Raw genomic sequence first — 57671 nt, 5'->3', positions numbered from 1 at the left:
ACTCAGAATAAAAAGATCGTGGTTGTAAAACCATATACACGAAGTGATGGTGTAAAAGTCAGAGAACATAGACGATCAACACCAAATTAGATATTATGTGATAGGAGATAGGTTTATGAATTTAAAAGAACAGATTTTAAAGGATTTAAATGAGATGGACGGAAGCGCAGTTGATAACAAATATAATAATATATATGGGAAATACAAAATTGCAGTAGCCGAATTGCAAAAAGATGGACTCATTGTTGGCGCAACGGTTTTTTATTACAAAAATACACAAGAACCGGAAGTTGTTTCTTTAAAAACAGCTGAATTGACGCAAAAAGGAAAAGCGTTGTTAAGTGTGTAAAGACGATGCATACAAAAAGGCACCCTACGGGGTGCTTTTCTAATGCAATTTTTCCTACAGCGTGCACGGCACCAGCACATACATACCTTACGCATGGATTCACTGTATGTAAGTGTTTGCGCACCTCCTTTCGGCGTGGCAGCAATCGGCTGTCACTATGGTGCCGGCAGGACTGTAATTTACAAATATAAAAAACGAAACGAATGAGAGGTGGTGAGGCTTGCCAAGAGCACCAGATCAGAGAATTGAAGAGGCCAGAAAGATATATGCTTCTGGAGCGAAATTAATTGAAGTTTCTCAGAAGCTCGGAATCCCGGAGGGGACAATCCGAAGCTGGAAAAATAGATATAAATGGGATGATGCAACGTTGCAAAAGAATAAACGCAACGTTGCGAAAAAGAAGGGCGGACAGCCCGGAAATAAAAATGCGGAGGGGCATGGAGGAACCGGTCCGCCGGGAAATAAGAATGCAGTCAGGACAGGAGAGTTTGAAACTCTCTTTTTTGATACCCTGGAACCGGAAGAAAGAACATTGGCAGAGATGATCCAGCCGAACAAAGAGCAGCTGCTTCTCAGAGAAATCCAGCTTCTTGCAGTCAGAGAACGCCGGATGCTGAAAAGAATCCAGTCTCTCCGTGAACTGGAGGTTCAGACCGGATCTGAAGAAGATTCGGTACCATGCGGAATGTCTGTAACGGAATATGCTTCCGGTATTGAAAAAGGAAAACAAACAGAACTTCGAAAGTACGAAGGCATTCTTGGCCAGATCCAGGCTATAGAGGATGCTCTGACTAGAGTGCAGGCCCGGCAGCAGAAAGCAATCGAGATGCTGCATAAGTTTGGTTATGACGATGCAAAACTGGAACTTGCAACCATGCAGCTTGAATTTGAGATGCTGAAGCAGGATAACCAGGCAGAAGAGACTACCGATGATGGTTTCCTGGAGGCAATGAATGCAACAGCGCAGGATGTCTGGGGTGACGAGAATGTATGAAAAACTCAAAACTCTGAAAGATAAGCTGCAGAAGATGAAAACCAACAGAGCCAACAGGCAGATAGGCCAGACGTTTCATTTTTCTCCGTTCTCAAGAAAACAGAAACAGGTCCTGACCTGGTGGTGCAAAGAATCCCCGGTTCACGATATGGATGGAGTTATTGCCGATGGAGCAATCCGATCAGGAAAAACAATCAGCATGTCTTTATCATTCGTTATGTGGGCCATGAGTACATTCACTGGCCAGAACTTTGCCATGTGCGGAAAGACCATAGGATCCTTCCGGAGAAATGTTCTGTTCTGGTTGAAACTGATGCTTCGATCAAGAGGATATTCCATCACGGATCACAGGGCAGACAACCTTCTAACCATCCGAAAAGACGGAAAAGAAAACTACTTCTACATATTCGGCGGCAAGGATGAAAGATCTCAGGATCTGATCCAGGGAATCACGCTGGCAGGAGTGTTCTTTGACGAAGTTGCCCTGATGCCGGAATCTTTTGTGAACCAGGCAACAGGCCGATGCTCTGTAAAAGGTTCAAAGTTCTGGTTTAACTGCAACCCGGATGGCCCGTATCACTGGTTTAAACAGAACTGGATAGATAAATCTACCGGATATCTGGGAAAAGAAGAAACTGCCCGGAGGATGCAGCAGGCGGCCGCGGAGGGGAAAGATCCCGGTCTGAAAGATATTCTGTATCTCCATTTCACTATGGATGATAACCTGTCCCTGGATGAAGAGATCAAAGCCAGATACAGGAGCATGTACGTTGGAGTATTCTTTAAACGTTATATCATGGGGCTTTGGGCGGCAGCAGAGGGAATCATCTACGACATGTTCGATGAGAACAAACATGTCCAGGATATCAAAGATTTCTATCAGCTGTTGATTAACGGGAATCGGTATGTTTCCTGTGATTATGGCACACAAAACGCCACAGTATTCCTGCTGTGGAACAAAGGAACCAACGGAAAATGGTACTGCATCCGGGAGTATTACTATTCCGGAAGAGACAAAGGTAAACAGAAAACAGATTCAGAATATGCAGACGACCTGAAAGAGTGGCTGGATGGAACTAAGATCAAAGCGATCATCGTAGATCCATCGGCCGCTTCTTTTATTGCAGAACTCCGGAAACGGGGATATAAGGTCCTGAAAGCCAACAATGATGTTCTGGATGGAATCCGGCTGGTTGGAATGCTTCTGAACCTGGAGAAGATTGTCTTTGCTTCTTCCTGTAAAGAAACCATAAAAGAGTTTGCTTCTTACATCTGGGATGAGAAAGCCCTGGAGAGAGGAGAAGACAAACCGGTAAAACAGTGGGACCATTGTCTCACCGGAGATACATTGATAGATACGGTAAAAGGAAAGATTCCAATAGAAAAACTAATTGGAAAGAAGGGAAAGGTGTACTGCTATGATGTAAAACGAAGAAAGAAGGCAATATCTACATTTTACAATGTACGAAAGACAAGAAAAAATGCAGATATTTATAAACTTACGTTGGAAGATGGGAACAGTATAAAAATGACAGCAGATCATCTTGTGTATACGCAAAGAGGTTGGGTTGCGTTAAAGCACCTTAAAGCAACAGATAAGATTTTGAAAGTTACTACTTGACTTGTTGCATGTAACATGCTAATATTGTTACATGCAACAAGGAGGTGAGATAAGTAGAAGCGAAAAGCAGAGCTGAGTATTTCAAAGAGCGCAGAGAAAAATTTAAAGCGTTTCATGTTGAGGTAGAAAAAGAGAAAATGATGCGTTTTGAAGAAAAACTTAAAGAAAAGAACACTACAAAAAAAGAATGGCTTGATGAAAAAATCAGCGAAGAATTAAAAAAATAAGGAATTCCGCCCCGACCAAAGATTGGAATTCCTTATAGCATGTAGAAGTTTCCTTCTGTAAATATTATAATGCAGATGGAAACTTCTTTCAAGAACCAAAATTTGAAAGGAGTTTTTATTATGCCTGTAAAAAATGTAATTAAAAAAACGAAAGATATGATAGGAAAAATTGATCCGCATTATGATATGACAAATTCGAATATGACAGAATTGTATAGTGCCTATTCAAAGTATCCGTATGAATTAATGTGTTATAGTTTTAAATTTGGTTACCTTCAGGGAATGAAAGCTGCAAAAGCTGAAATGAAACGGAGGGAAAAAGCAAATGCCTGAAAAATTTCAATTTTTTGATGGAAAAAGATTTACACGTGATGATAAAACTGGATACTATTTATGTGCCACAGCGGACGATGGAAAGAGAAAACGGATGCATGTGTATGTTTGGGAATATTTCAATGGTCCAGTCCCTAAAGGATACCATATTCATCACATTGACGGAGATAAAAGTAATAATAATATCAAAAACCTTCAGCTGTTGTTGGCTATGGAACATGAGAAACTACATGGCTCAATGTGGACAGATGAGCAGAGAAATCGGGCACGAAAAAATATAGAAAAGGCATCTATCAAAGCGAAGGAGTGGCATGGTAGTAAAGCTGGCCATGAATGGCATAAAATGCATTATGAAAAAATGAAAGAGAAATTACATCAAGTACATAAATTCAACTGCCTTATGTGTGGAAAAGAATTTCAATCACCACAGATTAAATCAAAATTTTGCTGTAATAATTGCAAGAGCGCATACAGAAGAAAAAAAGGCGTTGATAATATTACGAAAATTTGTAGTCTTTGCGGAGGTGAATATACTGCAAATAGATACAACAAAACAAAATTCTGTCCAATTTGTAGGAATAAAAAGCATAAAAAAAATAGGCAAAGCTAACGTTTACAATATGGAAGTTAAGAACCACCACAACTTTAGTGTTTGTGGTGGTTTTATTGTGCATAATTGTCTTGACGCTACACGCTATCTATGCAGCACCATAATCGGCAGAAAAGCAGCACGTTTCCGAGAGATAAGGAGGTGAGAAAAATATACACATTTACAATACCGAGAGAAAGTTTCGATGAGTTAAATCCGGATAAGCAGGTGATCCGCCAGCTGATCAGCAAACACATCAGTAAGGTGGACCGGCTGAAGAAGAATATGTCCTACTACGAAGGAAAGCACAAGATCCTGGATGAGACCAAACGGGAAAACCGCCTGGTGTGCAATCATGCAAAAGACATCTCTGATACAGCCAGCAGCTATTTCATCGGCAATCCGGTGACGTACAAATCAGAGGGAGACATCAAGGCCCTCACAGACGCACTGGAGGTGGCCGGAGCGGACGAGACAGATGGAGACAACGGCCTGGAGGCATCTATCTACGGCCTGGCCTATGAATATGTCTATGTGAAGGAAAACGAGAACAACCTGCAGACCAAGAACTTGTCCGCAGAGAATACCTTCATGGTAAAAGACGACAGCATAGAGGAAAACGAACTCTTTGCTGTCTATTATTATATCCGGAAAGATGATTCCGGGAAGCTTCCGGACCACTATATGGCCACAGTAGTGACCACAAACTATAAGTACGAGCTGGACATTGAGAACAGCAATACGATCCAGGCAACCACAGAGCCGGCGGTGCCCCATTATCTTGGTGAGATCCCGATCATTGAATACCTGAACAATAAACTGGCCATCGGAGATTTTGAACTGCAGATCCCACTGATCGATGCATACAATGCGCTGATGAGCGATCGTGTGACCGATAAGGAGCAGTTTATTGATGCGATCCTGGCCATCTATGGAACATTGCTGACCGATGAGGACGAACCGAACACTGAGGATGGAGACGAGAGCATCCGAAAGGCCAAAGCCCGTCTTAAAAAGTACAAGGTTCTTGAGATGCCGGATACAGCCAAAGCAGAGTATCTGACCAGGACTTTTGATGAAAACGGTGTGGAGATCCTTAAGAAAGCCATTGAGCAGGATATCCATAAGTTTTCCCACATTCCCTGTATGTCAGATGAAAGCTTCGGGGGGAACGTCAGTGGTGTGGCTATGGAATTTAAGCTCCTGGGTATGGAAAATATCACAAAAATCAAGACCAGATATTATAAAAAAGGTCTGAGAAAAAGAGTTCGGATATTCTGTAACTATCTGGCTTTGCATGGAACCAGCATCGATCCATCCGGGATCACGATGACATTCACCAGAGCATTGCCGAAAAATCTCCTGGAGATATCCCAGATCGTGGCAAATCTGTGGGGAAAGGTAAGCCGTAAGACCTTGCTTTCTCAGGTCCCGTTTGTGGATGATGTGGATGAGGAACTGAAAGCCCTGGAAGCAGAGGAAGAAGAGAATCTGAAGCGGCAGCAGGAAGTCTTTGGACTGCAGGACAATACGCCACCGGAGCAGGATCCCGATGATAAGGAAAAAGTAGATGCGTAGAAAATACTGGGAACAGAGGTCTGCCTGGGATATGTATCAGTTTATGGAGGATGCAGAAGAGACAGCAGATCTCATTTCCAGAGTATACCGGAAAGCCTCTCTCCAGCTGGAATATGCCGCAAGAGATATCTTTGAGAAGTTCATGACAAAATATGGTCTGTCAGAAACAGAAGCCTGGCAGATCATAAATTCCATACAGGATAAAAACTCCATTGATCAGCTGAAACAGGAACTCCAGAACCGGAAAAAGGACAGTGAGATTCTGAAACAGCTGGAAGCTCCGGCGTACCGTGCAAGAATGGAACGCTTGCAGAATCTCATGTCGCAGGTAGATACGGTGATGCAGCAGGTATACCAGCAGGAGAAGCAGTTCGATACCAAACTTCTGGAACAGCTTGGAGAAAAAGCCTATTATCATTCCATTTACAACATGCAGAAAGAAACCGGTCTGGCATTCAGCTTCTCTCATGTGAGCAGGAAACAGATCGACCAGGCTCTGCAGATGAAATGGTCCGGAAAACATTTTTCAGACCGTATCTGGCAGAACACACAGCAGCTTGCAGATTCCTTGAAGGATGAATTGCTGATCAGTCTCCTTACCGGCCGGACAGACCGGGAAACAGAGGAATCCATCCAGGCCCAGTGCGGAGGGGGAGCAAAGCAGGCCAGGCGATTGGTAAGAACAGAATCCTGTTACATGGCAGGAGAATTGACTGCACAGAGTTATATTGACTGCGGGATCAAGAATTATCGCTATGTGGCAGTGCTGGATCTTCGTACCAGTGAGATCTGTCGGGAACTGGATGGAAAGGTTTTTTCGGTGAAAGACCGGAAAGCCGGAGTGAACTATCCTCCCATGCATCCATATTGCCGCTCTACAACGATTTCTGTCATAGATGATAAAATCCTCAGGAACATGAAAAGAAGTGCTTACAACCCGGAAACAGGGCGTACAGAGATGGTTCCTGCGGATATGACCTATGAACAGTGGTATGAGAAATACGTCAAAGGAAATCTAAAAGCAGAAGCCCAGGAGAAAGCAGTCAAGAACGCTTCGTCAGACCGGAAGCAGTATGAGCGGTATCGGGAACTTCTTGGAAAAGACATGCCGAAACATTTTGCAGACTTCCAGGAAATGAAGTATAATGAACCTGAGAAGTGGGAACTGCTCAGGACTTATGCACGTTCTGTAGATAAAGGCACGATATCTCCGTTATCTGGATTCGAGAATTATCAGAAGATTTATGATGAAATCAATGAAAAAGTTGTTGGTATAAAGACTTCTGAGGGAACAGCAGTAACCAGACAGAGTAAACATTTCATGGACAGAGTAATCGGAACCATGAAAGATCCAAAAACGGGAAGATCACGATCAGGAGTTACCGTGGAAGGAATACGGGATGCGCTGGAGAATCCGGCGAAAGTATTTCCTACGAGAACGGATCCTGATTCAAGAAAAAGCCAGAAATATATTGGCAGACATGGAACAGTCTCATTAGATCCTGAGACGGGGATTCTGATTCAATGCAATCCAACAGATGCAGACTATGTAAGGAGAATAGCAAATGGAAATGCGAAGATTTGAACTAAAAAAAGAGCAGATCGAATTTCTTAAAGAAATGTATCCTGACAATGAGCTGGTTCAGAGAGTACTGAATTGTGAAAATAATGGAGTATTTGAAGTAGATGTGGATACCAAAATTGATTTTATGCTTTTTGTGGAAGATGAGTCGGTATATTGGATGGACGCAAATTATGAGCCATCAGCGAAAACATATATGCTTGAATCAATAAGGGATGATATTTATTATCAGACCAACTGATACCACCAGTCAGAAATGGCCGGTGGTCTTTTTATACCCATTTTTAAGAAAGAGAGGATCAGAAATGAAGTTTGAAGAAGCATTAAAGGCAATGAAAGCAGGAAGTAAAGCAAAATTACCGTCCTGGGGAGGATATTGGTATTGGAGTCCAGAGAAAGAAACAATCATCATGCACACAAAAGATGGACAGGAACTGGATATCCGGGAAACCCAGAGCGTTGTATATACGCTTCAGAATATTCTTTCTGATGAATGGATCATTGCAGATGAAGTAAACTGTCCGCAGTTGGGCGGAGAAGCAACATTTTCTTTCGGGGAAGCTATCAAGTACCTGAAAAGAGGGTCCAAAGTAGCTCGTAAAGGATGGAATGGTAAAAAACAGTACATTCAGCTTGCAACTGGGATTTCTTATAAGGCAGCAGATGGCGAAGTTGTAAACTGTGAGCACAATGCTATTGGCAACATGGCAGTGGCTTTTGTAGGAACATCTGGTGTGCAGATGGGATGGCTTGCATCTCAGGCAGATATGCTTGCGGAAGACTGGATTTTTGCGGAGGAGTAGAGAATGAAAAACGAAGAATTTTTAAGGCTTTGTAAGGCGAAAGTAGCTGAATATACAAACTCCCATATGGATAAGACCGATGGAAAGCAGATCACAGTACAGGATGTGTACGTGGTATGGAGTTGTAAGACATTACAGAACAGTAAAGCACTTCTGAGCACGACTGTGCCGGATGGAATGTATTATGAGCTGACATATAACGGAGATAAGCACGAGTTATACCTTGATGCTTATAAGAAGTTTCAGAACATGTGCTTTAAACTGTAATTGCGCCGGCGCAACGGAGGGGAGGTGAAGAGAATGAAAGTAAAATGCATCAAAAGATACAGCGACATCTGCTTGAAAGAAATCGTCGAGAAGGGAACTGTTCTGGAAGTAACAGAAAACAGAGGGGAACATCTGATCGGCGAGGGTGTTGCAGAGGCAGTAAGAGAAGCAAAGGCAGCAGCCAAAGGGAAGGAATAGGTAATCCAATTATCTCCCGGTGAGACGCAGGGTGAAGCGTCTTATTTTTTATGCCTTTTTCCGCTAGGCGTTAAAGAAGCAGATTCCAAAAACTGAATGGCCCGGGCGTGAGAACGAATAGGCTGGGCAGAAAGGAAAAGATATGAGAAACAGAGTATTCAAAGCAATGTGTAAAGTTCCAATGAACCTGCAGTTATTCGCAGAAGGCGGAGACGGTGCTGGGGCCGGTGAGGGCAATGGCGGCGGATCCGGAGAAGGTACGGGCGGCGAAGGAGATAATCCTCCATCTTTTGATGACTTCCTGAAAACAGGCAGTAATCAGGCAGAATTTGACAGACGTGTCCAGAAGGCAGTCAATACGGCAGTGACAAACGCACAGGAGAAGTGGCAGGCACTGACGGATGATAAGCTTTCCGAAGCTGAGAAGCTGGCCAAGATGACCAAGGAAGAAAAAGCGCAGTACATGCAGAATAAAAAAGAAAAGGAACTTTCCGACAGGGAGGCAGCAGTAACCAGAAGTGAGCTCATGGCAGAAGCAAAGAACAACCTGTCAGACGAAGGACTTCCGGTAGAGCTTGCAGAAGTACTGAATTATACAGATGCAGATGCCTGCAAGAAATCCATGGAAACCGTCAAAAAAGCGTTCCAGACTGCAGTTGAGAAAGCAGTCGATGAGAAGCTGAAAGGCGGCAAGCCTCCGAAAAAAGCACCAGAAACAAACACACAGGAAGCCCTTGAAAAGCAGGTATACAATGCGATGATGGGTATTTTTTAAAGGAGAGTGAATAAACAATGGCAATCAATACTTTAGCAACAGCAACCTTATTTATGACACAGCTTGATAAGATCGCTGTTCAGGAAGCAACCACCGGCTGGATGGATGCCAATGCCGGCCAGGTGATCTATAACGGTGGATCTGAAGTAAAGATCCCGAAAATGAGCGTTCAGGGAATGGGCGACTATGACCGTGAGGCTGGATACCAGCGCGGCTCCGTTACCCTGGAGTACGAGACCAGAAAAATGACACAGGACCGTGGCCGTCTCTTCCAGCTGGATCCGATGGATATCAACGAGGCAAACTTTATCCCGACTGCCGGTGCAGTTATGGGAGAGTTCCAGAGGACACAGGTAGTTCCGGAGATCGATGCGTACCGTATCAGCAAGCTGGCCACAGAAACACTTACTGCAGATAAAGCAGGAATGATCGGAGAATCTTATGTACCGGGAACTGCTTCTACATCTGCTCTGCGTAAGCTGAAAGAAGGGATCAAAGCGGTAAGAGAAAACTATAACGGAGCTCTTATCTGCCAGGCAACACCGGACTTTATTATGGAGCTGGAACTGGAACTTGCGGGCAAGATCACTGCAGTGACCTTCTCTAAAGGCGGAATTCAGACACAGGTTCCTTCTGTAGATGGTGTACCGCTGGTTTCCACACCTTCCAACCGTATGTACACAGCTATCAAGATCAATAACGGTAAAGATAGTGGCCAGGAAAAAGGCGGATATGAAAAAGGAACATCTGCAAAGAACCTGAACTTTTTCATCTGCCCTGTAACCACGCCAATCGCTGTCACAAAACAGGATATCATGCGTATCTTCGACCCGACAACAAACCAGAAATTGAACGCATGGCAGATGGATTACCGCCGTTTCCATGATATGTGGATTCTGGATAATAAACTGGATTCCATCTATCTGAGCATCCAGGAGGCGAAAGCATGAGGCTGATCCGTAAAAATGTAGAAAGAGAAGCGGAAGGATCTGCAGCAGAAAAGCTGATCAGTGATGGCTTCACACCGATGAAAAAAGCCACACCAGACACAGTACCGGAAGAGAAAATCGGTAAGGACATCGAGGATATGACAGTTGAAGAACTGAAAACTCTTGCAAAGGAGAAAGGACTGACCGGTGTCTCCTCCCTGGCAAAAGCGGACCTTCTGGCAATCCTGAAAGGGTGATACGATGGCATCAGCAGAAGATATCAAAAAGCTGAAGATCCTGACCGGAGAAAAGAATGAGGAACTTCTGTCTGTCCTTCTGGATGAAGCTGAAGCTTTCGTGCTGTCCTACACCAATCGCAAACAGTTAAGGACCGGGCTGGAAAAGGCAGTCCGGGATCTTGCTGTGATCGCTTTGAACCGGATGGGAACAGAGGGGGAAAAGTCCAGAAGTGAGGGTGGAGAGAGTTATACTTTTGAGGATGCGCCGAAACAGATCTACGACACGCTGAACCGGTATCGCCTGGCCAGAGTAGGAGGAAAGACTTATGAGGCTGAGAAGAAGCAGACTTGAGGAATTTTTCCATAAGAAAATGACGGTAAAGAAAGATAAAGAAGGCAGTACCAGCGAGGAATATGGTGCTGCCTCTTCTGTTACCGGAGAAAGCTGGCCGGCATCTGGAGAAGTACAGGTTGAGCAGTACGGCCAGAAACTGAATTATATCCGGAATATCCGGATACAGGGAAACTATAAGATCCAGACGGATGGAAAAAGCCGGCTGCATTATATCCTGGAAGATGGAACGGATATAGAGGAACGGGACGGGATTTGTCTATATGTGGCAGCAGATCAGCTTCCAGACTATCGGATCATATCCATCAAACCATATCGTTTCCTTACCATAGAGGTGGAAAAGATATGAGTGTAAATGGATTTGATGAAGTGGAGAAAGCTTTGCAGGAGGTGTCCGAGTTGGACACCCGGCAGGCAGTTGGAGAAGCGATCCAGTTTGTACGGTCAGCAGCAGTTGAGAATTGCCATGCAGATACCGGAGAACTCCGGCAGAGCATTTTTGCGGAAACCACAGAGGAAGAAAACTCTGTCACAGGGATCTGCTGGACAGACAAAGCTTATGCTCCGTACATAGAGTTCGGAACCGGACCGAAAGGCCAGGAGAAACATGCCGGCATCTCTCCGGAAGTAACTCCGGTCTATACTCAACAGCCATGGTGGATCCATGAAAGCCAGATAGACAGAAGAGTGGCTGAAAAGTACCGTTGGCCATATATGGACACGCCGGATGGAAGATTCTATAGATGCAGCGGAAATCCGGCCTATCCGTTCCTGTATCCGGCTATGAAGGATAACGAAGAACAGATCTTAAAGGTGCTGGGCGGAAGCCTTGCGTCAGATTTGGAGGATATATGAAGAATGTAAAAGATCAGGTGTACGCGGCACTGTGCACGGTGTCCGAAAATGTTTCAGATGCTTATCCCCGTTCCTGGGCGGAGGGCTCAACGCTCCAGTATACCGAAGAGCAGAACGATGTATACGAAGCCAGCTCCGATGCTGAAGGAATGAGAGAGGATAAAGCCCTTGTAAGATACCGGATCGATATCTGGAACAATCACAGCACTTCAGAAGCAGCTCTGCAGGTAGATGAAGCGATGAAAGTGACAGGCCTGAAACGGATCGCATGTGCAGATGTGCCGGATCCGTCAGGGATGAAGCATAAACAGATGCGCTACGAAGGGATCATTGATATGGATTCTGACAGCGTGTATTGGAGATAAGGAGGAATAGCGATGTTAGCAAATGGAGCAACATTAGGTTACAGAAAACACACAGCTGGAGAAAACTCTGCAGCTTACACAGATCTTCCAGGACTGAAAGAGATCCCGGAAGTCGGAGTGGAACTGGATAAGGAGGAAAACACCTGCCTTACAGATCCGCACAAGATGTACGAGGAAGGCATTGGAGACCTTCCGGATATGAAGTACAAATGGAAGTACGACAACAGTAAAGCCGGAAGCCCGTACAGGCTTATGAGAGATGCAGCAGACAAAAAAGAGATCTGGGATTTCCAGGAAAAAACAAAAGATGGAACAGTTACCGAGTTTACTGCACAGTTTTCCGTAAAACGTACAGGCGGTGGAGTAAATGGTGTGATCGAGTTTGAGGTGACCATGGCCGTACAGTCTGAGATCAAACAGACAGATCCGGCGTAAGGAGGAATAAAAGATGATGAATTTTGAAGGCATTCAGGATCTGGGCGGAGCTTCTGCCCAGAATGAGACACAGGCTCCAGAGGAAAAAGTAGTCAATCTGGAGGAACAGAAGAAAAAGAGACAGCCCTTTGCTTATTGGAATGTAGGCGGCAGGAGCTTCAAGATGAAACTGAAAGCTTCCGGAATCGGACGCCTGGAAAATAAGTACAGACAGAATCTCATGAATATGATCGATGATATTCCGCCGCTTTCCGTGATGCTGACGATCATCCAGGAAGCAATGTCACCGTGGGAGCATGGGATTGATTATCAGGATGTGCAGAAGCTGTATGACGCATGGATCGATGAAGGGAACAGTCAGCTGGAACTCTATCAGAAGATTTTGATCCCGCTCATGGTGGTATCGGGTTTTTTACCGGAGAAAACAGCGGTATCCCTTCTGGAGGAAATCGAGAACGCCTGATGTCAGAACAGCTCTCGGAGCTGTATCCGGTAGCTCTTGAGATGGGGATCCTGGCGGAAACATTCTGGAACCTTTCTGTAAATGAGATATTCGATACTTTGGCAAATATAAGAAGGCGGTTGCTCAGAGAAGAAAAGCAGCGGATCATGGATAATTTCATCCAGGCCCAGGCCATAGCAGTAGATATCTCAGCGTTATTTGCTAAAGATGGCAAGATAGCCCATCCCTGGGATTATTATCCGGAACTGTTTGAAAAAGAACAGAAGGCATACGAAGAAGCAGAGGAAGCCCGCCAGTGGGAAGAGTACATGGAAAAAAGAAGGGCGTACAACGCCGAATGGAACTATAGACATAATCATTGATTTGTTGAGAAAAAGAGAGGAGGTGAGCCCATGGGAGACACACTTCATAAGATGCAGGTGATAATTGAAGCTACAACAGAACCATTGAAAAAAGGAATGGAAAACAGCCGGCGGGAAGTAAAGAAAAGCGTTGAAGAAATCCAGAAGGAAACTGAGAAAGTAAAGAATCCGTTCAAGGGAATGGAAAGCAAGGCGCTGCAGCCGGTAAGGAATACTCTGAATAAGATCAGGGAAATGCTCAGCAGGAATCCTGTGAAAAATTTCCAGATCAAGGCAGGCATCAAAGTTCCAACGGAAGAGTATGCAGAATTGCAGAAAAATTTATCAAAAGCACAGCAATCATTGGAAAAACTACAAGAAAAACAGCACAAATTTGAAAACACGGGTAAATCTAAAGAGAACCAGCAATGGAAAAGCCTTGTAGTTGATATTACTCGAGCTGAAAAAAAACTCAGTGAATACAAAGATGCTGCAGCCAAAATGGAAACGTCAGGAACTGCTTTTAAACAAACCCCTACAGACGAATATCGTGAAATCAGAAATTCTGTTAAAAGTTTAAACGAAGAAATAGAAAAATATGAAAAAAAAGGTGAAAAGCTTGAGGCGATGGGCGTTAAGAAAGAAAGCAAGCAATGGAGAAGCCTTATATACGATATTGAACAAGCTCGCGGGAAGCTGTTTGAGTATGAAGAAAAAATGAAATCGTTAGAAAAATCAGGAAAATCAACTCAGCAGGTGCCAACAGAAGAATATCAAAAAATACAAAAAGACATTTTGAAAGTAAATAAAGAACTTGATGCTTATCGCGAAAAAAAGAATAAGCTCCAAGCTTTGGGCGTATCAAAAGAAAGTCAGGAATGGAAAAGCCTTACATATGACATTGATCAAGCGAAAATAGCTGTAGAGGAGTATAAAACAAAGGCCAGACAGATGGAATCCTCAAATACAGATGTAAAGCGGCCGGTATCTCTTCCGAAACAGGCATTGAACTTTGGGACAGGAATTTTCAAAGGAATAGGAGCAACTGTTTCGAAGGGGTGGGGAGGCTTTACAAAGCTTCTGGGAGGTGTTGGAAACGTTGCATCTTCCTTCACCGGTGTGATCCGGAAATGCTCCGGTGCTTATGCTGCACTGATCCAGAAGTTCACATCCGGAATCCCGTTTCTTAACAGGACAAAATCTTCGTTCAATGGTCTGGGAACATCCGGACGAGGCTTGACAGGTATACTGAAGACGATCGGAATGACTGCAAAATTTATGTTTGCAAGTTTTGTGATCCGTGGAGCTGTAGATGGCGCAAAGCAGGGATTTCAGAACCTTGCACAGTACAGTGGAGAAACAAACAGAAGTCTTTCTCTGCTGATGTCTTCTCTGACACAGCTCAAAAATTCACTGGCCACAGCCTTTGCACCAATCCTGAATGTTGTAGCACCAATTCTGAACAGTTTCATTCAGACGGTTATCAACGTGGTAAATTCCATAGGCCAGCTGATGGGAGCCCTCACAGGCAAAACCACCATGGTCACGGCCAAAAAAGTCAATCAGGATTATGCTGCAAGTCTTAACAGTACCTCAACGGGTCTGAAGAATAATGCAAAGAACGCGGATACGGCATCAAAAGCGGCAAAACAATATCAGCGCACTCTTCTGGGATTCGACCAGATCAACAAGCTGAACGATGATTCAGACAGCTCCGGATCAGGAGGAACAGGAAGTGGAACGGATACATCACCGCTTGGTGGTGTTAATGATATGTTCCAGACAACGGCCATCAAGAGCCGTTTCAAAGATCTCGCAAAACTGATTAAAGATTCTTGGAAGTCCGGCGATTTTACAGAACTTGGTGCCATGGTCGGCAATAAGCTCAACGAAGCACTGGAACGTATTCCGTGGGGTAAAATCCAGAATACCTGTAACAAGATTGCAAAAAGCATTGCCACTTTTCTGAATGGCTTTATTGAAGCTGCGGATTGGAAATTAGTTGGTAATACATTCTCTAAGGGACTGAACACAGCCTTTGGATTTGTAGATACCTTTGCAAAGAATTTCCACTGGAACAGTCTTGGGAAAGCTATCGGAGATGGGATCAATGGTGCTCTTGAAGGCCTTGACTGGAATCTGATCAAAGGAACCGTACATGATACCGTCTTTGGTCTGGTAAGCACACTGAATACAGCGATTGCGACAACCAATTGGAGTGTAGTTGGAAAAACAGTTGGAGAGTGCTTTAACACACGACTGGAAGCACTTTATACCACGGTTCATAACTTTAACTGGAGAGGCTTGGGCACTGCACTGGCTGATCTTGTAACCAACACGGTCAAAACCATTGATACAGGAAAAATAGGACAGACCTTATCCGATGGGATAAAAGGCTTTTTTGATTTTGCAATCTCAGCGATTGAACACATGGATTGGTGGTCCATGGGGGACACCATCTATAACAAAGCAAAAGATCTGATGGTAAACATTGACTGGAGCGGAATTGCTGACAGAGTTTTTGAAACGATTGGAGCTGCATTTGGAGGTTTTGCCGCATTTATTGGCGGTATCTTTAAAAATGCAGTTGCAGATGCAAGGAAGTATATTATAAAGCATTTCACAGAAGCTGGAAAATTCACCTGGGAAGGCTTTAAAAATGGTGTTGTGCAGTCATTTAAAGATATAGGAACCTGGATCAAGGCACACATTTTTAAACCATTCATAAACGGATTCAAAAAAGCTTTCGGAATCCATTCACCATCAACAGTCATGCGTACGCAGGGCGGATATGTTATATCTGGCCTGCTCAATGGTATGAAAGCAGGATTGCCAGCTGTACTGTCTTGGATTGCTAAACTCCCAGGGCAGACAAAAGAGAGACTTGGAAATGCCAAAACATGGCTACGTGGGAAAGGAAATGCTGCGATCACCGGTCTGAAAAATGGCTGGGAAGCTGTAAGGGAATCAACATTCCTGAGCAGAGTAAAGAAAATCGGTTCTCAATCTTTCAACGCTATCGGAGATATCAAAAGCAAAGTAACGCCGAAAGGCAGGGATATCATAAGCGGAATGAGAACCGGCCTGAATAATAACTGGAGCTCTCTGTCTGGAATATTAAGTAATATACCAGGCAAGGTGGCAAACGCAATTCCAAGCTTATACACAGTTGGCCAGAATGTTATTCAGACTTTTGCAAATGGATTTTCAAGCATCCATATCCCTATGCCACATATCGGCTGGGATTGGGAAGGTGGATCTATAAAAATCGGTAACTTCAAATTTTCATTGCCACGTTTCAATCTGAGCTGGTACGCAAATGGCGGATTCCCTGGTATGGGAGAAATGTTCGTGGCAAGAGAGTCCGGACCGGAGCTTGTCGGAAGAATGGGAAACCATTCTGCGGTGGCAAACAATAATCAGATCATTGCCGGAATCCGGGCAGGTGTATTTGAAGCAGTTGTGAATGCTTTTGAAAGCATGCAGGGCAGAAATGATCGTGGACGGGAACTCCACATCTATCTGGAAGGCGATGCAAAGAAATTGTTTAAGGTGATCCGCCAGGAAGGAAACAACTATCAGAAACAGACCGGAAATCCGGTATTTGGATAAGGAGGCGGTAAAGTGACAGATGATATCATTATTGACGGAGTTACGATGCCGACTCCGGCCCTTTCGGGTTTGACAATAAAAAAGGAAAAAATCTGGTCAAATAATACAGGGCGTGTAGCGAATGGTGATATGGTAGGCGATCTTATTGCTATTAAATATACGTTGGAAATTACATGGCCCATGTTAAGCAGAGCGGATACTGCCAAGATTGATGCAGCAATCAGCCCTGCTTTCTTTAATGTGACATTTACGGATCCTGGAAGCAATTCCCGGATAACAAAGAGATGCTACTCAAACACACCATCCTATCCGGTATACAGTTATGTGGACGGTGTGAAAACATACAAAGGAGTAGGGGCGACACTGATCGGAAAATAAGGAGAACAGAACAATGAAAATGCAAAACAAAGAAATTGTAGACTTTTTAAATACTTGCGTATCTATGAAAAAAAAGAGCTTGCCAGTCCGTCTGGCGTATGCGATCAAGAAGAACGTGGTAGCAGTCCAGGAGGCTGCGTCAGCTTACACTGCGGAACGGGAAGAATTGATCCGCAGATACGCCAAGAAAGATGAAAATGGTGAGATCATGACGGAAGACGACTGCTATATCATGGAAGACAAAGAAAGATTTGGGAAGGATATGAGTGAACTTCTGAATATTGAGACCGAGGTGGAGATTCATACTGTTTCCATCTCAGTAGTCGAGAAATGTGACGAAGATCCGAAATATGATTCACTGACTATGGCTGAACTGGATGTCATTGATTTCATGCTGGCAGAGTAAGGAGGCGGTCCTGTGTATCAGTCAACAACTGCATTTGGAACCTTGGTACAGCAGGATTCCAGAACATTTAAATGTTTACTCACCTATGGAGAAACATCCATCACAACCGTACGAAGTATCAAATTCACCGGAGGTTCTGAAGGAGAAGACGATTTTTCTCTGGGTTCTACCATGTCACAGTACATAGAAGTGACAATTCCTGGCAAAGGACTGGTAGTTGAAGGAACAGAAATGCTCCTTCAGATTGGTATGGACGTGAACGGAAAAACAGAATATATCCCCATGGGATATTTTACAGCAGGAAAGCCCCAAAAAGCGGATGATCAGATCACGTTCACGGCTTACGACCGTATGATGAACACAGAGCGGACATTTTCCATGGATGGCACAACCACAAATACAGTGGCAGTACTAAAGCAGATTGCGGATATCACAGGTGTTCCTGTAGTGACATCCGGATTAACTGCGATATCCATAAAAGTGCCGAAAGGATATAGCTGCAGGGAAGTCCTTTCTTATGTGGCGCAGCTTCATGGCGCGTTTGCTGTTTGTAACCGTAGAGGTCAGATCGAGCTGCATACCTATGTGGATTCAGATTATAAGGTAAAGACGAGCCGGTACTGGGGAAATTTTGAACATAATGATTATGCTTTTGATGTTTCAAAATTTGTATGTTTTACGGGACAAGATAAAAATGGAAAAAGCATATCAATCTTTTCAGGATCCGGAGCGAGGTCCGTGTCTTTTTCCAATCCGTTCATGACACAAACAGTTCTCAATAATATCCTGGCATCTTTCAAAAATTTCTCCTATATGCCAGGTACATTGAAAATGATGGGAGATCCCCGACTGGATCCTTGGGATATCCTGACCGTAGCAGATCTGTCTGGAAACACATATAAGGTTCCTATCATGAAACTGGATTGGGAATACGATGGCGGTCTTACATATTCAGTTGAAGCTGTCGGCCTGTCAGAAGAAGAAACCAATGCAGATTATAAAGGCCCACAGACAAAAGAAATGGAACGGTATTACGCACAGTTGGTAATGATTGACAGAGCGATGATTAACAAACTGGATGTGGAGACTGCAAAAATCACGTATGCATCTATTAAGGAACTGGATGTAGTTAAAGAAAATGCTGAGGAAATTAATGCTAAAAAAGCAAATATCGATCTCGCAAATGTAAATAACGCTTGGATTGAAAAAGGCGTCCTAAAGGACGGGTCCATTGGCTCAGCAGCAATCCATGAAGGCGCTGTAACGAACGCTAAGATTGCTGATGCGACGATTGAAGCAGCGAAGATCAAGTCTATCAATGCAGATTCTATTGTAGCCGGTACGATTAAGACAGAGCGCCTTATCATCACCGGTCCGGATGGTCAGGACTCTATTGTCAAAGCAATCAACATCGCAAATGGCGTATCTGAGGCAGAAGTGAATGGTCAGAAGATCCAGGCCGCTTCTATAGATGTCGTTGACCTGTCTGCATTCAGGCTAAGATTGCTCAGTTTGATATGAGTCAAAATGCCATCTATAGTGGCAAGCTGGCTATTAATGATCCAACAAGCGGTGTTTATATTTCCACCACCGGTCTTGGACTTGGCGACGGAGCTCTTACAAGTAAGAAAGAATCGCCAATTCAGATGTATGCTGATGGTGTATTTAAACTTAAAGGCAAAAATTCATCGTTGGAATTTAATCCAGTGACGGATATGTTGGACATCAATGTCAGCAATTTCCGGATTGGTTCAAAAGAAGCAGCCACAGTAGATAACACAATCAAATCAACACTCGAACAATTCTATTTATCCACATCCCCAACATCCTTAGTTGGTGGTTCATGGAGTAATAACCAGCCCGCATGGACAGAAGGCAAGTATATTTGGAGACGAAATTTCGTAACCTACGGAGATGATCGTACTGAATTCACGCCTTCTGAAAACGGAGTATGTATAACAGGTAATACCGGGGCTCAGGGTGCTCAGGGCGCTCGTGGTCCACAAGGTGCCGCCGGACCCAAAGGTGAAACTGGTGCTCAGGGACCGCAAGGTGCTACCGGACCTCAGGGACCACAGGGTATCCAGGGGGTGAAAGGCGCTGATGGTAAAACATATTATACATGGGTCAAATATGCTGATTCACCTACTTCTGGTATGTCCGATAATCCAAGCGGCAAGAAGTATATTGGTTTTGCGTATAATAAAACAACAGGAACTGAAAGCACGTCTTACTCAGACTATTCTTGGTCGCTGATCAAGGGTGAAAAAGGGGAAACCGGAAATACCGGAGCTCAGGGTGCTGCCGGTAACGGTATCAAGTCGATAACTTATTACTATGCCAGGACAACATCTCAGACAGCGCCCAGTGCAGGAAACATCACATCGGCTACGATGCCCACTCTTGACGCTACGAATAAGTACTTATGGCAGAAAGAAGTAATCAACTATACGAATAACACGAATCAGACGACAGTGTTATTACTGGCTGTATATGGAAACACAGGCGCTCAGGGGCCGAAAGGCGACAAAGGAGCTACCGGACCTCAGGGACCAACTGGACCTAAAGGAGAAACTGGTGCTCAAGGACCACAGGGAAACCCTGGATCTACTGGTCCTCAGGGTGTGAGCGTTACCGCCATTAAAGATCAGTGGTATAAATCAACATCAAATACTGCTCAGACCGGTGGTTCATGGTCCGATACTCAGCCCAACTGGGAGTCCGGAAAATATATCTGGACAAGATCACACATCACATTCAGCAATGGAAACACAACCACAACAAATCCCGTCTTGGCAAACGCAATCAATAACGCAAACGCCAACGCAAGTAATGCCGTATCTACAGCAAATACTGCAAATAGTACAGCAAACACAGCAAAATCAACCGCGTCCAATGCTGCGTCCACGGCAAATGCTGCCAAAAATACTGCTGATAGTGCGAATAATAAAATTGACAATCTGAAAGTTGGCGGAAGAAATCTTTGGAAAAAAACAAAAGAATATGATACTCTAAATGATACATTCTGGGTTGATAATAACAACGGCTACCAAGTTTATACGAATGTCCCTCATACTATAGTGAACGGATTTGGCGTTCAACGAATAGCTAATGCATGGGTCGATGCTAGCCAAAGAGTTACTATTAAACCCAACACGTATTATACGCTGTCTGCTTACATAAAATGGGAAGATTCCACGAAAACAAGCAACCTTAGATTTTATGATAATACTTCTCCACAGTCAGGTAGCATACTAAACTCTCAAGTAGGCACTACCGATTACAAAAGAGTTTCAGTAACTTTCAATAGCGGAAATGCTACGATATCCACATGTCGATTTGAATGCGATACGGATGCGGCCTTTTTAATATACGGATTGAAACTTGAAGAAGGTAACATTGCTACGGATTGGTCTCCAGCTCCAGAAGATGCTGAGAGTATGATTGGTAATATAAAAATCGGTGGAAGAAACTTAATTCCCGTAGGGATGATCAAAAACTGTAATGGATTATCAACATTTTCTTATGATAAAACATCAAACACCTGGACTTGTGTGGCTCCGATTGGTTCCAATTCATGGGGTCGAGGAATTTATTTCGATACTGGCGTGAAGAAAATCTACATTCCACGAGGATACACATATATAATCAGTCTGGAAGTAAATCCTGAAGTTGCCTGCATTTGGAACGCTGATATAAATAACGGTTTCGACGGAATGCCGAGTGGGACCGGTAATGACAATGATAGTGTGTCCTTGCGTAAATCTTCAGATCATTCGTTGGTAGCCAATAAATGGCAAAGAGTATGGTTCTCGTACACGCCCAGAACAGATGTTTCATATGATATATTTGACGCTTCATCGAACTGGGGTATCATTACTACAGACGCAAAATCTCCGATTAAATTCAAGATCCGAAATGTGAAAGGCGAGTTCGGAACCGTTCCGACAGACTGGACACCTGCGCCTGAAGACGTGGATAATAAAATCGACACGGCCCAGAAATCAGCAGATAATGCCAATTCTTCAGTAAATGCTTTAAATAAGATTGCGACAAAGAGTTATTCTTTTGGCGGGGCAAACGGCAAAGCGCAATGGGTTCGACTTGGAACACTCACATCCGCTGGCGATGCTTCAGTTGTCGTTATCACTCTTCAGACCGGAAACGGTTTCAACGGAATAGAAAGTCAAAATTCTCAAGCCGAGATCATCATAAAAGATGGGTGGCAGGACAAAGCAAGTACGACGGCGGCATTTGGAGCAAGCGTTACGCGACAGAACACTAAAGACCTTCTGGTTAGTGTACGAGCAACTGCATCGAATGTGTGTGAAGTTTGGACATATCTTCCATGGCTATACTGGAGTGGAAATTACACCATATCTGGTGTTTACAGTGGATGGAATCCAAATTTTACAAAACAAGATACAAAGCCAACGAATGGTGTTGAGCAGTCACTGGCATATCGAACTACGGCAGAAGATGCTTACACGTTAGCCTCTGATCTGAAAAAAGACGTGGATATAAGTTCTGAATTTGTGAAAACATACAACGATTGGGCGTTTAAATGGAAAACAGCCACAATGGTTGACGGTGCCGAAGTTGGAACTTATCAGAAATATATCACTCTCGAAAGCGGCAATATTTTACTTGGTCATTCCAATTCCAAAAACAAATTGAAAATCACCAACGATTCCATCCAGTTCAAAGGCACCAGCGACACCGCCATAAAACCAGATTCCGACGCAACTGCCTGGATCACAGGAAAGGTATTCCATATCAACTCCGGAGAGATTGAGAGCAGCTTGAAGTTTGGAAAAGTTTTAATGAAACCTACTAAAAATGGAATTCAAATCGGAAATAAGGCTGAATTTGGCGAACGAGTACGAATAGGATATCCATTAAGCAGTAATATGCAATATACTTATTCAGATTGCCCGCTTGTGGTTGGAAGTAATACAAATACTATTGGGGATTATCCCTGGTTCGCAGTTGATGATGGCTATGCATTTGTTAGAAACGGAATAATAACGCCAGGGGATTTTATTATTAAATTCGGCGAATATACACTGGATCGTCCCAACGGCGGTAAGTTTAGCGGTACATTAAGACCATATTACCGCGCTGACGACGTAATAAATATGGAGTTTTATGTAAATGGATATGTTACATCAAATAAACAGGAAGTCATATTTCATATTCCATTATCCCGACCAATTATGTCCACCCCAGTTTCGATATCAAGCATAAATGGGCTCACGATTCGGCAAAATGGAAAGTATATATATAACTCGACTGCTTCAAAACCTATAAAACCGGCATCGTATACAGCTGCGGTTATAGGAGGGCGTAACGGATTAAACGTTAGAGCTAAAATGGGAATTGATAGTAATGGTTTTACTGACACTGATATTAAGAACATTGTGAATAATGATACTTGCGCTATCATGGCAAGTATAAAAATCACATTTTAGCTAAAGGAGAATCAAAATGGCATTAAAAAAGAAGATAATCCAGGAGGATGGTGTGATTACTGAATACCACCGCATCCTGTATGTATCAAACACTGTAAACAGTCATTGCTCTGTTGCTGTGATTTCCTTGGCTTCCGAAGAGATCAGGAATAAACAGCTCGCGGGAGAAATTCAGCAGCCTTATCAGAAAATTGTCACCTATGAAACTGAGAAATTTAGCGATCTGAGTATCAAGGAAGCATATGAATATCTCAAAACCCTTCTGGAGTTCGAAGGAGCGGAAGATGTTTTCGAAGATAAGGATAACAGTGTTTGATTGAAAGGATAGAAAGGATTTATTTATGAAGATCAGAGCCGAGCCGTGACAGGCTCTTTTATTTTACAGAAAATTGCGCCGGCGCAATAGCCGGAGAAAGCGTGAATAATTGAAAGAAATACTCACACAAACATATCTTATCGCATTGCCGATTTTGCTTGGTTATATCGTTTGGCTTCTGAAAAATCAGAAGAAAGATCGAGACGCAAACAGTAAGGGAACTATGCTCTTGCTTCGCGTCCAGATGATTGAGTATCACTCAAAGTATACGAAGATGGGAGATATTCCGTCATACGCATATCAGAATTTCTGCGAAATGTACGAAGCTTACCACAGACTTGGCGGAAATGGCATGGTAACAAAAATGAAACAGGAAATTGAAGAACTGCATATCAAAAGAAAGGGAGAATGACTATGAATATTAACACTATCACACAGTATGTAACTTACGCCCTGGCCCTGATCGGAATCCTGGCATTTATCGTTTCAGCAATCGTGCAGGTGATCAAAGATCTTCCAGGTCTGAAGAACATTCAGACCAGTATTGTTGCCCTTGTAGCATCCCTGATTCTGTGCCCGGTAGCATTACTGATTCTGTGCACATATTATAAAGCTGCAATAACCTGGTATTACATTGTAGCATCTGTGATTGCAGCATTTATCGTGTATCTGGTTGCAACCGGAGGCTGGGAGAAAGTCAAGGAGATCTGGGAAAGAACAAAATATAAAAATTCAGAGGGTGAGTGATCACCCTCACAGGAGGAAAATATGATAAAGATCATGGGAACCCCACAGGCCAGCGTTGAACAGATGAAGGTTTACATCAAAAAAGTAAATCCACAGGTGTCCGATTCGGTCACAAAGATGATTCCTCTGTATATCACGGAAGGCACGGAAGAGGGCGTGCGTGGTGACATTGCTTTTGCCCAGTCCTGTTTGGAAACAGGAAACTTCACGTTTTCGGGATCAGCAGTAACACTTGATCAGAATAATTTCTGCGGATTAGGTGTGAACGTCACAGGAAAGAAAGGCTGCAGCTTTAAAACTGCGAAAGAAGGAATCAGGGCGCAGATCCAGCATCTGCAGGCTTACGCTTGTACAGACGGACTGAAACAGAAATGTATTGACCCGCGATATACATACGTATCAAGAGGCTGCGCTGAGTATGTTGAGCATCTCGGCATCCAGGAAAATCCCAAAGGACAGGGCTGGGCATCCGGAAAGAACTACGGACAGAAAATCATCAACATCCTGAACGGTATATTATCTATCAAGACATCAAAAACAGAAAAGGAGAGTAATACCATGAATATCAACACAAGCCTTATCAGTAACAACAATAGCTATGCAGGTCAGAAACCGGCATATATCGTAATTCACAACACGGATAACTATGCCAAGGGTGCAAATGCGAAAGCGCATGCAAAAGCACAGCATGATGGCAACTTTAAGGGATATTCTGCACATGTATATGTGGACGACACAGAAGCGTATCAGGCGCTTCCATACAACCGTGGAGCATGGCACGTGGGCGTCAACTACGGCGGTCGGCTGTTCGGTACTGTCAACAACAGAAATTCAGTAGGAATCGAGATGTGCGTTCAGGCGGGCTATAACTATGAGAAAGCTTTCCAGAATACAGTCCAGGTGTGCAAACAGCTTATGAAACAGCTGGGAATCCCGGCAGACAGAGTTGTGCAGCATTATGATGTATGTGCAAAGAACTGCCCGTCAGCAATCCGTGCAAAAGGTGACTGGAACCGGTTCAAGCAGCTGATCGGAGCTAAGACCGACACACCGACGGTAGATAAGTATTATCGCACAAGAAAGTCCTGGGCTGACAGCAAGAGCCAGATCGGAGCATACAAGAGCCTTGAGAATGCAAAGAAAGAGTGGAAACAGGGATACACCATCTATGACTGGAACGGAAAAGCAGTGTATCCGGTACAGACTTCAAAAAAGGCAGTAGTTCTGACGGGAAAGTTTGAGACCCAGCTTCCAATCATCCGGAAAGGGAATTCCGGCGTTGCAGTTTCTGTGCTGCAGTCTGTACTTGGTGTTACTGTGGATGGCCGTTTCGGAGACGATACAGAAACATCCCTGAAAGTTTTCCAGAAAAACACAGGCGTAAAGGTAAGTGGAACCTGTGGTATTGATTCCTGGAAAAAGGTGATCGAACATGTGAAGGCAAAGACAAAATAACTTCCTATTATAAAAAAGTCCGGCAGGTACCCACTGCCGGACGGATATTGTATCATCATTTATGTGCCAATGTTCTTGCGATCATGTCGTTTACTCTGAACAGAGTTTATACAGAGTGGTACCGGAATAAGGGTTATGATTTCACCATTACATCCTCCACAGCATACGACCACAAATGGATCCATGGCAGGAATATTTTTGAGAGTATAGACCGGATCGTGGATGAACTTTTTGAAAACTACCTTTCCAGACCGGATGTACGTCAGCCGATCCTGACCCAGTACTGTGACGGACACCAGGTGCAGTGCAGGAACCGGGGATGGATGACCCAGTGGGGAAGCAAAGCTCTGGGAGATCAGGGATATTCCGCAATTGAGATCCTGCGGAGCTTCTATGGAAACGATATGTATATCAATGTGGCGGAAGCAGTTTCCGGGATTCCCGCGTCCTGGCCGGGATATGACCTGACTATCGGTGTTACCGGAGAAAAGGTACAGCAGATCCAGGAACAGCTTAATGCCATAGCAAAAGCCTATCCTGCCATCCCGTCAGTGACTGTGGATGGTATTTATGGTCCGGCTACTGCTGCATCTGTAAAAAAATTCCAGAATATATTCGGACTTCCCGCATCCGGAGTGGTGGATTATCCAACCTGGTATAAGATACAGGACATTTATGTAGCAGTGACCAGGATAGCGGAGCTGCAGTAAATATAAAAATAATAAAAATGTTCCTGGCCATTTTCGGAGTGATCTGATCGGGGCTGAGGTGTAATGCGTGAACATGATTTCAGAAAAAATATTTGACGTTTTAGAATAAACCAAGTATAATGGCTGTTTGTATCTTTGAACGTAAATTGTAAAGAGATTGCGTTTATGAGCATGTGAAAAAAGCGAAATGAGAATGTCTGCTTTACAAAAGGAGTGATGAAAATGACATTTTATCAGGAACTGCAGTTAAGCTCAACCGGATCAAAACAGCTGATCAGAAATACCACAGACAAAAAGGAGAAAAGAAGGCATATTCTGATCTATAATTTTAAAGTGTATCTTGTCATGGCATTTTGTGTGGCGGTTGTGACATTGTACAGTAAGATAACCGGCAATGACAACAGTGTTGTAGGAGTAACCGTACTACTGGCAGTGCTGGTTTTAAGACAGGCGGATTTCGGAATCCGGACGTCCCACGGATTGTTGTCCATTGCCGGGATTTTCTGTATTCTGATCGCAGGACCGAGATTATCCAATATGGTTTCACCGGTACCGGCATTTTTTGTTAATGCGATAAGCATCCTGTTACTGATGATCCTGGGATGCCATAATGTAATTATGTATAACCATTCCACATTTGTTCTCGGATATCTGCTTCTGATGGGATATGACGTAACCGGAAAGGCGTATCTGCTTCGTGTAGAGGGGCTTTTGGCCGGAATGGTTCTCTGCATGGTAGTTTTTTATAAGAATCAGAAAAACCGCCCGTATCGCAGGACATTTCTGGACCTGTTCCGGGAATTTGATCTGCATTCCGCAAGAGGCAGGTGGTATTTAAGACTGACGCTGATCGTTTCCAGCGCTATGCTGATCATGTCTCTTCTGGGACTCCCAAGAGCAATGTGGGCCGGAATTGCCTGTATGTCCGTGTGTTTGCCGTTTACCGCGGATTGCAGGGGAAGAGCCGGAAAAAGAGCTATGTTCAACATCGTTGGCTGTATTCTGTTTGCAGTGCTTTATCTGATACTTCCGGAATCTATGTATCCCTATATTGGAATGATCGGAGGAATCGGTGTGGGATATTCCGCAGGTTATGCGTGGCAGACTGCATTTAATACATTTGGAGCACTGTCCATTGCATCAGGACTGTTTGGAATGCCGGCAGCAGTGCTGCTCCGTATTGGAGCCAATGTATTTAGTTCAATTTATACTATGCTCGCAAATAAGCTTGGGGATAAGCTTGTGCAGCATATGTGGGTACGAAAGAGTGCAGAAATCTGAGATATTGCCCTGAAAAAAGTTTTGCCGTATAATGGGTAATAGCATAACAGCCTTGATATTACCGGGCCGACAGAGGAGAAGATTATGTACGAAGAAACAACAGAAAAACTGCTGGAATTTATCAGTAAAAGTCCTACAGCCTTTCAGGCGGCAGAGGAAACAAGAAGACGTTTTTTGGAGGAAGGCTTTACAGAATTGAAGGAAGAGGAGCGCTGGGAGCTGGAAAAGGGCGGAAAATATTTTGTCATGAGAAATCATTCCGCGATCATCGGATTTTCCATTCCTGTCAATGACTGCAGGAGATATCATATCATTGCAAGTCACAGTGACTCCCCGTCTTTTAAAATAAAAGAAAATCCGGAGATGTCTGTAAACGGAGCTTATGTGAAGCTGAATGTGGAGCGGTACGGAGGAATGATCCTTTCTACCTGGTTTGACCGTCCCCTTTCTGTGGCAGGTCGCATGATCGTCCACAAAAACGGAAAAATTCTGGAAAAGCTTGTAGATATTGATAGAGATCTGGTCATGATCCCGAGCCTTGCGATCCATATGAACCGAGATATTAACGGAGGCTATCATTATAATGTCCAGAAGGATATGCTTCCATTGTACAGTGGCAGTGGCGAAAAAGGAAACTTCATGCGGATGCTGGCAGAAGAGGCAGAGATCCGTCCGGAGGATATCCTGGGCCATGATCTGTTTCTCTATAACCGGATGCCCGGAACGATCTGGGGATCCAGGAATGAATTTGTTTCCAGTCCAAGATTAGATGATCTGCAGTGTGCTTTCGCTTCAATGGAAGGCTTTCTTCAGGCAGATAAGAAGAAGGTCATTGCAGTCCACTGTGTACTGGATAATGAAGAAGTGGGAAGCACTACCAGGCAGGGAGCTGCATCCACATTTCTTAAAGATGTACTGTTTCGTATCAATCTGGCCCTTGGCGGAGATCAGGAAAGTTACCTGATGGCCCTTGCAGAGAGCTTTATGATCTCTGCGGACAATGCACATGCATTACATCCGAATTATACAGACAAGGCAGATCCTGTAAACCGTCCGGTGATGAATGGTGGAATTGTGATCAAATATAATGCCAATCAGAAATATTGTACCGATGGGATTTCCACAGCAATCTTTAAGGAACTCTGCAGAGAAGCAGATGTGCCATATCAGACATTTGTGAACCGTTCTGATATTGCCGGTGGTTCCACTCTGGGAAATATTTCCAATACCCAGGCAGCCATAAATACGGTCGATATCGGTTTGCCGCAGCTGGCGATGCATTCCGCTTATGAAACAGCTGGAGTGAAAGATACGGAAAGCCTGATCCGTGCGGCAAAGGTATTTTACAGGTGATATCGGAGGACAGGAAAATGAGCAGAAAAGCAGTATTTTTTGATGCGGACGGAACAGTCTGTGATATGAAAAAAGGAGTGCCGGACAGTGCCATAGAAGCCATCCGTGCGCTGGTAGATAACGGACATGAAGCGTGGCTCTGCACAGGAAGAAGTCGTGCGTTTGTATCCTGGTATCTGGAGCAGATCCCTTTTACGGGAATGATCAGTGCCTGCGGATCCACCATTGAGAAGGACGGGAAGAGACTTTTTAATAAAGAGATGACGCCGGAGGTTGCAAAGCTTTCTGTGGAGGTTCTCAGAAAATACGGACTGATCCCGGTAATGGAAGGCGCGGATTTTATGTATTATGACAAAGAGGAGTATACCGATGAAGTGAACTGGTATGCCAGTCTGATCACAGAATCCCTGGGCGATAAATGGAGGCCTATCCGTGGAAATGAGGATTGTATGCGGATCAATAAGATCAGTGCAAAAATGACGGAGGGATGTGATGCGGAGGCAGCGTTATCCATTTTATCAGAATACTATGATATCATCCGCCATGAAGGCAGCAGTTCGTTTGTGGGAAATACCATTGAACTGGTGCCAAAGGGCTTTAACAAGGCTGTTGGGATCGCAGCTGTGATCCGCCTGTTTGATATTCCGTGGGAGAATACCGTTGTTTTTGGAGACAGCAACAATGATCTTGCCATGTTTGAATACGCTGCAACAAAGGTTGCCATGGGAAATGCTTCTCCGAAGATCAAAGAATTGGCAGATTATGTTACGTCTGATATGTTCCACTACGGCATTCGGGATGGCTTGAAATATCTGAAGCTGATCTGAGAGAATGCTTCGTTTGTTTTGTAGGCTATGAGATTGTAAGAACAGAAACATCCACATCAGAAATGATAGCTTTATGTGAATATGCTTTTATAAAAAAATGCTGTAAGAACCAGAAATCATAGTTCTTACAGCATTTTATGTTACAGATTTTTTCGGGTAGATAATATGCAGAAGCTGCAATATCAGATCAGTCCCAGACCTTTGCAGATAAACAGCCAGAGTGTCAGGGTAAAGGCACTGAATAATGTGGTAAGAAGCACGACTCCCGAAGAAAAAGAGCCCTCATGTCCCATGTTTTTTGCCATGACAAAGCAGGTAACGGTGCTGGCAGACCCTAGCATGATAATGATGGAAACCAGCTTGTCCTTTGTAAAACCGCAACGGATGGCAAGAGGAAGAAAAAGTGCTTCATAACCGACAAGTTTCATAAATGTACAGGCAACAGTTGCTTTCAGCCGGGAAAAGGCTTTTCCGAAGTGCAGAGATCCGCCCATAGCCATGAGGCCAAGAGGAGTGGCGGTTTTTGCAAGATTGTCTGCCGTAGAGTCCAGAATCTTCGGAAATGGAAGACGAAGAAGGGACCAGAGTGTACCGGCTGCAATGCCGAGAATGATGGGATTGGTGACAATTCCCTTTAAAGTGCGCTTCAGAACGGTACCATCTATTTTTCCCTGACCTGGTTTAAAGACAGAGAGAACTACAACAGCCATTACATTGTAAAGAGGGACGCTGGCAATGATCATCAGTGGTGCCATACCTGCATTTCCGTAAAGGTTCTGGATAATGGCGATACCAAGGATCGCTGCGCTGCTGCGGTAGGATGCCTGGATAAACTCGCCCTGGATATCGGAAGGGTGGAGAAAACGGGACAGGAGCACGGAGATCATAATACTGAGCGATGTGATCGCAAAACAGAAAAGAACCATCTTGGGATCCCAGGCCTCATAGATATCGATTTTAGCGATGTCCTGAAACAGAAGCACAGGCAGGGGGATGACAAATACAAATTTGTTCATACGATTGACAAATGTTTCATCAAACAGTCCGATCCTCCGGAAAAAATATCCCAGGAGCAGTGTAAGAAAGATGGGCACGGTAACATTCAGACAGAAAATAAGATTGTCCATAAAAGAAAGCCTCCCTGTGGTAAAATTTCTCTGTTTATTATATCCAAACCACGAAAATTGTCAAACGAGGTATACGGGACTGGAGATTTCTGGTATGATAAAAAGTGTTGCGAAGAAAGCAGCACAGGGGTTGAGAAGGAGAAAGAAAATGAGATACGGAAAAATACGGATCGAAGATGGCTTTTTTGTGTTTACCAGACATATGATGCTCAACAGTCTTCCGTGTAAAGATATTCTCTGGGCGTACATGCGCCGTGAGGGAACCGATAAAACCGGTGAAAAGCAGCTGATCATCAATTATCTGGTGATCATAACCAGACGTCAGAAGCGTTATAAATTTGATATGACGGAGCAGGAGGTACAGGATTGCCTTCAGCTTCTTAAAGTACTGAATCCGGATCTTGCGGTTGGTTTTCCAAAAGGAAGCAGGCTTCCGCTTCAGAATCTTCCGAATACAAGAGATCTGGGTGCATTGATGACAGTAGACGGTTCGCATATTCTTCCCAGAAAGCTTTTGCGCAGCGGAGAAATCTATCATGCTTCTGCTGCAGACAACCGGATCCTTTCAGAAGAATATAATGTAAAAACAGTGATTGATTTCCGGTCAGCCGCAGAAGTAAAGAAAAAACCGGACGATATCATGGCAGGAGTGGAATATTATCATATTCCAATCCGGGATGAGGACAGCAGTGGAAACAGCTTTTTTGAACATGTGATGTCCTGCTATGGTGATGTAGACCAGTATATGCAGGACTGGTACCGGAATTTCGTTACGGATGAGTATTCTCTGAAGCAGTATGCACGTTTTCTGGATGTCCTGCTTCATGTAAAGAATGGAGCTGTTGTTTTTCACAGTGCCACAGGAGAAGACCGGACAGGAGTCGGAACAGCACTTTTGCTCTTTGCTTTGGGTGTACCTAAGGAAACGATACGAAGGGATTATATGCGGTCAAATCCATGTCTGGAAGATGAACTGAAATATATGTGCAGGCTTTACCGGGCAGACCGGCCGGAAAACAGCCGGAAGCTTGCAGATCTGAAAGCCTTCTATCAGGTGAAGGAGTCTTATATCAATACAGTTTTTGATGTCATCGAAAAAGAAAACGGAGGAATTGAAAGATTCCTTCGGAAAAAACTCTATCTGACACCAAAGGCATCCGAGGAGCTTAAGAAAAAATATCTGATCTGAGGATAAAAACATTTCTTATCATCCTGAAGGAATTTTGCAGGAAATTTTGATTGACAAAATTTTCGAAGTTGTTATAATGGTAAGAAAGCAAGGGTTTATTAGATTAAAGCGTTAACTGACGAAGTCGGTTTTCTATACATAAAAGTGTTGAAAGCAGGTGTATTATGGAAAAGAGAATACTATCCATCCTTGTGGATAATACCTCCGGAGTCCTTAGCCGTGTGGCTGGTCTTTTCAGCCGCCGTGGATATAATATTGACAGCATTACCGCAGGAGTGACTGCAGATCAGAGATATTCCCGTATGACAGTTGTATGTGAGGGAGATGATCAGATGCTCCAGCAGATCACCAAACAGCTGGCGAAGCAGGAAGATGTACGGGATGTTAAGGTCCTTGAACAGGACGACAGCGTTGCCCGTGAGCTGATGCTCGTCAAGGTTGCTGTGAAGCCGGAACAGAGACAGGGAGCTCTTTCTGTTGCAGATATCTTCCGTGCCAAGGTGGTGGATGTAAGTAAGGATTCTCTTATTATGGAGATGACCGGAAGCCAGAACAAGCTGCAGGCGTTTGTGGAGCTGATGGCTGACTATGAGATCCTTGAGCTTGCAAGAACAGGAATTACAGGTCTGTCACGAGGCAGTGACGATGTCCGTTACCTGTAAATTTTTTACATATGTTTGCTAGGAGAGCAGCTACTCTCTTAACGATAAATAATTTTTATGAAGAAGATGTTGTAAACATCAGAGGAGGAAAGTAAAATGGCAAATAAGATTTTTTACCAGGAAGACTGTAATCTTGGATTATTAGATGGTAAGACAATTGCGATTATTGGATACGGAAGCCAGGGACATGCACATGCACTGAACCTTAAAGAGTCCGGATGTAATGTAATCATCGGTCTTTACAAAGGAAGCAAATCCTGGAAAAAAGCTGAGGAGCAGGGCTTCGAGGTATATACATCTGCTGAAGCAGCTAAAAAAGCAGATATCATCATGATCCTGATCAACGATGAGAAACAGGCTGCACTTTACAAGAAGGATATCGAGCCGAACCTTGAGGAAGGCAACATGCTTATGTTCGCTCATGGCTTCAACATTCATTTCGGATGCATCAAACCACCAGCATATGTTGATGTTACAATGATCGCGCCGAAAGGACCTGGACATACAGTAAGAAGCGAGTATCAGGCTGGTAAAGGTGTTCCTTGTCTGATCGCTGTAGAGCAGGATGCTACAGGTAAAGCTCAGGATATCGCACTTGCATATGCACTTGGAATCGGCGGAGCAAGAGCTGGTGTTCTTGAGACAACATTCCGTACAGAGACAGAGACAGACCTCTTCGGTGAGCAGGCTGTACTTTGCGGTGGTGTTTGCGCACTTATGCAGGCTGGTTTCGAGACACTTGTTGAAGCTGGTTATGACCCAAGAAACGCATACTTCGAGTGTATCCATGAGATGAAACTGATCGTTGACCTGATCTACCAGTCAGGATTCGCCGGAATGAGATATTCTATCTCCAATACAGCTGAGTATGGCGATTACATCACAGGACCGAAGATCATCACAGAGGATACAAAGAAAGCAATGAAGAAAGTTCTTTCCGATATCCAGGATGGTACATTCGCAAAAGAGTTCTTACTCGACATGTCCGATGCAGGTGCACAGGTACACTTCAAGGCTATGAGAAAATTAGCTTCTGAGCATCAGTCTGAGAAAGTCGGCGAAGAGATCCGTAAACTCTACAGCTGGAACGGCGAGGATAAGCTTATTAATAACTAAGCAAAATTTATTGCAGGTGCAATAAATTTTGCGCTACTCGAACGAAGCGCAGCGAAGTTTGAGTCAAAAAAGTCACACACGTAATACAGTGGTAGGAAACTTTTTTGAAATTTAAAATTCCCATCTGGTCGCAATGATCAGATGGGAATTTTTTTTACATTCCTTTATTTATCCGGATGCTCTGTTTCATCATCAAAAAATGGCGCGATCAAAGCCGAATCAGCATCTTTCTGTCTGCATACAAACCCGATCTCACGCAGCGGAAAAGAAAATCCTACCGGTACTTCCACCAGAGTTCCTTCTTCCAGCTCTTTTTTTACAAAATCACGGATCACACATGCAATCCCAAGACCAATTTCCGCAAACTGGATCAGAAGATCCATAGTTGTTACTTCCAGAATATGACTTAATTCCACATGATGTTCTTTCAGCTGAGTGTTCACGGTCTGACGTGTGATATTGTCCTCATCCAGCATCATGAAAGTTGCTGCCTGGATCAGAGGTTCATCCGGATAGAGCTTTTTCTGATTTTCCAGATACTGCTGTGTACAGACAAAGGTATCTTGGATTTTCAAAAGAGGCTGAAAATAATATCCCCGAAGCTTCTGCGGCCGTCCGATGAGTCCCAGATCGATTTTTTCCTCATCCAGAAGCTGCAGCGTCTGATAAGTAGACTGGCAGGAAATTGTGATACGTACATGAGGAAAACGTGCAATATAGTTTTCCAGGTGGGAGAGCAGTACATATCTGGTAAGAGTAGAACTGGCACCCAGACGCAGCTTTGGAATGTCCCGGGAACGGTTATGGCGAATGGAATTTTCTCCTTCATCCAGAAGTGAAAGAGCTTCTTTTACTTTTTCAAAAAGAAGCTCGCCGTCCGGAGTCAGAGTGACACCCCGGGAACTGCGTTTAAAAAGAACGGTATCCAGATTCTGCTCCAGCTTCTGGATCGCCTTGCTGATAGCAGGCTGGCTGATATAAAGGTCCCGGGAACTGTGGGAGATACTGCCGGTACGTGCTACCGTATAAAAAATATGATAAAGAGACAGATTATCCTGCATGCAAAACCTTCCTTTCGAAAAATAGTAAGGTAATAAAGGTAATAAAAAAATCCGAAGTCATCAGACCTCGGAAATCCTTGAATTTGTTAGAAATATCGGGGCAACAGGATTTGAACCTGCGACCTCACGGCCCCCAGCCGTGCGCGCTACCAAGCTACGCCATACCCCGCAACGCATATAACTATAACATAAACGAATTGTAAATGCAACCATTTTTTGAGGAGAAAGATGGTTGTATGGATGATAATAAAGAGTGTGATCCCTTGATACTTTCATAGGCTTCACACTCTTTACATAATATGATCAGGCTGTCTGTATTGTGTTACCTGGGTCAGGTAAAATACCTCTTCCCTGAAGTACAACGACAAGAGTTTCTGTTGTGTCCTGTAAATTTTTGATATCTTTTCGGATATCCCGTTCTGCAAGCTTAACATCCAGTGAAAGGTCGTCCAGGCGTTTTCTGTTGGTATCACATTTCAGATCGATCATTTCAAGTCTGTTTTCTACCCGGTTGAAGCGGGCATCTATTTCATCAAAACGAACATCCATAGCATCAAGACGAGCGTCGATACCGTCAAAACGAACATCCATAGCATCAAGACGAGCGTCGATACCGTCAAGACGAACATCCATAGCATCGAGACGAGCGTCGATACCGTCGAGACGAGTATCCACTGCATCCAGTCTGGCGTCGATACCATCTAATCGGTTATTTATATTGCCCAGCTGGACATTGATCGGGTTTATCATACCGGCTAATAATTCCAAATCTTTCTGATCTAGCATATGCGCATCCTCCCACAAAAATTGTACCGCATATTTCTCTGTGCGGATATTGTATCATGTTTCGAGTGTGAAGTCTATGAAATTATCAAAGAACAGAATGGACGGGAACAATAAGTTCTTGACTAGTATAATATATATAATAAGAAAAAACAAGATATATTTTTATATCTTTAATAATAATAGAAAATGCAGGCGAACTACCTGAAGAATAAAAAAAGGAGGCCGGGAGTTGTGCTGACTCCCGGCAAAAAAGTATGAAAAAGAAAAAGATTGTTTAGCATTTGCTATCTACAGTTAATAATATAGTAAAAAAATGTGTGCATTGTGTGAAAGGAAAATGAAGAGAATGTGAAAACTGCCGCTTAATGTTAGATTAAGCGACAGTGATTTTTTCGGATTATTCTGTTGTTTGATCCAAGATTTTGAACCATATGTAATGATAACATCCGCTTTAATGCTTGTCAAGCGATCTGAAACTGCCATAGCTGTCCAATTATGTCGTTTTTTGTGCCGTTTTATGCAGCTTTTTATATATCAGAGAAAGAAAAATACATATCAATATATAAAAGTGGTCATGATAAGTGGTCAGATGTATAGTCCCAGGGACCTGTATTTTGCGGGAAAAATCAGGCTTCTTGTTATAAGATTCATGGTCATAAGTGGTCAGCTTTTGTGGTCAGAAAAATGGCGAATTTCCTTATATACAGGTTTTTTCAGGTCCTGTCGCTTAATCTAACATTAAGCGACAAGATAATAATATTGGATAAGTTATATAAATAAACGGAAGGAAGAGAACATGCCGTCCAATACAGGCTACAGCATAACAACCAGAAGACTCCGACTTTGCTGCGGACATCCGGAATGGCTCAGGAAAACCCAGGATTTCTATAATGAAATTGAAAGCTTTTATTATGATCTTCTGCTGGCTCATGAGGAACTGGGAGAACTGGGGAGCCAGAAAACTCTTCGGGCCCTGGAGGTTCTGACTATTATGGGAAGAGACAAGCAGGTTCCTCAGAATCCCCTTCCCTGGGAAAAAGTCCCATTGTATTTCAGGCGGGCTGCGATAAACAGTGCTATAGCCGCAGCAAAGAGTCACATATCCAGGCAAAAGTCCATTCCGGGGAGGAAAGCAGAAAAGCTTCATTCAGCAGTTACCTATTATAAAGGAATGTACAGAGATTTTTCTCATAAGGAGATTACACTGAAGGTATGGACAGGAGAACAATGGAAATGGATGAGATGCAGACTGTATGGCAGAGAATTTCCCGCAGAAGCAGAGCTAATGTCACCCTCAGTAACCTTTGAGAAGAAATATCTCATGTTGCATGTTCCCGTGAAGGAATTTACAGCAGACACTGCAACAGTAAAGCAGCGTATCCAGGAAGGGCGGAAGATCTGTGCCATCCAGTTTACAAACGGAGATGTTTTTGCTGTGGGGACAGTATGTGACGGCACAGGGAAGGAAACAGATGTGAAATTCTGGGGCGGCGGAAAAGAATATACGCATCGCTGCGATCAGATCAGGAAGAAAATCGAGAAAGCCCGGAAATCTCTCGGCGGGGAAAAACAGCCCGGAGAAAACAGGAAATACTGGATGCATCTGAAACACCTGTCGGAGCATTATGCCCATGAGATTAGTTCACAGATCATAGGCTTCTGCCTGGAAAAGCAGGTTTCGCTGATTGTCCTTCCAAAATACAAAAAAGAATACACAGATTATGTGATGATCGGATCAGGAAACTGGAGCACTATGCATCTAAGCTTCAGGATCAGGAGCAATCTGTCCTATAAAGCATGGAAAAACGGCATTCTGGTCATTGAAACCTATGCAAAAGGGATATCCGAAACCTGCTCTGTCTGCGGTGCGCCAGTTAAGACAGCAAACCGCAAAACAGATGAATATACCTGTGAGAACGGGCACAGAGGAAGCCGAAGCCTAAACAGTGCCAGAAACCTGAGCCATAAATGTATTCTTCAGTTTGGAAAACAAGTGGTATGACCATTGTTTTATAGAGCGAGAGCACAACTCAGCTTCTGCTACAGGCAGATGCTGACAGGTTGAATACCGCCTGTCGTGTCTCCCTTATCATAAGGAAGAGTCGGCCAAGAATTTCCGCCAGAAGCTCCGGCACAGCCGTGACAGCGGATAAGAGTATTCGAAGTTATGTAAAAAAAGAAAGTATGAAAAAGCAAAGGATAAGGATAGCAATGAACACAGAATACAGGAAACTGAAAAATCTTTTTCTGCGGCAAAGCTGCCAGGATGCATGGGAAGACTATGCACGAAGCATCCGCAAAGTAAATTTTCCCAGATGGGACTATGTGATACTGACCTCATCAAATGAAGAACAGGCCAGATCCTTCCGCAGCCAGATCGCAGACAGATTGGAACAGGGCGTATTGCCAGGATGGACAAAATATTTCGTGCTCCCGGATCCGGAAGGCAAGAGAGTAGGCTCCGGCGGAGCAACTCTGAATGTACTCCGATTTCTTTCGGAGGAAGAAGGACTCCGGGGAGATTTCCATAACAAAAGAATCCTTGTGATCCATTCCGGCGGAGACAGCAAAAGAGTCCCACAGTATTCTGTGTGCGGAAAGCTTTTTTCACCTGTACCAAGAGAACTTCCGGATGGAAGAGGTTCTACACTGTTTGATGAATTTCTCATCAGCATGGCAGGCGTTCCGGCCAGGTTCAAAGAAGGAATGCTGGTACTTTCCGGGGATGTGCTCCTCCTTTTTAATCCTTTACAGATAGATGCCCAGTTCCGCGGAGCTGCGGCGATCTCCATGAAATCTCCAGTAGAAGTGGGAGTCGATCATGGAGTGTTTTTGAATGATGGAAGCGACCATGTAAAAATGTTCCTTCACAAACAGCCGGCAGAAACACTTCGCAGGCTGGGAGCCGTGAATGGACAGGACTGCGTGGATCTTGACACAGGCGCCGTACTTTTGGACGCCGAAATACTGGAAACACTTTTTAGTCTGATCGCTGATGCATCAGGAAAAAAAGCAGATCCGGATAAATACGAAAGCTTTGTAAATGAAAAAGCAAGGGTCAGCTTTTACGGAGATTTTCTGTATCCGCTGGCGGCAGATTCCACCTTTGAACAATATCAGAAAGAAAAACCGGAAGGCGAATTCTGCACAGAACTTTTTATCTGCAGAGAAAAAATATGGAAGGCATTAAGTCCTTTTCAGATGAAGCTGATCTGTCTTTCTCCTGCAGAATTTATCCACTTTGGGACAACGAGAGAGCTGCGTGCTCTGATGACAGAAGAAGTAACCGATTATGAGTTCCTTGACTGGAAAAAACACGTATTCACCAATGACTTGAATTGCCAGGGAGCTTTGCATACAGCACTGATCGGGCCGGAAGCAGACATCGAGGAAGGAACCTATATTGAAGACACCTGCCTTGAGGGAAGAACCTATGTCGGAAAGGGCGCTGTAGTATCCGGACTTTCCCTGAAGGATGTACATATACCGGCGAACACAGTATTTCACGGTGTGAAGCTGAAGGACGAGATCACAGAACTTTACGGCGGTCAGACAGGACGATGCGTGATCCGTACATATGGAGTCATGGATAATCCGAAGAAAACGCTGGAAGAACGAGGAAGCTTTCTGAGGGGAAACCTGGCAGATTTTCTTTCAGCCAATGGACTGGAGCTGGAAGATATCTGGACCGGCGAAACCCACGCACTCTGGAATGCAAAACTGTATCCGGTCTGCAAAACATTCCAGGAAGCAGCACAGGCAGGAAACCTTCTTGTAAAAATGAGCGAAGGACTTGCTGAACCCCGGCAGATCGAGGGCTGGAAAAAACAGCCGAGACTGAGTCTGGAAGAATCCTTCCGGTATGGAAATACAGAAAATATCCTTTCCTGGAAAAAAGATCTGGAAGCAAGGATCCTGGTGGCAGTATTTCTGGGAGAGTTGAAAAAAGGCGGACATTATATTCCTGCACTTAAGATCTTTGGTGAAAAAGAAATCCAGGAACGACATTACCATCTGCTGATGAAAGAAGCTGAAAAAGCAGATTTTTCACAGAAAATACGGATTCTGTATGCAGTATCACGTTCCATGAAATTTACTAAAAAATGCTTTGACGGAAAAACATACGATGTGTTGGAGCAGGAGTGTTTTTCCCAGATCCAGAAAGAGATCGCATCTCAGACACAGCTGACAGGAAACAGCGGCTATACGATCGCAAAAGAACAGGTAAAGGTAAATCTGCCGGTACGTGTGAACTGGGGCGGCGGCTGGTCAGACACACCGCCATACTGCAACGAACATGGAGGAACTGTTCTTAACGCAGCAATCCTGCTGAGAGGCTGTGAACCCATCGAGGTAGAGATCCGGAAGATACCGGAATTACATATTGAGCTGGCAAGTACAGACACAGGTGCTTACGGAACAGCAGAAAGTGCAGAAGAGATCCAGGACTGCCATAATCCATACGATCCTTTTGCCTTGCACAAGGCAGCCATTATCGCCTGCGGGATCCTTCCGCTGGAGGAAAAGGCCGACCTGAAAAAGGTCCTGGAAAAAATGGGCGGCGGATTCTACCTTTCCACCTGCGTCAAAGGCGTTCCCAAAGGCTCCGGCCTTGGAACAAGCAGTATCCTTGCAGGAGCCTGCGTCAAAGCTTTTGCAGAGTTTCTTGGAGAGAGCTGGGATGACAGCCAGATCTATGATACAGTCCTCAACCTGGAGCAGATCATGAGCACAGGCGGCGGCTGGCAGGATCAGGTTGGCGGCCTGACACCCGGAATCAAATTTATCACATCAAGACCCGGAATCCGGCAGCAGCTGAAGGTAGAAAAGGTAGAGATCTCGGAAAAAACGAAACAGGAGCTTCAGGAACGATTCGCTCTGATCTATACAGGCCAGCGGCGCCTTGCCCGAAACCTTCTCAGAGAAGTCGTAGGAAATTACATCGGCGGCCGAAAAGAATCTCTGGAGGCACTGGATGAGATGCAGAAAGTAGCAGCACTCATGAAATTTGCCCTGGAAAAAGAAGACATCGACGAATTCGCGAGCCTTCTCAACCAGCACTGGGAAATCTCCAAAAAGCTGGATGCCGGCTCAACCAACACCTGCATAGACCAGATCTTCAGTGTATGTGAAGACATGATCGACGGAAAATTCATCTCAGGAGCCGGAGGCGGCGGTTTCCTGCAGGTAATACTGAAGAAAGGCGTCACACAGGAGATGCTGCATCAGAGGTTGAGAGAGGTGTTCCAGGATTCCGGGGTGGATGTCTGGAACGTGGAGTTTGTGTGAAGATAAGTTTTGAAAAACTTCATTTCTTAATAAGGAATGAAGTAAATTTGGAGGAATATAGCAGATGAAGAAAGAGAGCACAGGTAAGAAAAATCTTCTGATTTATGCTCATTACTATATTCCAGATACTGCGTCAACGGGGCAGATCCTCCGTGAATTGGCGGAGAGTATGCTGGATAAATTTAACATCACAGTCATTTGTGTAGTGCCCAGTTATTTAGGGACGATTGAAGATAAATACAAAACAAAGAAATATTATGAAGAAGAAATCAACGGCGTAAAAGTGCTGCGGATCCGAGTGCCGGAATTTAGCAAGATCAATAAGAAGAGCCGCGTAAAGAACATCGTTTCTTATTTCTTTGGAGCAATGGGAGCAACCTTTAAGGTTGGAAAGATGGATTATGTGTTCTCAATTTCTCAGCCTCCTATTCTCGGCGGCCTTCTTGGCGTTTGGGGCAAATGGATGAAACACGCCAAGTACATTTATAATATTCAGGACTTCAATCCAGAGCAGGTGCTGGCCGTTGGCTATACCAAGAGCAAGTTCGTTACGGACGTTATGATGTGGTTTGACAAGTTCAGCTGCAAGCGGAGCGACCTTGTGATCACAGTCGGTCGTGATCTGGTGGCAACAGTGGAAAATCGTTTCAAGGGAAAGAAAGTTCCCAAAACCGTCATGATCAACAACTGGATCGATGAGAACGAGATTTATCCGTTGGATGAAAATAATGAGAAGGTTCTGGAGTTCAGGAAGAAATATGGTCTGGATGGAAAATTCGTCATTATGTACTCCGGAAATATTGGTTTGTACTATGACCTTGAGAAATTGATTGAGGTCGTGGAGCGATTCAAACCGGGCACGAAAACCGTAGATGGCAGAGAAGTTGTGTTTACATTCGTTGGTGCCGGATCTGTGCTGGAGAAGCTGAAGAACTATGTGAAAGAGCATTACATGGACAATGTGGTTTTCATTCCTTATCAGGATAAGTCAGACCTGATCTATAGCCTGAATGCCGGTGATGTTCATTGGTGTGTGAATGCAAAAGGCATTAAGGGCGTGAGTTGTCCATCAAAGGCATACGGAATAATGGCGGCAGCTAAGCCAATATTAGGAGTTCTGGAATCAGGCTCTGAGGTTCGCTGCCTGATCGAAGATACACAAGGTGGTCTTTGTTGTGAGCCAGGGGAGTATGACAAGGTTGAAGAAAACATCCTCTGGTTCATTGAGAATGCCGGAAATAGTGAGCTGAAGGCAATGGGAGCCAGAAGCCGTGAGAATCTGGAAAAGAATCTGACCAGAAATGTGTCTGTGAGAAAGTATGCTGAAGAGATTCTAAAGCTGTAAAATGCGCTTTAATTTGAAAGAAAGTAATTCAGAATGTGTTAACAAGAGGGAGAAAACAGAAGATGAATGAAAAAATATTATTGACAGGTGCATCGGGCTTTATTGGAACGAATCTTTTGGAAGACCTGTTTGCAAAAGGATATGAAGTAAAGAATTTGGACTGGAATGAACCTAAAATTCCGGCCCGAAAAAATCTTTGGGAAAATGTGAATATTATCAATTACGAAGATTTTGAAAAAGCAGTCGTCGGCTTTAATCCGGACTATATTGTTCATCTGGCAGCAAGAACCGATTTGGATGGAAAAACACTTGAAGATTACGACCAGAATATTGCCGGCGTTGAAAATCTTATGAAAATTATTCATAAACTGTCGAATCTGAAGAAAATTATAATAACGTCCTCTAAATTTGTTACAAGAAATGGATATAAAATTAAGAATCAGCATGACTATTGCCCACATACGAAGTACGGTGAAAGTAAAGTAGAAACGGAGATTCGCGTGTGGAATGATACACCTGATTGTGACTGGTGCATTATTCGCCCGACATCGATTTGGGGACCTTGGTTTGGAGTTCCCTATAGAAATTTCTTTGATATGGTGATGCGGCGGATGTATTTTCACATTGGACATATTAAATGCCATAAGACTTATGGATATATTGGTAATGCAATTTACCAGATTGAGCAGCTTCTTTTTAATGAAACGAAAGATGAGAGCAATAAAGTTTTCTACATAGGTGATGAACCTCCGTATGAGATTAACGAGTGGGCAGATGAAATCGCAGCAGAACTTGGATTTAAGGTCCCGACCATGCCAGTTTGGTTTGTGAAATGTCTGGCAAAATTTGGTGATTTTCTGGGACTGTTTCATATTCACTTCCCGATGCAGTCTTTTCGATTTGGGAATATGACGAATGATGGAATCAATGATATGAGTAATACTTACAAAATTGCTCCTGAAATGCCATATACAAGACTTGAGGGAACCAAGGAAACGATTGCTTGGATCAATAAATACGAAAAAAGAAAGGGAAAGTAATATGACAGCAGCGGATTCATTGATTGGATTGGTAAATCCAAAACCCAATAGCACTGTTATGATTTACGATGTCCATGCCAGTGAATCAGGTGCATTAGCAATCCTTGATGATTTATATAAACAAATTAGAGCGTATACCGACAAATCCGTGAAATGGGTATTTATTGTAAGTACGCCACATTATGAAGAAACGAAAGAAATTACAGTAAGAAGATTCCCATGGGTGAAAAAGAACTGGGGTTATAGGTATTACTTTGACACAGTAACGACGAGAAAACTCCTTAATGAATTTAAACCAGATAAAGTTTTTTCGCTACAGAATAAAGGTATAGATTTCTATAACAAAGAACAGCTGGTGTATTTACATTTGCCATTCATACTTACAGATCACAAATTTAGTATGAAGGTCGATGGGAAAAAACTTTGGGCGTATCAAAATATTATAAGTAAAAATATTTTTAGATCACTTCGGAAAGTGAATATGACAATTGTGCAGACCCAGTGGATGAAAGATGCTCTTGTAAAAAAGGCTGGTGTAAATGCAGATAAAATTGTAGTTCAGCAGCCAGATATTAAATGTAACGATATAAAAAAATTTATAGATTGTTCAGAAAACAGAAAACGGATTTTTTATCCGGCAACTTCGTTTACATACAAAAATCACAGGACTCTTTTGAAAGCCTTGGATTATGCACAACAAAGAGGATTGAAAGATTGCGAGGTAATCTTTACAATTCGTCCAGATGAGAATGAATACACATGGCAGCTTCAAGAATATGCAAAAAAAAATAGTTTGAAAGTAAAATTTGGTGGATCAATTTCAAGAGAAAAGGTTTTTGAAATGTATGCAAAATCGATTCTGATATTCCCGTCTTATGTTGAATCCTTTGGACTTCCGTTGCTTGAGGCAAAATTGACTGGAACATATATTATTGCAAGTAATACACCATTCTGTCATGAAATATTAGATGGATATGATAAAGCTGATTTTTTTGATGAGATGGATTATAAGACTCTTGGTCATCAAATTCTTGTGAGGACGCACTGATGAGAAGATATTTAATAAAGAAGAGCCAAATAGTAGCAATAGTGATTTTTTTGGCAGAAATTTTAGGCACTTTAATTTTAACACAAATAAATACATCGGAAAAGATATTAGAAAAAATAGGATGTGTGGCTCTTGTATATTGCTTTTTTTCTATAGCGGCTTTATATCATGTAAAAAAACAGTGTGATATCTTTCTTATATTTATAATAATGAGTTATCTGTTTTCGTTTGGACAGTGTATTTTGACAGCAGTCGGATATAAATTGGGGATTTTTACATTTTCAATAGAAAGAGGTTTTTTTTCAAATCAAGAAATTTTAAATGCAAGTGTATTTAGTTTTATTGCTATTGCCTTAACAGGAATAGGGTTTTGCCTTTACAGAGAGTCAAATAAATATAAAAAAACATTGATAAAGCCAATCACAGCAGATAATGCATTGTGCAGAGTAGCATGGACATTTTTAATTATATCAATAGCTCCAACATTTTATGAGTTATATAAAGATATGACAACAGTTTTTTCAATTGGATATGAAAGTACATTGGAAAATGCAGTGGGTATAGATAAAATATTTGTATTACTGTCAGGATTTTATATTAGTTCGCTTTTAATTTTGTACACTTTTGAAGAAAAGAAGAGAATAATAGTATATCTAGCTTTGGGAAGTTATGCGGTATTGCAATTATTAGGTGGAAGTCGTATAGCTGTTTTTCGATTAGCAATAATTCTTATAATTGTAAGTACGTTCTATCGGAAAACAATAGGTAAAAAGAATATAGTTTTTATTATTGCATTTGGATTTGTAGGTGTTTTTTTATTTTCATTTGTATCTAGCGCAAGAAATTATGTGTATTTAACTAGTGACTTGCAGCAATTTCTGAAAAAAACGGCAATTGATTTATTTGAAAATAATTTTATTTTTTCAGCAATTAAAGAAATGGGAAATACGCAAGTCATTAATACATTGGTTTATTCAATTTGTCCTCAAAAAGTGGATTATCGATATGGCTTATCTTTTGTTAGAAGTATATATGGTATTTTTCCTAATCTGTTAGGTTTAGAGTATACAAGTATTGATAAGGTGTTTTCCGAATATTATACAGTAACGAATGCAGGATGTGGAGCATCTTTTATAGCCGAAGGATATTGGAATTTTGGATATTTATCAGGAATATTTTTTATGATTTTTGGGTACATTTGGGGAGTATTATCAAATAGTTTCAAAAAAATCTGTAGTTCTGAATATGTAAATCAGGAAAAGGTTTTTTTAATTATATATTTAATGTATTTTATGATTTTTCTTGTTAGAAGTGAGAGTGTTGAGTTGGGAAGATCTTTTGTCTATTATGCAGTGATACCTGTTTTAATAAGTAAGATGATAAGTAGAAAAAGTAAAAAAATCACCAATTAGGTTGTTACATTATTTGAAAATGCAATACCATATAATAAATTCATAAGTGAAATTATGAAATACTGAAAATTTAGAAAGGCTAGATAATATGAAAAAAAAATCGCTAGGAGTAAATGCGTTGCTTAATGGAATAAAGCAATGTTGTTCAATTATTTTTCCGCTTATTACATTCCCATATATTTCTCGTGTACTGGGAAATGAAGGTTATGGAAAATACAGCTTTTCGTACTCTGTGACGAATTATTTTATATTATTGGCTGCTCTTGGGATTTATACATATGCGATTCGTGAAGGTGCTAAAATACGAGATGATCAAAAAGCAATAAACAAATTTTGCTCACAAGTTTTCTCTATCAATGTATGCTCTGCAGCAATTTCATTGTTGCTGCTTTTTGCAATAGTACTTTTTCTTCCTAAATTTTCCGGGTATAAGGCGTATATCTTCATTCAAAGTACTGCAATTGTTATGGCAGTCATAGGAACGGACTGGATTAATGGCATATTCGAGGATTATTTTTACATTACAGTACGATATATAGCAGTTCAGTGTATATGCCTATTGGCAATGTTTGTTTTTGTAAGAAGACCGGAAGATATTATTCCGTATTGCATCATATCAGTTTTGGCAACAAATGGTGGAAACCTGATTAATGTATTCTATGTTCGTAAATATGCAAAGATCAGGTTCACATATAATATGGATTTAAAAAGACATTTATTACCGCTTCTGATTCTGTTTGTGAATTCGATTGCAATTACGATTTATGTGAATTCGGATATTACAATGCTTGGATTTTTTGAATCTGATGCACAGGTTGGTGTTTACAGTTTTGCATCCAAAATATACAACTTGCTGAAGCAGCTGATCAATGCAGTGATTGTTGTTTCAGTTCCTCGTATTGCATATATTCTAAAAAACAAGCATGAGGAGTATAAGATGTTCATAAATAGAATTTTTTCAGCCTTAAACATCATACTGCTTCCGATAATTGTTGGGATGTTCTGTATGAGCGATTCAATGATTTTGCTTGCTGGCGGTGAACAGTATATTTCGGGTGATGTTGCGTTGAAGATACTGAGTGTTGCTACACTGTTTGCAATATATGCATCACTCTTTACAAACTGTGTGCTGATTGTTAACCGTCAGGAAAAATATTGTCTTAACGCAACTGTTGTTTCTGCGATAGTGAATGTTGGACTAAATTTTGTATTGATGCCTTGGCTGGGTATGATTGGTGCAGCAATTACAACAGTCTTGGCGGAATTTGTAAATTGTGTGATGCAGATACATTTTTCAAAGCCTTTCTTCAATTGGAGGACATTGGAAATCAAACCGGTTATGTCATGCGTATGCGGAAGTGTTGCTATTGGAGTAATCTGCATGATGTGTAATTGGAATTTTGATAGCAGCTTATTGAGAATGATAAGTGCAGTTTTAATTTCTGTGGTGATATATGCAGGAATTTTGATTTTTATGAAGAACCCATATGCACAGGATACCATAGAAATTATAAAGAAGAAATTTGGAAAAAGGAAAGAATCATGAAGAAGAAAATTTCAGTCGTAATGACAACATACAATGGTCAAAAATATCTGTTAGAGCAGTTGGAATCATTACGGAATCAGACTCTTAAGATAGATGAAGTCATAATCATGGATGATTGCTCGAAGGATGAAACCCCGGGGCTGATTCGAAAATATATAATTGATAACAACCTAAATGGATGGAAGTTGATTGTAAATCAGACAAATCAAGGATGGAAGAAAAATTTTAAACTTGGCTTTGATTTGGCAACAGGGGATTATATCTTTCCCTGTGATCAGGACGATATCTGGCATCTAGATAAAGTGCAGAAAATGACGGAATGTATGGAAAAACATCCTGAAATTGAATTGCTTGCTGCAAATTACATGACTTTCTTTTCCGAAAATGATACTGGAAGCGGAAGCAAATTATATGCGGCTCGGAGTAAAGATATGAAATCTGATGAAAGCATTGAAATGCTTGGAATAGACCCGAAGTGGCCGTATGTTAATAGACCAGGATGTGTCTTCTGTTTTACGAAGGTATTTTATAATTCCATTTCCAGTAAGTGGGACGCAAAATATCCACACGATGCAATTTTGTGGCGTTTTGCACGAATGGATTATGCACTGGCATTATTGAATTATCCTGTGATTGATTTCCGTAGACATGGTGACAATGCCACAAGTGAAGAGAACCGTACGAAAGAAAGCAGAATCCGAACATTTAATGATTATATTTCTTTTCATGAGATGGCACTTGAAAGGGTAATATCGGATGAAGATAAAAAAACGTTAATAAGAGGAATAGAGTTTCTCAAAAAACGAAAACGATTCTTTGAAACGGGAAATATTTTGATTTGGATGGAGTTGGCGATAAAATATCAAGCTTTTTACCTCACTGGAAAAGGCTGCTTAGGAGATTTGTATTTTGTCTATAAAAAATAATCGCAAAATGAAAGGGTAAGAATAAAGATGGATAATGAAACTTTAAGAAAAGTTCAGTTGGCACAGCTGGAGATTGGAAAAGAGATTAAAAGAGTCTGCGATGAGAATGAAATAAAGTATTTTCTTGATTCTGGTACGCTTTTGGGAGCAATTCGTCATAAAGGATTTATTCCATGGGATGATGATATGGATATGGGAATGCTCAGAGAAGATTACGAGCGTTTTATTGAAATCGCTCCAAAGAAATTGAAGCCAGAGTATTTTTTGCAGACATGGAAAACAGATAAAAGCTATCCTTATGCATTTGCCAAAATCAGAAAAAAGGGAACTGTTTTTATTGAAGCGGTTTCACAAAAGACAAATGCACATAATGAAATCTTCGTAGATATTTTTCCATATGATGTTTATCCAGATAATGAAACAGTAAGAACAAAGTTGATGAAAAAAATTATGCTGTTGAAATATAGCCTATGGATGAAAGATGGCATGACACCGTGGTTAAGGCACAAAAGCATCTTGGATAGATTGTTGGTGAGAGCAAAATATGTACCGCATTATTTTTATGCCTTGACACACAGCCGAGATGCAATGATAGCTGAATATGAAAAACTTATGCCAATGTATAATGCAGAGACATCGAAATACTATGTGGAACAATCCGGAGGAACGCCATTCGGCAAATGGATTATTCCTACAGAATGCTTTAAAAATTTTATAGAAGTAAAGTTCGAAGATACAATGTTTTTAGTACCAGAAAAATATGATTTGTATCTTAAAACAGTATACGGAGATTATATGCAGCTTCCTCCTGTTGAAAAGCGTGGAAATTGGCATCAGATTGTAGAAGTGAAAGTTTGAGGGAGGATAAGTAGATGAAAAAGTATCATATTGGTTATACATGTGGTGTCTTTGATTTGTTTCATGTTGGGCATTTGAATCTACTGGAAAGATGCAAGGAGATGTGTGACGTTCTTATTGTTGGTGTATGTGATGATAAGTATGTGACAGAAATTAAAAAGAAACAGCCAGTGTATCCAGAAGAGCAGCGAGTACGAATCCTCAATGCTTTGAAGGTTGTTGATCATGCGGAGTTAGTAACAATCGAAGAAACCGATGATAAGATGCTTGCGTTAAAAAAATTCAAATTTGATGTTTTATTTTCGGGAGATGACTGGAAAGATTCTGAGAGATATTTGCGGACTGAGAAACAGTTTGCGGAATATGGTGCATCAATTGAGTATTTACCGTATACAAAGGGTATTAGTACCACTGATATCAAGAGAAAAATGAAAGAAAAGTAAATTAACAAAAACGATAGATTTCTGTTGGATGGTACCGTTTGGAAAGGGAGTTGGAGGAATACAAATTGATGTCAGATTATATATTTTTATTTGATATGGACTCGACAATAACTAGAAAAGAAGTTCTCCCGGAAATTGCACAAAAGATAAATCGACTTGATGAAATGAGAAGACTGACAGAGGCAACGATGAGAGGCGAGATTCCTTTTCGAACAAGTTTTCTTCAGCGAGTTAAGCTCTTGAGAGATATTCCGGTACATGAAGTAAATAAGATTGTTTCGGAAATTTCACTGAATACAGCTATTGTTGATTTCATAAGACAAAATAGTGATCGATGTTATATTGTCACAGGCAATTTAGATGTCTGGATTAGTGGGTTGATGAAGAAAATTGGAATGGAAAATCATTGTTATTGCTCGAAAGCAGATGTCGTAGATGATCATATAGCTAAAATAGTAAGTGTTGCGGATAAAGAACTAATTGTTAGACAGTTTGTTCAACAGATGGTTACTGTTGGCGATGGAGACAATGATTCAGGAATGGCTAGGATGGCAGATATTGCTATTGGATTTGGAGGAGTTAGAGAAATTGCTCCCTCGTTGATTAGAAACATTGATTTTGCATTTTATGATGATCAACGATGTGCTGATTTCTTGTGGAAATTACTCTGAGGTGAGGTGATAAGGAATGGAGAAAGCAGATAAAGCAACCGTGATTATCTGTTGTGCGGGAATGGGAACGCGCCTTGGAATTGGAACTACTAAGGCTTTGGTAGATATAAGTGGAAAACCGTTAATTATTCGGCAGTTGGAACAACTTACGGAGTATGATGATATACGAATTGTTGTGGGATTTGACGCTGAAAGAGTCATACAAACTGTGAAGGAATATCGCCAAGATATTATGTTTGTATTTAACTACGATTATGAACATACAGGGACTGCGGATAGTTTAAGATGTGCTTTACCTGGAGCAAATGATGTTATTATTGCACTTGATGGTGACATAGTTTTAAATGCGCATGATTTTCAGAAGTTCTTAAAGTATGATGGTGAATGTCTTGGCATTTCAGAGAATGCAACCTGTGAGCCGATTATAGCAGATATAGAAAATGGTAAGGTTGTAAAACTGAAAAAAGGCATTGGCGATGTACAATGGTCTGGTGTAACCAAGATTAAAAAGAATCGGTTAGATGGGCAAGATAAACATGTATATGATATGTTGAATGTACAATTACCGTTGGATTATGTAGACGTCCGCTTAAAGGAAATTAACACGCAGGAAGATTATGATGAAGCAATTATGTGGTATGAAAATGGTTGCAGGGGTTAACTAAAAGTAATAAGAGGAAAGTGATATGGAAGATAACTTTGTAATAGGTGTTCTTGGTGGGATGGGAACATATGCAACTATTAATTTGTTCAGGCAGTATGCGGATGTTTTCCCTGCTGAAAAAGAGTGGGAGAGACCGAGAATTGTTATTGATAATCGGTGTACAATGCCAAGCAGAGTTCGAGCATTTTTATATAATGAAAATGTTGAAGAACTCGTTGATGAGATGTCGGATTCAATGAAGAATTTAGTTGATAGCGGTTGCTCTAAGATTATATTAGCATGTAACACATCACACTTGTTTCTTCCGAAAATCTATGAAAAGGTTCCAGAATTAAGAAATAAAGTGTTGAATATCATAGATAATTGTGTTGAAGAAATAAAAAATGATGGGGCAGATGTAGTCTACCTTTTGGGTTCTGAAGGAACTATTGAATCAAGAATTTATCAGTCAAAATTAGAACAAAATGGAATAAAATGTTTAATGCCTGAGCCAAAAGAATATGGCTTGCTAAGGGAGTGCATTGAGGCTGTTAAACAGAATAGCTATACGGATGAAATTCAATATAAATTTAGCACATTGGTTAATAGATATGATTCGTGTATTTTAGGTTGCACAGAACTACCAATACTGTATGAAAAATATATTAATGCTGTTCAGTGTAAAAAAGTGTATGATCCGCTATTGCTTGCATTACAGAAATTGAAAAAGGAGTATGATAATGACTAGAATATTGACATTTGGGGTGTATGACTATTTGCATTTGGGGCATCTTCGACTTTTCAAACAGTGTAAGCAATACGGGGATTACTTAATTGTTGCAGTGCAGGACGGGGAGTATATTCGAAAATTCAAGTCTGATGCAAGGGTGCTATATTCTACAGCAGAAAGAGTAGAAATGCTGGAAGCACTCAAAATTGTTGATAAGGTTGTTGTTTATAAGACTATAGGTATAGAAGAACTGGAAAAAATAGATTTTGATATTTTGGCACTAGGAGAAGATCATAAAGGCGGTCGTTTTGATGAGGCTGAGAAGTGGTGTATCGAACATGGAAAAAAAGTGGTTAGATTAAAAAGAACCCCCGGCATCTGTTCATCCGATATTAAAAAGTTTATTGAAGAATAATAAAGTTGAATTAAGGTATGAGTGACATTGATGTTGTTAAGAATATGTTTGAATGAGGAGTTATTAACTGCCGACTTTCAAAACTGTCAATAACAAAATGCAAGAGATTTAAAGAAAAAACAGAGTTCAACTTTATTTTTCCCCTAACAGTTCTTGTGGGTCAGAATGGAAGTGGGAAAACAACGGTTGCACGAGCTATAAAATTGCTAAAACCGAATTATGGGCCGCAGTGTGAGTTTTTTGAAACTGAGATTGATAATGGCGGTTTTGCAAATGCAAAGTTTGATTATATTGTTGATGGTCATGAACTTGCATATCAGCATACAGAAAAACCAAGAAAATGGAACTTAGAGGGGACTCTTCCGCAGAGAGTTTCAATAACATCAATCCAAACTAAGTCTTTTGTTGGAGGAATTGAAAAAAGCTTTCTATATGACAATATAGCAAAATCTGCAAAACGTGAGGATCAAGTGGATTATGTGCAAAGACAAGCCCATAAGATACAACAGAAGCCACAAGAAGGTAGTAGAAAATTAAGATGTTCTTTGACAGAAAATGAGCTATCAGTAGTTAATCGAATTCTTGATTCGTGCTTTCAGTCAATTGAAATAATACGACATAAGTTTTTTTGTGGAACGTGGGCAACAAATATTCTATTTCAGAATAAAAATGACTTCTGCGAATATAATTCTGGAAGTGGTGAATTTTTAGTTGCAACGATAGTGCGAGAAGTTGAAAAGGCACCGAACAATAGCATTGTTTTAATTGATGAACCAGAGATATCGCTTCATCCGAGAGCACAGTATAGACTAGTAGAGTATTTCTTTGATGCAATAAAGCGAAAACACATTCAGATGATTGTAACAACACATTCAGAACATATTGTGGAAAAATTGCCGAAGGAAGCTATTATATGCCTAAGAAAAAATGAAAATAAAACATATGTTCAACAGAATGTGATTCCGGAATTTGCATTTTTGGAAATCGGTAGTCCGATTCTAAATCGTAAAAGAATTATTGTTGAAGATGAAATGGCGAAAAGTATTGTAGAAGAAGTTCTTGAAGAAGAGAAACTCAATGGTATTATTTCTGTTGAATTCTATCCTGGAGGCTGCTCAAATCTAAAAAAGTATACAATTCTAACTTTCGCAAGAACGAATATAAAAAGCCAGTACATTCTCTTTGACGGTGATCAATTCAATGAGGCTGTTCCAGACTTTGACTCAATTTTGGAACGTGATAAAACAATTTCTTATTACAGGGACTGTTTTCAAAGAATTGTTGGGATACGAAATTCGACAATGGATTGGGGGCTGGATTCTAACCCGGCTGAAGGACGTTTAAATGAGAAACAAGAGAAGAGCCAAATAGAAAAGTATTTACTGTTTTATAAGAACAATGTGTTTTTTTTGCCGAAGGTGATTCCCGAGGATATAATTTATAATGAGGAATATTTGCGAATAATCTGTGGTCAACAAAAATTTCCAAGTTTCAATGGTGCTAGAGATAGTAAGGAAAAACTATTCCGCATTGCGAGTTCACTAGGGATTTCAATTGGAAATATTGAACAGTTGCTAGTAAGACAATTTATTATAAAAAAGGAAGAGGACTATCAAACAATAGCTCGACTTGTTCGCATGATTGCAGAGCAATGATAGGCAACTTTACGAAAAAAGGTTTCATGGTATCATTATTGTACATATAATTGATGCTATGGAACCTTTTGAACATAACAGACATATAAAGTGTAGAGTTGTATACGGTAAACTATCCGTACTGCTCTAACTTTAAGCCGCCGTTTCCGGCGGCAAGATTTTAAATATTAGTTGCTTTTGTTTTACTCCGGCATATTGCTGGAAGTTTTTCAGACCATGGCAGGATATCATCTATAAAACTATATTCCCTGTCATCCTGGTGGTCCTTCAATACAGTCAGGACATGTTCAAGATACCGAAAAGGATTCAGATTGTTAGCTTTTGCCGTTTCTGTGATGCTGTAGATAATGGCACTGGCATTTGCGCCATCCAGACTGTCGATCAGCTTCCATGTATGCTTATGGAGACAAAAGCTACGCAGAGCACTTTCTGTCGCATTGTTATCCATAGGAATATCACCGTCTTCCAGAAAGGCTTTCAGAGAAACTTCCTGATTGATACAGTAGTTGATCCCATCCAGAGTCTTTCCTCTGGAAAGCTGATTTTTAATCTGGATCTCTTTTGCCCATGCAAAGAAGGCCTCTACAAGAGGTCTGATATTGGCCTGACGGTACATCTTTCTGACTTTTGCAGGCTGTCCCTCCATCTGGTTGTCCAGATGATAGATTGCTGCGATCCGGCTGACTGCTTCGTAAGCTACAGTCTCTTTCGCATTTTTCTGTGCTGCTTTCGGCAGGGCTTTCAATGCCTCCGCAAACCTGCGCCTTGCATGTGACCAGCAGCCGGCAAAGACGATGTCTGGATTTTCCCTGTCCAGCTTCCTGTATGCAGAGTAACCGTCGCATACTACGATCCCTTTAAAATCCTTCAGGAATTCTTCCGGATGGTCCGCTTTTCGGGTTCGCTGGTATTCATACAGGATGATCGGAGTATCCGTATAACTCTTTCCGGTCCGATAGATCCACATGTAACTTTTACTGTTTACCGGCCGTCCATCCTTAGTGACCATGACCGGAGTCTCATCAGCCTGAAGTACATGAAACTGATACATCTCCTTATGGAGCCGGTCATAAAGGATTCCCAGATACCTGTCCGCACACTGGATCATCCAGTTTGCCATGACCTGTCTGGAGATATGGATGTCATTCCGCAGGAATTCCTGGCTGATCCTGTAAAGAGGAAGTCCGTTTACGTACTTGGCATTCATGATGCTTGCCGCAAGTGACGGAGTGAGCAGGCTGTTACGGAGCAGATTCTTCGGACGGTCCGCTTTTATGATTGTCTGGTTGTCCTTACCAGCGTAGACTGCCACATGATGTTCTTCAACAGTATAGACTGCCGGCTGCACACGTACCCTTTTATATATCTCGTCTGGAAGCTGTTTCCATCCATCTGTGCCAAAGACATCCTGGAGTTTTTCTTCTGACAGGGTATGGACGATCACTTCAATCGGAAGATCTTTTAGATCTGACTCCCGTTTTCCTTTATTTTTACGACGCGGCTGTATCACATCTTCCTCAACAGGCTCAACCACATACAGTGTTTCCGTAAGTGCTTCAGCCTCATTAAATATAAGCTCCAGTTCCAGCTGTCCGGAGATCGTTTCCAGTTTTTCGGAAGAACGGCCGTAACGCTTATTGTTTGCATCAGCGATCTGCTCGATCAGGCGCTCCATGTTTGTATTCAGCTGGTGAATCTGATCCTGCATGGACAGGATGACTGCCATAAGTGTTTCCCTGCTGAAATTATTCAGTTCTTCTTCTGTATATACTTTTGCCATGGATGCCGTTCTCCTTTATCTGATGTTCCTATTGTAACGCAAAGATAAAGAAAAAGCGAATCAGGCAGACAGGGTATTCGTCATTTTTACTAATTGCAAATTATGCTTAAACGGAATGCCAGTTCCGCTACTGCGGAACTGCTATTCCATTTTTAACGGTACGAAGTACCGCTAGATGATATCATTCTGTTTCACGCATATTTATACCGTTCATCTCCAGACGATATGTATGATGTTTATCTGTGATTCGTGTAAGGCACGCATCAGCGTAGGTATTATCAGCAAACATATCAAACCATGTACTGACTGGAAACTGTGAGATGACTACAGTTGATTTTCTTCCATCCCTGGTGTCAAGGACTTCAAAAAGATCCCGGCATTTATCAAGATCGAGATCCATAAGGCCGAAATCATCGATCACAAGCAGATCCAGCTTGGTCAGTTTATTCAGGTAATCCAGATTTGTGGATTTGATGCGTGCCTGTTCCATTTCACTCATAAGTGTGTTCGCTTTTATATACTTTACACTCTTGGACTGCTTCATTGCAGTTATGCAAAAAGCATTGATCAGATACGTTTTTCCACTGGCAGAAGAACCTGTTACAATGAGATTTTTTCCTTCTTCTATCCAATGGCAGGTACTCAGACGTTCTATTGTCTGGGTATCAAGCTGACGTTCTGGACGGTAAATGGTTTCATCAAGATCTGCCGCCGGGTATCGCAGATGTGCTTCTTTCATCAGACGATTAAAGCGTTTATCTGCCCGTGCCTGCCACTCTGCATCAACCATTGCTGTCATGCGTTCCATAAACGTGTTCAGATCTGCATTGGGATCTTTCATCTGTTCTTCCAGGATATGTGCCATTTCCGGAACGCGGAAACTCTTCAGACGCATGATCAGAGCTTGTTCCTGGGGTGTTAATGTAATGTCATGGGATGAACTCATTTGTATGCCTCCTTTCCACGGATGTTTGTATGGGAAGGAAGTTTTCCGTTTATACCGCTGCTGGAATGATTATTCTGGACCATGCCAAGCACTTTCTTGAAATAAGAATACTTGCAGGCATTAGCTTCTACGCATTTCTCAGCAGCCTCCCGAACCAGTCGGTGAGGAACATCCTTACAGGAATGGAGTACACCGGCACAGCTGTTGTATGCCTGTTCCTCGTGTTTGGAACTGCGGAGTATCCTGTCAATAAGAGTTACCATAGATTCTCCATAGACAGATGCCCACCGTCTGTAATAAGCTCCGTCATGTGCATTCACTTCTTTGTAATACAGGTGTTCTGGTGGCATATGACTGTCATCTGTAATGTAAAGAGGAAAATCACGATAAGATCTCGGATGTCGGCAGATCAGCCGGTTATACTCGTCGCAGATCCGTATCTCCGTCATGGTAGCCTTAAGAATTGCAGACTTCCCCTTATAGGTATACAATACAGAATAGTAGTGGGCATCATACTCAAGGTGGTAATTATCTGGAACTTTAAGAAAGTATTTATAATCACAAAGTGTATAACTTTCGCCTGGAAGCTGGTTCATACGCGGTTTGTCATACTTTTCAAATCCATTCATGCGGGATTTCCGAATGTCAGATTTTTTCTGGAAAGGACGCTGGTTGATGTCCGCTACGATCTTTTTGACCGCAGCATTCAGGGCTTCCAGAGAGGTATAAGTGTCTTTCTTTAATTCTTCTACCAGATGCGTTTCTAAGAAACGCACATGATTTTCAACGGTCGGTTTGCCTTTCGGTTTCCTTGGCGGCGGAGGCAGAATGACCGTATCATAGAAGGTCTCCAGATCTGAAAAGGCTGACTGCAGCACAAGTTCATCTTTGCTATGCATGGTAACAGCTGTTTTCAGATTGTCCGGGACAAGATATTTAGGAACTGCCCCATAATAAGACAGCGCGTGTACTGTGCCGGCAATAAAATGTGGAAGTTTTTCATCCAGAAAGATTTCTGCATAAACAAGGCTGCTAAAACCAAGTGTAGTCGTAAAAATGTGAACTTTCCGAAGTTCGCCAGTTGCTGTGTCCAGTAGCAGTTCCGGCTGGTCGCCTACCCAGTCAATATACA

General features: G+C 42.1%; 57 protein-coding genes, 1 tRNA gene and 1 pseudogene. 52 read left to right on the top strand and 7 right to left on the bottom strand.

Annotated elements, in window-relative coordinates:
* The first annotated feature begins 115 nt into the window (after positions 1–115).
* The 34 genes and pseudogenes from BLP57_RS08235 (at position 116) to BLP57_RS08070 (ending at position 29851) form a co-directional block, all read left to right on the top strand.
* Positions 116–349 (top strand): hypothetical protein, encoded by a 234-nt coding sequence (locus BLP57_RS08235; protein ID WP_092070808.1) that lies wholly within the window; start codon positions 116–118, stop codon positions 347–349.
* Between the two features lie 220 nt (positions 350–569).
* A complete protein-coding gene (gene terS / locus BLP57_RS08230; RefSeq protein ID WP_092070805.1) occupies positions 570–1343 on the top strand; it encodes a phage terminase small subunit in 774 nt (257 codons plus the stop codon).
* Positions 1303–2964: a PBSX family phage terminase large subunit gene (locus tag BLP57_RS08225; RefSeq protein WP_092070802.1), complete on the top strand. Its 1662-nt coding sequence runs from the start codon at positions 1303–1305 to the stop codon at positions 2962–2964. Before terS ends, BLP57_RS08225 begins: the two co-directional genes overlap by 41 nt.
* Positions 2965–3311: 347 nt before the next feature.
* Positions 3312–3524, top strand: a complete 213-nt coding sequence (locus tag BLP57_RS08215) for a hypothetical protein (protein ID WP_092070799.1) — start codon at positions 3312–3314, stop codon at positions 3522–3524.
* Positions 3517–4134: an HNH endonuclease signature motif containing protein gene (locus BLP57_RS08210; RefSeq protein ID WP_092070796.1), complete on the top strand. Its 618-nt coding sequence runs from the start codon at positions 3517–3519 to the stop codon at positions 4132–4134. Before BLP57_RS08215 ends, BLP57_RS08210 begins: the two co-directional genes overlap by 8 nt.
* A 141-nt stretch (positions 4135–4275) precedes the next feature.
* Positions 4276–5691 carry a phage portal protein gene (locus BLP57_RS08205; RefSeq protein WP_242872578.1) on the top strand — a complete coding sequence of 472 codons (1416 nt, stop codon included), beginning with the start codon at positions 4276–4278 and terminating at the stop codon, positions 5689–5691.
* Entirely contained in the window at positions 5684–7276 is a 1593-nt protein-coding gene (locus BLP57_RS08200; RefSeq protein WP_175442964.1) for a minor capsid protein, read from the top strand. Before BLP57_RS08205 ends, BLP57_RS08200 begins: the two co-directional genes overlap by 8 nt.
* Positions 7257–7514 carry a hypothetical protein gene (locus BLP57_RS08195; RefSeq protein WP_227588774.1) on the top strand — a complete coding sequence of 86 codons (258 nt, stop codon included), beginning with the start codon at positions 7257–7259 and terminating at the stop codon, positions 7512–7514. Before BLP57_RS08200 ends, BLP57_RS08195 begins: the two co-directional genes overlap by 20 nt.
* A gap of 64 nt (positions 7515–7578) precedes the next feature.
* Positions 7579–8076 (top strand): DUF2829 domain-containing protein, encoded by a 498-nt coding sequence (locus BLP57_RS08190; RefSeq protein WP_092070789.1) that lies wholly within the window; start codon positions 7579–7581, stop codon positions 8074–8076.
* Positions 8077–8079: 3 nt separating this feature from the next.
* Positions 8080–8343 carry a DUF6275 family protein gene (locus tag BLP57_RS08185; RefSeq protein ID WP_092070786.1) on the top strand — a complete coding sequence of 88 codons (264 nt, stop codon included), beginning with the start codon at positions 8080–8082 and terminating at the stop codon, positions 8341–8343.
* A 33-nt stretch (positions 8344–8376) separates the two neighbouring features.
* A complete protein-coding gene (locus BLP57_RS17820) occupies positions 8377–8541 on the top strand; it encodes a hypothetical protein (protein WP_173739707.1) in 165 nt (54 codons plus the stop codon).
* Between the two features lie 142 nt (positions 8542–8683).
* Positions 8684–9316, top strand: a complete 633-nt coding sequence (locus BLP57_RS08180; protein WP_092070783.1) for a DUF4355 domain-containing protein — start codon at positions 8684–8686, stop codon at positions 9314–9316.
* Positions 9317–9333: 17 nt separating this feature from the next.
* Positions 9334–10266, top strand: coding sequence for a hypothetical protein (locus BLP57_RS08175; protein WP_092070780.1), 933 nt, complete (start codon positions 9334–9336; stop codon positions 10264–10266).
* On the top strand, positions 10263–10502 hold the full coding sequence (locus BLP57_RS08170; RefSeq protein WP_092070777.1) for a Rho termination factor N-terminal domain-containing protein: 240 nt from the start codon (positions 10263–10265) through the stop codon (positions 10500–10502). Before BLP57_RS08175 ends, BLP57_RS08170 begins: the two co-directional genes overlap by 4 nt.
* Positions 10503–10506: 4 nt before the next feature.
* Entirely contained in the window at positions 10507–10836 is a 330-nt protein-coding gene (locus BLP57_RS08165) for a phage head-tail connector protein (RefSeq protein WP_092070774.1), read from the top strand.
* Complete coding sequence (locus BLP57_RS08160; protein ID WP_092070772.1) at positions 10811–11185, top strand: hypothetical protein; 375 nt, start codon at positions 10811–10813, stop codon at positions 11183–11185. Before BLP57_RS08165 ends, BLP57_RS08160 begins: the two co-directional genes overlap by 26 nt.
* Positions 11182–11691, top strand: a complete 510-nt coding sequence (locus BLP57_RS08155; RefSeq protein ID WP_092070770.1) for an HK97-gp10 family putative phage morphogenesis protein — start codon at positions 11182–11184, stop codon at positions 11689–11691. The genes BLP57_RS08160 and BLP57_RS08155 overlap by 4 nt, the downstream gene beginning before the upstream one ends.
* Complete coding sequence (locus BLP57_RS08150; RefSeq protein WP_092070768.1) at positions 11688–12056, top strand: hypothetical protein; 369 nt, start codon at positions 11688–11690, stop codon at positions 12054–12056. Before BLP57_RS08155 ends, BLP57_RS08150 begins: the two co-directional genes overlap by 4 nt.
* A gap of 12 nt (positions 12057–12068) precedes the next feature.
* The gene (locus BLP57_RS08145; RefSeq protein WP_092070766.1) at positions 12069–12491 is read left to right on the top strand and encodes a phage tail protein; all 423 of its coding nucleotides are present in this window, start codon (positions 12069–12071) and stop codon (positions 12489–12491) included.
* A gap of 13 nt (positions 12492–12504) precedes the next feature.
* Positions 12505–12954, top strand: coding sequence for a DUF6096 family protein (locus BLP57_RS08140; protein ID WP_092070764.1), 450 nt, complete (start codon positions 12505–12507; stop codon positions 12952–12954).
* On the top strand, positions 12954–13316 hold the full coding sequence (locus BLP57_RS08135) for a hypothetical protein (RefSeq protein WP_092070763.1): 363 nt from the start codon (positions 12954–12956) through the stop codon (positions 13314–13316). The genes BLP57_RS08140 and BLP57_RS08135 overlap by 1 nt, the downstream gene beginning before the upstream one ends.
* 30 nt (positions 13317–13346) lie before the next feature.
* A complete protein-coding gene (locus tag BLP57_RS08130; RefSeq protein WP_092070761.1) occupies positions 13347–16907 on the top strand; it encodes a hypothetical protein in 3561 nt (1186 codons plus the stop codon).
* Between the two features lie 12 nt (positions 16908–16919).
* A complete protein-coding gene (locus BLP57_RS08125) occupies positions 16920–17285 on the top strand; it encodes a hypothetical protein (RefSeq protein WP_092070759.1) in 366 nt (121 codons plus the stop codon).
* Positions 17286–17349: 64 nt separating this feature from the next.
* Positions 17350–17691, top strand: a complete 342-nt coding sequence (locus BLP57_RS08120) for a hypothetical protein (RefSeq protein WP_207646694.1) — start codon at positions 17350–17352, stop codon at positions 17689–17691.
* Between the two features lie 12 nt (positions 17692–17703).
* Complete coding sequence (locus tag BLP57_RS08115; RefSeq protein WP_092070755.1) at positions 17704–19212, top strand: hypothetical protein; 1509 nt, start codon at positions 17704–17706, stop codon at positions 19210–19212.
* Positions 19209–23162, top strand: coding sequence for an alanine-zipper protein (locus tag BLP57_RS08110; RefSeq protein WP_092070753.1), 3954 nt, complete (start codon positions 19209–19211; stop codon positions 23160–23162). The genes BLP57_RS08115 and BLP57_RS08110 overlap by 4 nt, the downstream gene beginning before the upstream one ends.
* A gap of 16 nt (positions 23163–23178) precedes the next feature.
* A complete protein-coding gene (locus tag BLP57_RS08105) occupies positions 23179–23478 on the top strand; it encodes a hypothetical protein (protein ID WP_092070750.1) in 300 nt (99 codons plus the stop codon).
* A 109-nt stretch (positions 23479–23587) separates the two neighbouring features.
* On the top strand, positions 23588–23890 hold the full coding sequence (locus BLP57_RS08100) for a hypothetical protein (RefSeq protein WP_092070745.1): 303 nt from the start codon (positions 23588–23590) through the stop codon (positions 23888–23890).
* Positions 23891–23892: 2 nt separating this feature from the next.
* Positions 23893–24225 (top strand): ribonuclease, encoded by a 333-nt coding sequence (locus BLP57_RS08095; RefSeq protein WP_092070742.1) that lies wholly within the window; start codon positions 23893–23895, stop codon positions 24223–24225.
* A 21-nt stretch (positions 24226–24246) separates the two neighbouring features.
* Complete coding sequence (locus BLP57_RS18555; RefSeq protein ID WP_092070739.1) at positions 24247–25680, top strand: N-acetylmuramoyl-L-alanine amidase; 1434 nt, start codon at positions 24247–24249, stop codon at positions 25678–25680.
* Between the two features lie 65 nt (positions 25681–25745).
* Positions 25746–26390 (top strand): annotated as a pseudogene (locus BLP57_RS08085) (peptidoglycan-binding protein); the annotation flags it as partial.
* A 222-nt stretch (positions 26391–26612) separates the two neighbouring features.
* Positions 26613–27671 (top strand): FUSC family protein, encoded by a 1059-nt coding sequence (locus BLP57_RS08080; protein ID WP_015526780.1) that lies wholly within the window; start codon positions 26613–26615, stop codon positions 27669–27671.
* Between the two features lie 84 nt (positions 27672–27755).
* The gene (locus BLP57_RS08075; RefSeq protein WP_022426517.1) at positions 27756–29024 is read left to right on the top strand and encodes a M18 family aminopeptidase; all 1269 of its coding nucleotides are present in this window, start codon (positions 27756–27758) and stop codon (positions 29022–29024) included.
* Between the two features lie 17 nt (positions 29025–29041).
* Complete coding sequence (locus BLP57_RS08070; protein WP_015526778.1) at positions 29042–29851, top strand: Cof-type HAD-IIB family hydrolase; 810 nt, start codon at positions 29042–29044, stop codon at positions 29849–29851.
* 182 nt (positions 29852–30033) lie between these two features.
* On the opposite strand, the gene BLP57_RS08065 is transcribed toward BLP57_RS08070, so the two are convergent.
* Positions 30034–30978: an AEC family transporter gene (locus tag BLP57_RS08065; RefSeq protein ID WP_092070736.1), complete on the bottom strand. Its 945-nt coding sequence runs from the start codon at positions 30976–30978 to the stop codon at positions 30034–30036.
* 94 nt (positions 30979–31072) lie between these two features.
* Between BLP57_RS08065 and BLP57_RS08060 the strand changes: the two genes are divergently transcribed.
* The 3 genes from BLP57_RS08060 to ilvC all read left to right on the top strand — a co-directional run bounded on the left by BLP57_RS08060 (position 31073) and on the right by ilvC (position 33945).
* Positions 31073–32167: a tyrosine-protein phosphatase gene (locus tag BLP57_RS08060; protein WP_242872577.1), complete on the top strand. Its 1095-nt coding sequence runs from the start codon at positions 31073–31075 to the stop codon at positions 32165–32167.
* Positions 32168–32331: 164 nt separating this feature from the next.
* The gene (ilvN, locus tag BLP57_RS08055) at positions 32332–32829 is read left to right on the top strand and encodes an acetolactate synthase small subunit (RefSeq protein WP_021652933.1); all 498 of its coding nucleotides are present in this window, start codon (positions 32332–32334) and stop codon (positions 32827–32829) included.
* Positions 32830–32925: 96 nt separating this feature from the next.
* Positions 32926–33945, top strand: a complete 1020-nt coding sequence (gene ilvC / locus BLP57_RS08050; protein WP_059086364.1) for a ketol-acid reductoisomerase — start codon at positions 32926–32928, stop codon at positions 33943–33945.
* Between the two features lie 164 nt (positions 33946–34109).
* Here ilvC and BLP57_RS08045 read toward each other — a convergent pair whose 3' ends face one another.
* From BLP57_RS08045 to BLP57_RS08035, 3 genes are all read right to left on the bottom strand, one after another.
* On the bottom strand, positions 34110–35006 hold the full coding sequence (locus BLP57_RS08045; protein WP_021652931.1) for a LysR family transcriptional regulator: 897 nt from the start codon (positions 35004–35006) through the stop codon (positions 34110–34112).
* A 95-nt stretch (positions 35007–35101) separates the two neighbouring features.
* Positions 35102–35175, bottom strand: a tRNA-Pro gene (locus tag BLP57_RS08040).
* A 134-nt stretch (positions 35176–35309) separates the two neighbouring features.
* Positions 35310–35792: a hypothetical protein gene (locus tag BLP57_RS08035; protein WP_092070733.1), complete on the bottom strand. Its 483-nt coding sequence runs from the start codon at positions 35790–35792 to the stop codon at positions 35310–35312.
* Between the two features lie 796 nt (positions 35793–36588).
* On the opposite strand from BLP57_RS08035, the gene BLP57_RS08030 reads away from it, so the two are divergent.
* From BLP57_RS08030 to BLP57_RS07960, 15 genes are all read left to right on the top strand, one after another.
* Positions 36589–37794 carry a zinc ribbon domain-containing protein gene (locus tag BLP57_RS08030; RefSeq protein ID WP_092070730.1) on the top strand — a complete coding sequence of 402 codons (1206 nt, stop codon included), beginning with the start codon at positions 36589–36591 and terminating at the stop codon, positions 37792–37794.
* 209 nt (positions 37795–38003) lie between these two features.
* Positions 38004–41081, top strand: coding sequence for a fucose pyrophosphorylase domain-containing protein (locus BLP57_RS08025; protein ID WP_242872576.1), 3078 nt, complete (start codon positions 38004–38006; stop codon positions 41079–41081).
* 64 nt (positions 41082–41145) lie between these two features.
* On the top strand, positions 41146–42426 hold the full coding sequence (locus BLP57_RS08020) for a glycosyltransferase family 4 protein (RefSeq protein WP_092070727.1): 1281 nt from the start codon (positions 41146–41148) through the stop codon (positions 42424–42426).
* A gap of 62 nt (positions 42427–42488) precedes the next feature.
* Positions 42489–43466: an NAD-dependent epimerase/dehydratase family protein gene (locus tag BLP57_RS08015; RefSeq protein WP_092070724.1), complete on the top strand. Its 978-nt coding sequence runs from the start codon at positions 42489–42491 to the stop codon at positions 43464–43466.
* A 1-nt stretch (position 43467) separates the two neighbouring features.
* Positions 43468–44514 carry a glycosyltransferase gene (locus BLP57_RS08010; protein WP_092070721.1) on the top strand — a complete coding sequence of 349 codons (1047 nt, stop codon included), beginning with the start codon at positions 43468–43470 and terminating at the stop codon, positions 44512–44514.
* The gene (locus BLP57_RS08005) at positions 44514–45926 is read left to right on the top strand and encodes an O-antigen polymerase (RefSeq protein ID WP_092070718.1); all 1413 of its coding nucleotides are present in this window, start codon (positions 44514–44516) and stop codon (positions 45924–45926) included. Before BLP57_RS08010 ends, BLP57_RS08005 begins: the two co-directional genes overlap by 1 nt.
* Before the next feature lie 88 nt (positions 45927–46014).
* Positions 46015–47472, top strand: a complete 1458-nt coding sequence (locus tag BLP57_RS08000; protein WP_092070715.1) for a flippase — start codon at positions 46015–46017, stop codon at positions 47470–47472.
* A complete protein-coding gene (locus tag BLP57_RS07995; protein ID WP_092070712.1) occupies positions 47469–48398 on the top strand; it encodes a glycosyltransferase in 930 nt (309 codons plus the stop codon). The genes BLP57_RS08000 and BLP57_RS07995 overlap by 4 nt, the downstream gene beginning before the upstream one ends.
* A gap of 27 nt (positions 48399–48425) precedes the next feature.
* Positions 48426–49256: a LicD family protein gene (locus tag BLP57_RS07990; protein WP_092070709.1), complete on the top strand. Its 831-nt coding sequence runs from the start codon at positions 48426–48428 to the stop codon at positions 49254–49256.
* Positions 49257–49270: 14 nt separating this feature from the next.
* On the top strand, positions 49271–49699 hold the full coding sequence (locus BLP57_RS07985) for an adenylyltransferase/cytidyltransferase family protein (protein ID WP_092070706.1): 429 nt from the start codon (positions 49271–49273) through the stop codon (positions 49697–49699).
* 38 nt (positions 49700–49737) lie between these two features.
* Positions 49738–50370: an HAD-IB family phosphatase gene (locus BLP57_RS07980; RefSeq protein ID WP_242872575.1), complete on the top strand. Its 633-nt coding sequence runs from the start codon at positions 49738–49740 to the stop codon at positions 50368–50370.
* Between the two features lie 16 nt (positions 50371–50386).
* Positions 50387–51031 carry an NTP transferase domain-containing protein gene (locus tag BLP57_RS07975; protein WP_092070700.1) on the top strand — a complete coding sequence of 215 codons (645 nt, stop codon included), beginning with the start codon at positions 50387–50389 and terminating at the stop codon, positions 51029–51031.
* Between the two features lie 25 nt (positions 51032–51056).
* On the top strand, positions 51057–51761 hold the full coding sequence (locus BLP57_RS07970) for an aspartate/glutamate racemase family protein (protein ID WP_092070697.1): 705 nt from the start codon (positions 51057–51059) through the stop codon (positions 51759–51761).
* Positions 51754–52158: an adenylyltransferase/cytidyltransferase family protein gene (locus BLP57_RS07965; protein WP_175442962.1), complete on the top strand. Its 405-nt coding sequence runs from the start codon at positions 51754–51756 to the stop codon at positions 52156–52158. Before BLP57_RS07970 ends, BLP57_RS07965 begins: the two co-directional genes overlap by 8 nt.
* 62 nt (positions 52159–52220) lie before the next feature.
* On the top strand, positions 52221–53813 hold the full coding sequence (locus tag BLP57_RS07960) for an ATP-dependent nuclease (RefSeq protein ID WP_330389389.1): 1593 nt from the start codon (positions 52221–52223) through the stop codon (positions 53811–53813).
* A 160-nt stretch (positions 53814–53973) separates the two neighbouring features.
* Here the strand turns inward: BLP57_RS07960 and tnpC are convergent, their stop codons facing one another.
* The 3 genes from tnpC to BLP57_RS07945 form a co-directional block, all read right to left on the bottom strand.
* Positions 53974–55593, bottom strand: a complete 1620-nt coding sequence (tnpC, locus tag BLP57_RS07955) for an IS66 family transposase (protein ID WP_092070687.1) — start codon at positions 55591–55593, stop codon at positions 53974–53976.
* A 181-nt stretch (positions 55594–55774) separates the two neighbouring features.
* Positions 55775–56539, bottom strand: coding sequence for an ATP-binding protein (locus BLP57_RS07950; protein ID WP_092070684.1), 765 nt, complete (start codon positions 56537–56539; stop codon positions 55775–55777).
* A partial coding sequence (locus BLP57_RS07945; protein ID WP_092070681.1) for a Mu transposase domain-containing protein occupies positions 56536–57671 on the bottom strand: 1136 nt, incomplete at its 5' end. The genes BLP57_RS07950 and BLP57_RS07945, both read right to left, overlap by 4 nt.

This window comes from Blautia sp. SF-50, from assembly GCF_900101315.1.
Classification (GTDB): domain Bacteria; phylum Bacillota; class Clostridia; order Lachnospirales; family Lachnospiraceae; genus Blautia_A; species Blautia_A fusiformis.
Note: the sequence above shows the minus strand (reverse complement) of the source record. Positions and strands in the feature narration are given on the sequence as shown.

What these genes read in the sequence shown, in the direction of transcription:
- tnpC (WP_092070687.1), bottom strand. Translation starts at nt 55,593, where the DNA reads ATGGCAAAAGTATATACAGAAGAAGAACTGAATAATTTCAGCAGGGAA.
- BLP57_RS07985 (WP_092070706.1), top strand. Translation starts at nt 49,271, where the DNA reads ATGAAAAAGTATCATATTGGTTATACATGTGGTGTCTTTGATTTGTTT.
- BLP57_RS08185 (WP_092070786.1), top strand. Translation starts at nt 8,080, where the DNA reads ATGAAAAACGAAGAATTTTTAAGGCTTTGTAAGGCGAAAGTAGCTGAA.
- BLP57_RS08150 (WP_092070768.1), top strand. Translation starts at nt 11,688, where the DNA reads ATGAAGAATGTAAAAGATCAGGTGTACGCGGCACTGTGCACGGTGTCC.
- BLP57_RS08060 (WP_242872577.1), top strand. Translation starts at nt 31,073, where the DNA reads ATGATAAAAAGTGTTGCGAAGAAAGCAGCACAGGGGTTGAGAAGGAGA.
- BLP57_RS08225 (WP_092070802.1), top strand. Translation starts at nt 1,303, where the DNA reads ATGCAACAGCGCAGGATGTCTGGGGTGACGAGAATGTATGAAAAACTC.
- BLP57_RS07975 (WP_092070700.1), top strand. Translation starts at nt 50,387, where the DNA reads ATGGAGAAAGCAGATAAAGCAACCGTGATTATCTGTTGTGCGGGAATG.
- BLP57_RS08210 (WP_092070796.1), top strand. Translation starts at nt 3,517, where the DNA reads ATGCCTGAAAAATTTCAATTTTTTGATGGAAAAAGATTTACACGTGAT.
- BLP57_RS08065 (WP_092070736.1), bottom strand. Translation starts at nt 30,978, where the DNA reads ATGGACAATCTTATTTTCTGTCTGAATGTTACCGTGCCCATCTTTCTT.
- BLP57_RS08080 (WP_015526780.1), top strand. Translation starts at nt 26,613, where the DNA reads ATGACATTTTATCAGGAACTGCAGTTAAGCTCAACCGGATCAAAACAG.
- BLP57_RS08130 (WP_092070761.1), top strand. Translation starts at nt 13,347, where the DNA reads ATGGGAGACACACTTCATAAGATGCAGGTGATAATTGAAGCTACAACA.
- BLP57_RS08005 (WP_092070718.1), top strand. Translation starts at nt 44,514, where the DNA reads ATGAGAAGATATTTAATAAAGAAGAGCCAAATAGTAGCAATAGTGATT.
- ilvC (WP_059086364.1), top strand. Translation starts at nt 32,926, where the DNA reads ATGGCAAATAAGATTTTTTACCAGGAAGACTGTAATCTTGGATTATTA.
- BLP57_RS07995 (WP_092070712.1), top strand. Translation starts at nt 47,469, where the DNA reads ATGAAGAAGAAAATTTCAGTCGTAATGACAACATACAATGGTCAAAAA.
- BLP57_RS08140 (WP_092070764.1), top strand. Translation starts at nt 12,505, where the DNA reads ATGATGAATTTTGAAGGCATTCAGGATCTGGGCGGAGCTTCTGCCCAG.
- BLP57_RS08215 (WP_092070799.1), top strand. Translation starts at nt 3,312, where the DNA reads ATGCCTGTAAAAAATGTAATTAAAAAAACGAAAGATATGATAGGAAAA.
- BLP57_RS08200 (WP_175442964.1), top strand. Translation starts at nt 5,684, where the DNA reads ATGCGTAGAAAATACTGGGAACAGAGGTCTGCCTGGGATATGTATCAG.
- BLP57_RS08170 (WP_092070777.1), top strand. Translation starts at nt 10,263, where the DNA reads ATGAGGCTGATCCGTAAAAATGTAGAAAGAGAAGCGGAAGGATCTGCA.
- BLP57_RS07970 (WP_092070697.1), top strand. Translation starts at nt 51,057, where the DNA reads ATGGAAGATAACTTTGTAATAGGTGTTCTTGGTGGGATGGGAACATAT.
- ilvN (WP_021652933.1), top strand. Translation starts at nt 32,332, where the DNA reads ATGGAAAAGAGAATACTATCCATCCTTGTGGATAATACCTCCGGAGTC.
- BLP57_RS08190 (WP_092070789.1), top strand. Translation starts at nt 7,579, where the DNA reads ATGAAGTTTGAAGAAGCATTAAAGGCAATGAAAGCAGGAAGTAAAGCA.
- BLP57_RS08045 (WP_021652931.1), bottom strand. Translation starts at nt 35,006, where the DNA reads ATGCAGGATAATCTGTCTCTTTATCATATTTTTTATACGGTAGCACGT.
- BLP57_RS08015 (WP_092070724.1), top strand. Translation starts at nt 42,489, where the DNA reads ATGAATGAAAAAATATTATTGACAGGTGCATCGGGCTTTATTGGAACG.
- BLP57_RS08095 (WP_092070742.1), top strand. Translation starts at nt 23,893, where the DNA reads ATGAATATTAACACTATCACACAGTATGTAACTTACGCCCTGGCCCTG.
- BLP57_RS08155 (WP_092070770.1), top strand. Translation starts at nt 11,182, where the DNA reads ATGAGTGTAAATGGATTTGATGAAGTGGAGAAAGCTTTGCAGGAGGTG.
- BLP57_RS08135 (WP_092070763.1), top strand. Translation starts at nt 12,954, where the DNA reads ATGTCAGAACAGCTCTCGGAGCTGTATCCGGTAGCTCTTGAGATGGGG.
- BLP57_RS08020 (WP_092070727.1), top strand. Translation starts at nt 41,146, where the DNA reads ATGAAGAAAGAGAGCACAGGTAAGAAAAATCTTCTGATTTATGCTCAT.
- BLP57_RS08105 (WP_092070750.1), top strand. Translation starts at nt 23,179, where the DNA reads ATGGCATTAAAAAAGAAGATAATCCAGGAGGATGGTGTGATTACTGAA.
- BLP57_RS08175 (WP_092070780.1), top strand. Translation starts at nt 9,334, where the DNA reads ATGGCAATCAATACTTTAGCAACAGCAACCTTATTTATGACACAGCTT.
- BLP57_RS08030 (WP_092070730.1), top strand. Translation starts at nt 36,589, where the DNA reads ATGCCGTCCAATACAGGCTACAGCATAACAACCAGAAGACTCCGACTT.
- BLP57_RS18555 (WP_092070739.1), top strand. Translation starts at nt 24,247, where the DNA reads ATGATAAAGATCATGGGAACCCCACAGGCCAGCGTTGAACAGATGAAG.
- BLP57_RS08070 (WP_015526778.1), top strand. Translation starts at nt 29,042, where the DNA reads ATGAGCAGAAAAGCAGTATTTTTTGATGCGGACGGAACAGTCTGTGAT.
- BLP57_RS08025 (WP_242872576.1), top strand. Translation starts at nt 38,004, where the DNA reads ATGAACACAGAATACAGGAAACTGAAAAATCTTTTTCTGCGGCAAAGC.
- BLP57_RS08000 (WP_092070715.1), top strand. Translation starts at nt 46,015, where the DNA reads ATGAAAAAAAAATCGCTAGGAGTAAATGCGTTGCTTAATGGAATAAAG.
- BLP57_RS08235 (WP_092070808.1), top strand. Translation starts at nt 116, where the DNA reads ATGAATTTAAAAGAACAGATTTTAAAGGATTTAAATGAGATGGACGGA.
- BLP57_RS08195 (WP_227588774.1), top strand. Translation starts at nt 7,257, where the DNA reads ATGGAAATGCGAAGATTTGAACTAAAAAAAGAGCAGATCGAATTTCTT.
- BLP57_RS07965 (WP_175442962.1), top strand. Translation starts at nt 51,754, where the DNA reads ATGACTAGAATATTGACATTTGGGGTGTATGACTATTTGCATTTGGGG.
- BLP57_RS08010 (WP_092070721.1), top strand. Translation starts at nt 43,468, where the DNA reads ATGACAGCAGCGGATTCATTGATTGGATTGGTAAATCCAAAACCCAAT.
- BLP57_RS08180 (WP_092070783.1), top strand. Translation starts at nt 8,684, where the DNA reads ATGAGAAACAGAGTATTCAAAGCAATGTGTAAAGTTCCAATGAACCTG.
- BLP57_RS08075 (WP_022426517.1), top strand. Translation starts at nt 27,756, where the DNA reads ATGTACGAAGAAACAACAGAAAAACTGCTGGAATTTATCAGTAAAAGT.
- BLP57_RS08145 (WP_092070766.1), top strand. Translation starts at nt 12,069, where the DNA reads ATGTTAGCAAATGGAGCAACATTAGGTTACAGAAAACACACAGCTGGA.
- BLP57_RS08165 (WP_092070774.1), top strand. Translation starts at nt 10,507, where the DNA reads ATGGCATCAGCAGAAGATATCAAAAAGCTGAAGATCCTGACCGGAGAA.
- BLP57_RS17820 (WP_173739707.1), top strand. Translation starts at nt 8,377, where the DNA reads ATGAAAGTAAAATGCATCAAAAGATACAGCGACATCTGCTTGAAAGAA.
- BLP57_RS08120 (WP_207646694.1), top strand. Translation starts at nt 17,350, where the DNA reads ATGAAAAAAAAGAGCTTGCCAGTCCGTCTGGCGTATGCGATCAAGAAG.
- BLP57_RS08110 (WP_092070753.1), top strand. Translation starts at nt 19,209, where the DNA reads ATGAGTCAAAATGCCATCTATAGTGGCAAGCTGGCTATTAATGATCCA.
- BLP57_RS08160 (WP_092070772.1), top strand. Translation starts at nt 10,811, where the DNA reads ATGAGGCTGAGAAGAAGCAGACTTGAGGAATTTTTCCATAAGAAAATG.
- BLP57_RS08035 (WP_092070733.1), bottom strand. Translation starts at nt 35,792, where the DNA reads ATGCTAGATCAGAAAGATTTGGAATTATTAGCCGGTATGATAAACCCG.
- BLP57_RS07950 (WP_092070684.1), bottom strand. Translation starts at nt 56,539, where the DNA reads ATGAGTTCATCCCATGACATTACATTAACACCCCAGGAACAAGCTCTG.
- BLP57_RS07990 (WP_092070709.1), top strand. Translation starts at nt 48,426, where the DNA reads ATGGATAATGAAACTTTAAGAAAAGTTCAGTTGGCACAGCTGGAGATT.